Below are 57,671 nucleotides of genomic sequence, written 5' to 3'. Positions count from 1 at the left end.
GTGCCGATCAAGCTCGGCGATCTGGGCCGGGTCATCGATGGCGCCGAGGACACCCAGCAGGCTGCCGGCATCGACGGCCAGCCGACGGTGATCGTCGACATCCACAAGCAGCCGGGCTTCAACGTGCTGTCGACCATCGCCAATATCAAAGCCGGCCTGCCGGCCCTGACCGCGTCCTTGCCACGGGACGTCCAGGTCCAGGTGGTCGGCGACCGCACCCAGACCATCAATGCCTCGGTCAACGACGTGCAGTTCACCTTGCTGCTGTCCATCGCCCTGGTGGTCGTGGTGATCTTCGTGTTCCTGCGCAAGGCCACCGCGACCCTGATCCCGACCCTGACCATCCCGCTGTCGCTGGTGGCGACCTTCGCCGTGATGTACCTGCTGGGCTACAGCCTGGACAACCTGTCGATCATGGGCCTGGCGATTGCCGTCGGCTTCGTGGTGGACGACGCCATCGTGGTCATGGAAAACATCGTCCGCCATCTGGAAATGGGCAAGTCGCGGATCCAGGCGGCGGTGGACGGTCTGCGCGAAGTGGGCTTCACCATTGTCTCGATGACCGTGTCGCTGATCGCGGTGTTCCTGCCGATCCTGTTGATGGGTGGCATCGTCGGGCGGCTGATGCGCGAGTTCGCGGTGACGGTCAGCGTGGCGATCCTGATGTCCGGCGTGGTCTCCCTGACCGTGACGCCGATGCTCTGCGCCTGGTTGCTCAAGCCGGAACACGACTCGCGTCCGAGCCGTTTCGGCGATGCCTGCGAGGCGGTCTACAAGCGGATCCACGAGGGCTACCGGCGCAGCCTGGAGTGGGTGCTCGATCACCAGCGCCTGACCCTGGCGGTGGCGGTCGCCACCTTCGTCGCCACGGCCATGCTCTACCTGTATATCCCCAAGGGCTTTTTTCCACAGCAGGACACTGGCCTGATCCAGGGCGTCGCCGAAGCCGCCTCGGACATTTCGCCGGACGCCATGCGCCAGCGGGTCGCCCTGCTGGCGGATATCGTCAGCGCCGATCCGGCGGTGGCCAAGGTGTATTTCTGGATCGGCCCCAACCCGACGGTCAGCCAGGGGCGGGTGATGGTCAACCTCAAACCGTTCGACCAGCGCACGGCCAGCGCCCAGCAGGTGATCGCACGCTTGCAAGCGGCCCTCGACAAGGTCCAGGGCATCAAGCTGTTCCTGCAGGCCAACCAGGATATCCAGATCGGCGGCCGGGCCAGCAAGACCCAGTACCAGTACACCTTGCAGGATCCGGACAGCAAGGAGCTGGACCATTGGAGCGGGTTGTTGCTCGAGCGTCTCAGGCAGTTGCCGCAATTGCGCAACGTGACCTCCGACCAACAGCGTGCCGCGCCCCAGGCGACCCTGGTGATCGACCGGCCGTCGGCGGCGCGCCTGGGGGTCAACGTGCAGGCGATCGACGACGTGCTCTATGACGCCTTCGGCCAGCGCCAGATCGCGACCATGTTCACCCAGTTGGACCAGAATCACGTCATTCTCGAACTCGATCCGCGCTGGCAGATGTCCATCGAGACCCTCAAGCACCTGTATGTGCGTTCGACCAGCGGGGGCATGGTGCCGCTGGACATGCTGGCGAGTATCCGCAACGAACTGGCGCCGATCATCATCAACCACCAGGGCGTGTTCCCGGCCATTACCCTGTCGTTCGACCTGGCCCCCGGCCAGGCCCTGAGCGATGCGGTCAACGCCATCGAGAAGGCCTCGCTGGCGGTGGGCCTGCCCGACACGGTGTCGGGGAGTTTCCAGGGCACCGCCCAGGCGTTCAAGGATTCGCTCAAGTCGCAACCCTGGCTGATCCTGGCGGCGATCCTGACGGTCTATATCGTCCTTGGGGTGCTCTATGAAAGCGCCATCCATCCGCTGACGATCATTTCCACCTTGCCTTCGGCCGGCTTCGGCGCCTTGCTGGCCTTGATCATCTGCGGGCAGGACCTGTCGGTGCTGGGGATGATCGGCATCATCCTGCTGATCGGCATCGTCAAGAAGAACGCGATCATGATCGTCGACTTCACCCTGGAGGCCGAGCGCGGCGGCATGGCGCCACGGCAGGCGGTGCATGAAGCCTGCCTGTTGCGGCTGCGGCCGATCCTGATGACCTCGCTGGCGGCGCTGCTCGGCGCCGTGCCACTGGCGTTTGGCCATGGCGCCGGTTCGGAATTGCGTCAGCCCTTGGGGATCGCCATTGTCGGCGGGCTGGCGGTGTCACAACTGCTGACGCTCTACACCACGCCGGTGGTCTACCTGTGGTTCGACCGGTTGCGCGGGCAAAAAAAGACCCGCAACGAAGGCGAGTCCAATGGGATTGAAACGAGGAGTGAGCCAATCCTAGGCGCGCAGAAGTGAAATCCGCGTGAAAGCCCGGCGCGGAAAATTGAAAATTCGTGACCGGCTGGTCATTCGTCGGAACCTAGCGTCAGAGCCTGCGAGTCGCTGTCGGTCGACTACGCTCAATGTTTTTGAAGCCTGTCGGTGTTGGCCGGCAGGGATCAATTATGTTGAGAAGGAGAAGGCTATGAAGGAAGCGTACATTTACGACAACGGCGATGAGTTTCCCATCAACAATCGACTGCGTTGCGGCCAGACGGCCTATGTCGCGGAGTTTGGTGGGGAGGTGCCGGTCGAGGTGACTGAGGTCAAGACGGTGAGGCCCGCGCCGACACTGCTGGTCAAGCAACCGTATTTCCCCAAGGCCAAACCGCGCCTGAATAAACACGCCTGACCGAGCCCGATACCTGTCGTTAAGGCGATTTGAGGCCCGCAATAAAATATTGTGGCGAGCGGGCAAGCCCGCTCGCCACAAATCCGCGCTCGGCCTTATATTCCGTGAAACTGGCGCTGGGTACGTTCTGGACCCTATGCCCATAGAGATGACGGCGCGGTCAGCGTCGACGCAGGCTCTGCTCCATCCGGCTGATGCCTTCCTCCAGCAATGCCCTCGGACAACCGAAGTTCAGGCGCACGAATTGCTGAGCGTCGTCGCCGAACTCGATACCCGCGCTCAACCCCACCTTGGCTTCTTCCAGGAAGAACCGGTACGGGTCCGCAAGCCCCAACGCGCTGCAATCCAGCCAGGCCAGGTAAGTTCCCTGGGCCGGCTGCAGAACCACGCCCGGCAAGCGGGTTTGCACCGCGTGTTGCAAGTAGTCGCGGTTGGCCTGCAGGTACTCCACCAGAGCCTTGAGCCACGGACCGCACTCGGTGTAGGCCGTGCAGGTCGCCTCCAGCCCCAGGGCGTTGACGCTGTCGACCATGCCTGAGCGGGCGGCGTTGAAACGCTCGCGTACCACCGGGTCCTGGACAATGGCATAGGCGGTCTTCAGCCCGGCGATGTTATAGGCCTTGCTCGCCGACATCAGGGTGATGGTGTGCTTGGCTATCTCGCTGCTCAGGGAGGCGATCGGCACATGGCGACGGCCATCGAAGCAGAGGTCGGCGTGGATTTCGTCGCTGATGATCAGCGCGCCCTGTTCCAGGCAGATATCCGCTATCTGTTGCAGCTCCTCCCGTGGGAAGACCTTGCCCAGCGGGTTGTGCGGGTTGCTCAAGAGCAGCGCGCCGCCGCCTTGCAAGGCATTGCGCAGGGCGCGCAAGGGGGTAACGTAATCACCCCGGGCATCACGTTCGAACTCCAGCTCGACTTTCGGCAGCTTCCAGTTGCCCGGCGCCAGGCGCAGCGGACGGTAGTTCGGGGTCTGCACCACAACGTTCTGACCCGCCTGTACAAAGGCGTGCAGCGCCATATTGAACCCCGGCTCGACTCCCGGCAGGAAAATCAGCTCCTGGGGCTCCACGCGCCAGGCGTACTTGTTCCAGAGGTCGGCGACGATGGCCTGGCGCAGTGCATCCTGGGCCACGCTGTAACCCAGTTGCGGATGTTCCAGGCGCTTGTGCAGGGCCTCGGTGATCGCGCTCGCCAGCGGCAGGTCCATATCGGCCACCCACATGGGCAGGACGTCGGCCGGGTAGCGGCTCCACTTGGTGCTGCCGGTGTTGCGGCGGTCGATCAGGGTGTCGAAGTTGAAGATCATGCTGGTGGTCAAACTCGAGAGAAATCCCCGAAAGCGTCGGGTGTTCGTGGTCTTGGGCGGCGGACGAGGGTACGGCTGAACGGGTTGCAGTGTTCGGTGTGTGCAGTTTATCCGTTCGTGTCGTCCAGTGGCATGCTCTGATCGGCTTGCACCACGCGATTGCGCCCATCGTCCTTGGCCCGGTAGAGCGCTCGGTCTGCTTCCCTGAGCACCAGGGCCACACTCTTGCGGTCCTGCGGCCAACTTGTCACGCCCAGGGAGATGGTCACCGGTATGCCGTTCGGGCTTTCGGTATAGGCCATCGCCGCGCGCAAACGCTCGGCCACCAGCAGCGCCTGGGCCAGTGGCGTGGAGGGCAGCAGCATCAGGAACTCCTCGCCACCCTGGCGGCAGAGCACGTCGCTTTCCCGGGAATGGCGGCGGATCTGTTGGGCCAGGTGTTGCAGCACCAGATCACCGGCGCTGTGCCCGTAGCCGTCGTTGACCTGCTTGAAGTGGTCGATGTCCAGGGCGATCAGCGAGAACGGCTGGCGTTGGCTTTCCCAGTCGTCGAGGATCAATTGCAGGCCGCGCCGGTTGGTCAGGCCGGTCAGCGGGTCGGTGACGCTTTCCTGGTTGAGCCGGCCCAGTTGCTGGTGCAGTGACATCAGGGCCTTCTGCATGGTGTTCTTCAACTGCGCGGCTTCGTAATACCAGGCCCGCACCTTGCTCACCGACTGGGCCGCGCTGGAGGAACCCCAATACTGGGTGGTATTGGCCAGTTGCCAGAGCGGTTTGCTGATCAGCGTCGAAATCCACCAGATACCCAGCAGCGACAGCAGCAACAGCGGCACGGCGTAACCGGCGACTTCCAGCATCAAGCGTTGCAGGCCCTCCAGGGTGACGGCGGTGGGTCGCTGGCTGATCACGCCCCAGCCGATCCGCGGCACTGGTGCGTAGCCGGTGAGCATGTCCACACCCTTGGAATTGTGCAACCGCAGGCTACCGGTTTCGCCGGCGATCACCGCGTTGATGGCCGGGTTGCCCTTGATGACGTCACCGACCCGCAGCGGATCCTGGTGATAGATCAGCCGGCCCTGGGTATCGACCACGTAGAGGTAGGTGCCGTCACGGTAATACTGTTCGCCCAGCAGCGAGTGCAGGATGTTTGGTTCGTTGAGGTAGATACCTGCACCCAGGTAGCCGAGGTAGTTGCCATCATCGTCGAAGATCGGGTGCGAGATCTGGATCATCAGGCGGTTGTTGGCCCCGACATAGGGGCTTGAAATATAGGGTTGGCGCGCCATGCTCGCCTGGCGAAAGCCTTCGCTGGCGGAAAAGGTGCCGGTCAGGTTCATCGAAGTGGGCGACGAGGCGATGATCTTGCCGTCCGCGCGGATGATGATCACCGAGTTGAAGCTGCCGGTCTGGCGACGCAGTCGGTGCGCTTCCTGCCACAGTTGGTCCGGCTGGTTCCAGATCGCGGGCAACAGTCCGGCGCTGAAGGCCAGTTGCTGCTGGGTCGACTTGAGGAAGTTGTTGGTGGTATTGGCCAGCTTCAGGGCATAGATCCGATTGGCTTCCAGGGTCTGTTCCATCAGGAAGTTGCGTTGGGTCTGGTAGCTGGCGAAGAAAAGATTCCCGGCGGTCAGGGTCACGACGGAAAGCGACAGCAACAGGATCAATCGGCGGAGGTCGATGCGTGGCATGGATTTCTTATAAAAATAATGGCGGGCCCGGGCAGCCTGAGGCGCAATGATAGATCAGAGCGCTCGGCAGCCCTATGGGCCAGGCATAAAAAACCGCCATGCCCTTGTAGGCGCCGGCTTGCTGGCGATCCAGGCGATGCGGTCCTGCAGGGCACCGCGTCGCTGCCATCGCCAGCAAGCCGGCGTCTACAGGTCAGAAGATGTAATCGGTGGTCAGGAATGTCGATTCGCGGTTATGGATGATATCGCTGATCAGCGCTTTGTTGCTGTCCTGGAACTTGGTCGCCACCAGGGTACGGATCGAAAACACCCGCAGGGCATCGTGCACCGAGAGGGTACCCTCGGCCGAGTTCTTGCGCCCGTTGAATGGGTAGGTGTCCGGGCCACGCTGGCACTGGGCATTGATATTGATCCGCCCGACCTGGTTGGCGAAGATGTCCACCAGCCGGCCGACCTGGGCCGGATCGGTGCCGAAAATGCTCAGTTGCTGGCCAAAATCCGACTCCAGCACATAGTCGATCGCGGTTTCCAGGTCGCGGTAGGGCACGATGGGGACCACCGGGCCGAACTGTTCTTCCTGGTACACGCGCATCCCGGCATTCACCGGGTACAGCACCGCCGGATAGAAGAACGAGGCGCGGGTCTGGCCGCCATCGGGGTTGACCACCTTGGCTCCCTTGGCCTGGGCATCGGCCACCAGGGCCTTGAGGTAGTCGATCTTGCCGGCTTCCGGCAACGGCGTCAGTGACACGCCGTTGTCCCAGGGCATGCCCGGGACCAGGCCTTGCACCTTGCGGTTGAATTTCTCGATAAAACCTTCAACCACGTCTTCGTGGACGAACAGGATCTTCAGTGCGGTGCAGCGTTGGCCGTTGAACGACAACGAGCCGGTGACACATTCGTTGACCGCGTTGTCCAGGTCGACCTCGGGCAGCACGATGGCCGGATTCTTCGCATCCAGGCCCAGGGCGGCACGCAGGCGGTGGGGCCTGGGATGGAGTTTCTTCAGGTCGCTGGCGGCTTTGTTGGTGCCGATGAAGGCGAAGATATCAATCTTGCCGCTGGCCATCAGCGCGCTGACGGTTTCCCTGCCGCTGCCATAGATCACGTTGATCACCCCGGCCGGGAAACTGTCGCGGAAGGCCTCCAGCAGCGGACGAATCAGCAGCACGCCGAGCTTGGCCGGTTTGAACACCACGGTGTTGCCCATGATCAGCGCCGGGATCAGGGTGGTGAAGGTTTCATTCAGTGGGTAGTTGTAGGGGCCCATGCACAGCGCCACGCCCATGGGCACGCGACGGATCTGGCCGAGGGTGTCCTGCTCCAGCTCGAAGCGGCTGGAGCGGCGGTCGAGTTCCTTCAGGGCATTGATGGTGTCGACGATGTAGTCGCAGGTACGGTCGAATTCCTTCTCGGAATCCTTGAGGTTCTTGCCGATCTCCCACATCAGCAGCTTGACCACCGCCTCGCGCTGCTCGCGCATGCGCCGCAGGAAGGCTTCGACGTGCTGGATGCGTTCGGCCACGCGCATCCTCGGCCATTCGCCCTGGCCACGATCATAGGCGCGAACCGCGGCGTCGAGGGCGGTGAGGGCGGTCTCGGCATCCAGCAGCGGCGTGCTGCCGAGGATCACTTGCTCATCGCCGTTGGTGGTGGCGAGGTACACCGGGCTGCGCACCTGGGCCAGCGGGCCGTCCCAACTGCGCAAGGTGCCGTTGACCAGGTATTCGCGTTGTTCCAGTTGGCCTTCGAGTCGATACTTTTCCGGGATGTCCGCGGCGGCGGGAAACAGTGAGTCGAGCAGCTTCTGGTCGGTCATGAGGCTATCACCCTGTCTGATGGAAAGGACGCTGAAACGCTTCAGTGCTGAGCCTTGTTTTATCACGAAACAGCTTAGTCGCGTCCAGTGCAAACGGCAGGCTGGCGTACCGGCGGTTGAAGCGCGGCGGTGCTGGCCGCAGAATGACGTTCTCTTTTTCCTTTTCTTCAAGGCGACCTTCATGACGTTGGCAACGTTGCTCCTGTTCCTGATCAGCTCGGCGGCGATCATCGCCATGCCCGGCCCGACGGTGTTGCTGGCTTTGCACAACGGCTCCAACCACGGCGTGCGGGCGGCGGCCTGGGGCATGGGCGGTGCGGTGCTGGCCGACGGCTTGCTGGTGACGGCGGTGGCCTGTGGCCTGGGGATTTTGCTGCAGGCCAGCGAGACGCTGTTCCAGGCGGTGAAGTGGCTGGGGGCGGCGTATCTGGTCTGGCTGGGCTGGAAAATGTTGCGTTCGACCGGGACCTTGGCGCAGGTGCCGGTTCAGCAGGGTTCGAACCGTTCTGTCGGCTTGTTTATGCGCTGTTTCGTGGTGGCGCTGACCAATCCCAAGGCGCTGCTGTTCATGTCGGCGTTCCTGCCGCAGTTCATTGACAGTACGCAGCCGCAGTTGCCGCAATATGCGTTGCTGGCGCTGGTGCTGACCTTGCTCAATGTCAGCATCATGTTGTTTTACGCACTCTGCGGCGCACGCTTGTTGAGCCGCTTGCAGGGCGGCCATCTGCGGGCGTTCAACCGGGTGACCGGCGGTTTGCTGATGACCTTGGGCGGGGTGTTGGCGTTTTATCGGCGCGGTGCTGCGGCCTGACGGGTGGGGGTGTTCTTGAGGGCCTTTTTCGCGGGCAAGCTCCGCTCCCACACTGTTCGAGTCGGACTCAAATCATGCGTACGAGACAGAACCTGTGGGAGCGGAGCTTGCCCGCGAAGAGGCCAGTGGCCCCGACTAGACCTTCGGATCCTCATGCGGCTTGAGCGGCCGCGCATACTCAGGCTTGAGCTTGCCATCCTTGTCCAGCAACCAGGCATCGAGAATCTCCCGCACCACGGGCCCGGCAACCCGGCCACCGGCCTCGCCGTTCTCGATCATCACTGAAATCACGATCTGCGGGTCTTCCGCCGGGGCAAAACCGACGAACAAGGCGTTGTCGCGATTGCGTTCCGAGGTCTTCAGGCGGTCATAACGCTCCCCCTGCTTGATCGCCACCACCTGTGCCGTACCACTCTTGCCGGCAATGCGGTACTGCGCACCTACCGCCGCCGCCCGGGCGATACCGCGTGGATCGTGCATCACCAACTGCATGGCGTAGTTGACCTGCTCCCACTGCCGGGGGTCATGCAGCACGATATTGGGAATCGGATGCTCGTCCACCGGCGCGACCTGGCCGATGGTCCGGGCCAGGTGCGGGCGATTCCACACGCCCTTGTTGGCGATCAGGGTCGTGGCCTGGGCCAGTTGCAGCGGTGTGACCTGCATATAGCCCTGGCCGATACCGAGGATCACCGTCTCCCCGGGGAACCAGGCCTGGCGCCGGGTCGTGCGTTTCCACTCGCGTGACGGCATCAGCCCCGGCGACTCCTCGAACATGTCGAGGGAGACCTTCTGGCCGACGCCGAACTTGTTCAGGTAATCGTGCAGGCGGTCGATGCCCAGCTTGTTCGCCAGGTCATAGAAGTAGGTGTCGTTGGAACGCATGATCGCCGCGTTGAGGTCGACCCAGCCGTCGCCGCTGTGGTTCCAGTTGCGGTATTTGTGCTCGACATTGGGCAACTGGAAGTAGCCGGGGTCGAACACCCGGGTGGTGGGGGAGATCACCCCGCTGTCCAGGCCGGCGATGGCCACTTCCGGCTTGATGGTCGAACCCGGCGCGTAGAGCCCGCGCAGGGCGCGGTTGAACAGCGGGCGGTCAAGGGAGTCGCGCAGGGCCGAGTAGTCCTTGGCGCGGATCCCGGTGACGAACAGGTTCGGATCGAAGCTCGGCTTGCTGACCATCGCCAACACTTCGCCGGTCTTCGGATCGATCGCGATCACCGCGCCGCGGCGGTCGCCCAGGGCCTTCTCGGCGGCTTCCTGGAGGTTGATATCGAGGCTCAGGACAATGTTCTTGCCGGGAATCGGATCGGTGTGCTTGAGCACCCGCATGACCCGGCCCTGGGCGTTGGTCTCGACTTCCTCGTAGCCGACATGGCCGTGCAGTTCGTCTTCATAGAAGCGTTCGATGCCGGTCTTGCCGATGGACTGGGTACCACGGTATTCCACCGGATCCAGCTGCTTGCTTTCCTTTTCGTTGATCCGTCCGACATAACCCACCGAATGGGCGAAATGATCGCCCAGCGGGTAATGCCGGACGAACTGCGGCTCGACCTCGACGCCCGGCAGCTTGAACTCGTTCACCGCCAGCAGGGCGATCTGCTGTTCGGTCAGTTCGTAGAGCAGGGTGACCGGTTCGAACGGGTGGCGCGACTGCTTGAGGATCTTGGTGAACATCGTCCGGTCTTCTTCCGGCAGATTGAGCACGCTCATCACCGTGTCCAGCACCTGGCCGACGTCACCGGCGCGCTCGCGGGTCAGGGTCATGTTGAAGCTGGGCTGGTTGTCGGCGAGCACCTGGCCGTTGCGGTCGAAAATAATCCCGCGTTCCGGCGGGATCGGCAGGACGTGGACGCGGTTGTTTTCCGAGACGGTGGAATTATAGGAAAACTCGGTGACCTGGAGGAAATACAGGCGGGCGACCAGGCTGCCGGCCAGTCCCAGGACCAGGATGCCGCAGGCCAGCAAGCGCTTGTTCACCAGGCGCTTTTCGTTCTCGTGATCCTTGATATGAATGGGATCGGTCATGAGGAACCTGTGTTGTGCAAAGAAAATTGAATATGAACGGAGCTGCTAAGAGAGAAAGTGTATAGGTGGCTATTTAAATCGGCGCACACGATACCAAGAAGCGCCCGCTTCCGGGGCTTTATTGAAAGCTGATCCGCCAAAAGGTGGAGCGCTCGGGAGAGGGCGGCTGGTTGAGCCTGCACTTCGGGCCCCGACTGATTTCCTGCTGCTCGGCGGCACGGCGCTGATCGGGCTGTTCATCTTCGGTTTATCGTTGCAGGCTTGCGCCGTATTGGGTGGCAACGCGGTCACTATCGCCGGGATATAGGTGGCCCTGCGTTATGCCTCGGAAATCCTCCTCAGCCCTGTGGGCGGTCGCCTGGCCGACAGTTATGGCGTGGTGCGCATGTTGCTGCTGTAATCGATCCTCAGTGGCCTGGCCCTGGCCGGCCTGGCGATTGCCCTGAGCGCGCTGGGCTGCGTGGTCTGGCGGTGCTAGGCGATTGGTACTGCACAGATCGATCGGAATGGACCTTTCCATGGCCCATGGCTGACCTTAGCCTCGGTGGGGTGATGAATGCCGATCACCCCAGCCAGGAGCTGACCATGCCGACCCTTGAAACCCTTGAACGTTTTATCGCCCAGGTCGAGGCCAACGCCCACGCCGAAGCGGTCGAAGCTTTCTATACCGCCGACGCTTCCCTGCAAGAGAACCAGGAGCCGCCGCGAGTCGGGCGTGACTTTCATGTCGCCAAGGAGCGGGCGATGCTGTCCCGGGTGCGCTCCATGACCTCGACCTGCGTGCGTCCGGCCTTTCTCAACGGCGACCATGTGGCCATTCGCTGGATCTTCCGCTTTGAATGGGCCGACGGCAGCGTGACCCGCATGGAGGAAATCGCCCACCAGCGTTGGGAGGGCGAGCGTATCGCCGAAGAGCAGTTTTTCTATGATCCGCAGCAGCGGATACCTGTTCCTCGATCGCTCGATTGAGTGTCGTAATCAGTCCGCCGTGCTACGAGGACGTGTCTCTGGGGGGCGCGGTCGCGTCGGCCTGGGTCCTGATCGGTGGCAGCAGCGGATGCCCATGAACTCTCCGACGACAAGCGTGCCTCGGTCCGACTGGCCTGCGGCCCGGATGCCCGGGTCTATGTGAGCGCCTGGTCAAATCCCTGCGACCTTTGGCGACTACACAAAAGCGGTCGCCGACGGGTATGCTTTGGCGGCAAGGCTTCAAGTCGATTGAGGGAATGGGTTTATGGACAAAGTTATCGTCATCACCGGCGGCAGTCGTGGCATCGGTGCCGCCACCGCATTGCTCGCTGCGCAACAGGGGTATCGCATCTGTATCAACTACCTGACCGGTGAGGCGGCGGCCCTGCGGGTGCTGGAACAGGTCCGTGGGCTGGGCGCCGTGGCCATTGCCGTGCGCGCCGATGTCAGTATCGAGGATGAGGTGATCCACCTGTTCAACCGGGTGGACGCCGAGCTGGGGCCGGTCACCGCCCTGGTCAACAATGCCGGGACCGTGGGGCACAAGTCCCGGGTCGATGAAATGTCCGAATTTCGTATCCTGCAAACCCTCAAGACCAATACCCTGGGGCCGATCCTGTGCGCCAAGCACGCGGTGCACAGGATGTCGCCACGCCATGGTGGCCAGGGCGGTAACATCGTCAATGTGTCTTCGGCGGCGGCGCGTCTCGGTTCGCCCAACGAGTATGTGGATTACGCCGCTTCCAAGGGCGCGCTGGACACCTTCACCCTCGGGTTGTCCAAGGAACTGGCGGGCGAGGGCATTCGGGTCAATGCCGTGCGTCCGGGCTATATCTACACCGAGTTCCATGCCCTGAGCGGCGATGCCGACCGGGTCAGCAAGCTGGAGTCGGCGATTCCCATGGGCCGTGGCGGGCGCGCCGAAGAAGTGGCCGAGGCGATTGTCTGGTTGCTCTCGGACAAGGCTTCCTACGCCACCGGGACCTTTATCGATCTGGCGGGTGGCCGCTAAGTCGGTTTTTGCGCCGGTCATGTCGCTCGGGCACATCGGCCCGTCGAGCGCACGCCTCACACTGTAACGCCGGCGCCAGGACTTTGCCTGGCCGCCGACCGACCGTTACAGGGATCCCCGAATGACCGTTATCTTTCGTCCGGCGCTACGCACGGACGCCCGTGAGATTGCCCGCCTGTTCCAGATTTCCTCGGAAGGGGCGTCCGACTATATCTGGAGCCAGTTGGCTGAGGGCGATGAGTCCTTGCTGGATGTCGGTGAGCGGCGTTATGCCCGTGAGGGTGTGGATTTTTCCTATGAGAACTGTTTGATGGCCGAGGCGGATGGCCAGGTCATCGGCATGTTGCACAGCTATCCGATGTTCGAAGATCCGCAGGCAACGCCGAGCAGCGATCCGGTGCTGGCGCCGTATGCCGATCTGGAGATTCCCCACACCCTGTATATTTCCAGCCTGGCCCTGCACGAGGGCTGGCGTAACCAGGGGCTCGGTGCGCGTTTTCTTGAATACGCCCGCCAGCGCTGCCGGGCGCTTGAACTCAAGGGCCTGAGCCTGATCGACTATGCGATGAACAGCGGCGCCTGCCGCTTCTACCAGCGGCATGGTTTCACGATTGTCGGCGAGTGCCAGATCGTGCCGCATCCGTTGATTCGGGTGACCGGCGCGGCCTATCTGATGCACTGGCCCTTGGCTGAGCAATAGGGCTCACTGGTCCAGCAATGACCGCACAATCCGTCCCAGGGTCTCCATCGCCTGTTCCGACACTTCGTTCCACGGACTGCCGTAATTCAAACGGATGCAGTTGCCAAAGCGTTGGGTCGGCGAAAAGATCGGTCCCGGGGCGATGCTGATGCCCTGAGCCAGGGCGATCTGGAACAGTTTCAGCGAGTCCAGCTGTTCCGGCAGTTCCAGCCACAGGAAGTAGCCGCCGCTCGGTTGGCTGACCCGCGTCTGCGCCGGGAAGTAGCGGGCAATCGCCGCCAGCATGGCGCTCTGTTGTTCCTCCAGGGCATAACGCAGCTTGCGCAGGTGTCGGTCGTAGCCGCCGTTTTGCAGGTAGTCGGCCAGGGCTGCCTGGGCCGGCATCGAGGCGCATAGCGAGGTCATCAATTTGAGCCGTTCGACCTTCTGCGCGTAACGGCCCGCCGCCACCCAGCCGATGCGATAGCCCGGCGCCAGGCTCTTGGAGAAGGAGCCACAGTGCATCACCAGGCCCTCGGTGTCGAAGGCCTTGGCCGGTTTCGGCGCCTGTTGGCCGTAATAAAGCTCGGCGTAGACATCGTCTTCGATCAGCGGCACCTGATGCTGGCGCAGCAGCTCCACCAGTTCCTGCTTTTTCGTCTCGGGCAGGGTCGCGCCGAGAGGATTCTGGAAGCTGGTCATGCACCAGCAAGCCTTGATCGGATGGCGCTCCAGGGTCTGGGCCAGCACCCCGAGGTCGATGCCATCACGCGGATGCACCGGGATCTCCACGGCCTTGAGCTTGAGCCGCTCCAGCACTTGCAGGCAGGCATAGAACGCCGGAGCCTCGATGGCCACCAGGTCGCCGGGCTCGGTGACGGCTTGCAGGCACAGGTTCAGCGCCTCCAGGGCGCCGTTGGTGATCAGCAGTTCCTCCATGGGCAGCATCAGCCCGCCGACCATGTAGCGCAGGGCAATCTGCCGGCGCAGTTGCGGGTTACCCGGCGACAGGTCGGTGACCACCAAGCGCGGGTCCATCTCGCGGCTGGAACTGGCCAGGGAGCGGGACAGGCGTTGCAGGGGAAACAGCGTCGGACTCGGGAAGGCCGAGCCGAAGGGCACGGTGGCGGGGTCCTTGATCGAGTCCAGCACCGAGAACACCAGTTCGCTGACATCGACCTCGGTGGACTCGCTGACCTGGCTGCTGATCGCCGGCTCCGAAAACGGGCTGGGGGTATGGGCGTTGACGAAATAGCCGGAGCGCGGCCGGGCACGGATCAGGCCGCGGCGTTCCAGCAGGTAGTAGGCCTGGAACACGGTGGACGGGCTGACCCCATAGGTCTGGCTGGCGTAACGCACCGACGGCACGCGCTGGCCGGGGCCGAGGACGCCGGTGCGGATCAGTTCAGCGATGTCATCGGCGAATTTTTCGTAGCGTTTCATGGAGGCTTGACTCATTCATAAAGGCACGCAACAGCGAATTGTCTTTACACCGTTGTGGCGAGCGGGCTTGTCGGAACGCCGCACTGGGGCGCGTAGTGGCCCTAAAACCAGCGATTGTGGTGTATCAGGCAGAACGAGTTTTCTGGTTTTACGGCTGCTTCGCAGCCGAGCGCGGGCAAGCCCGCTCGCCACAGGATTGTGTTCAACTGCAACTGGCATCGGCGCTCGCGATTCTAAGGCATCAACGGTTCAGTGGGGCGACAAAGCGGCTCTTCGCCACGCTGTAGACAGCGGGCTCGTCGTTGTCGACCACCTTGAAACTCAGCACCTGCGAACTGCTTTTAGGCTTGTCGCCGAGCATCACCACCGACACCGGCAGGTCGACGATTTCACCCGCCGCCAGGCTCAGTTCGGCCTTGCCCTGCAACTGGAAGCCCTCGCTGTCCTGCAGTTCCAGGCGATAGCGCTGGGGCTGCTGGGTCTTGTTGATGACCTTGAGGCTGTAGATGTTCTCGATCTGGCCCTGGCTGTTTTCCCGGAACAGTCCACGGTCTTTGCTCACGTCCAGCGAGACCATGGGCCGTTCCACAAGGGCCAGGGCCAGCGCGCCGATCATGATCAGCAGCACGGCGCTGTAGCCGATCAGCCGTGGGCGCAACAGGCGGGTCTTGCCGCCCTGCAACTGGTGCTCGGAGGTGTAGCTCACCAAGCCTCGGGCGTAACCCATCTTGTCCATGATCGAATCGCAGGCGTCGATGCACGCCGCGCAGCCGATGCACTCCATCTGCAGACCGTCGCGGATGTCGATGCCGGTGGGGCAGACCTGCACGCACATCTGGCAGTCGATGCAGTCCCCCAGGCCGACGCTGGCCGGCGCCACATCACGCTTGCGCGGACCGCGGTGTTCGCCCCGGGTGGCGTCGTAGGAGATGGTCAGGGTGTCCTTGTCGAACATCACGCTCTGGAACCGTGCATAGGGACACATGTGCATACACACCGCTTCGCGCAGCCAGCCGGCGTTGATGTAGGTGGCGGCGGTGAAGAACAGCACCCAGAACAGGCTGACACCGCCGATCTGCAGGGTCATCAGCTCCTGGGCCAGGGGCCGGATCGGCGTGAAGTAACCGACGAAGGTCAGCCCGGTCAGCAGGCTGATACCCAGCCACAACGTATGTTTGGCCGCGCGCCGGGCCAGTTTGTTCGGGCCCCAGGGCGCGGCTTGCAGCTTGATGCGTTGGTTGCGTTCGCCTTCGGTGACTTTTTCGCACCACATGAACAGCCAGGTCCAGGAGCTTTGCGGACAGGTATAGCCGCACCAGACCCGTCCGGCGAACACGGTGATGGCGAACAGGCCGAAGGCACAAATGATCAGCAGGGCCGAGAGCAGGATAAAGTCCTGGGGCCAGAAGGTCGCGCCAAAGATATGGAAGCGGCTTTCGGCCAGATCCCAGAGCACTGCCTGGCGGCCGCCCCAGTCCAGCCATACCGTGCCGAAGAACAGCAGGAACAGAAAGCCCGCGCCACCCAGGCGCAGGTTACGGAACAGTCCGCTGAAGCTGCGGGTGTGGATCAGTTGGTCGGTGGATCTGGCCTTCGCCCTTGAACGCAAGGGCTCGAAGGTTTCAACACTCTGGACGGGGATTCTCTCGCTCATGGTCTGTCGCTCGTCAGCCTCCATCAGGCCTGGGCACTATGCCGAGCGAACTGTTTGCATAACAGACTCAGGTATTTGAATAAAAACCGGATCAGATGGCCGGATACGAGGGCCTGCGACAGGTTGTCCTGGCCTGTGCCGCTCCCCGCTGTCGAGCTCTGTGGCGCCGGACGCAAATGCCGGGCGCCGCTGTTGACACAGATCAATCAGATCACCGAATCACTGTCGCTGGCCTTCACATGATGGCGGCCGTCGAAGGCGCCGGCGACGGTCAGGGCGTCGGCTTGCGCTTCGGTGATCCAGATGAACTGACCATCCAGTTCGGCGCGGGACATGCTTTTGCCGTCATCGGTACTGATCCGCACGGCACTGGCCGGGCCATGGGCACGGACATCGCCTTGCTCCAGGGCACAGGTCTGGTTCGAGGGGTCGATATGCACGGGCATGGTGCTCTCCTTATGTTCGAGAGATGGCGCGGCTGCGGCGACATTCCCGTCTATGCTTCAGGCGCGCCGCGTCAGGCGATGACCGGCGGCATGGTGGTCGGTGGATCGACCTTGGGCGGCGGCGTGCTACCCGGCGGCTCCTGCTCGGGGACCGGCGGTGGCTCCGTCGGTGGCAGGGTCGGTTGGTCGATATTGGGATCGGGCGTTTCTGCCGGAATCGGAATATTCATGAAGCTGGCCTCCTTTATGCGTGCTTCAGAGGTGGCGCCCGGTTATGGATCAGGGCACCCCGTACAACGGTGGACCCTGCCCAGGTGCTTTTGACTCCCGCTTTATGACGAGTGGGGTTCCCGGCAAATCGGTCTGAACTTTTATTCCGGCAGTGGGCTCCGAACTGAAGCGACCTTTTTCAGGATGAAGCCGGTAACCAAGCAGATTACGCAGAGTGGAGCGTCCATGGGGCGTAAGGAGTGATGCTCGATGTCAGCTGATAAACCGTTGGACGAAGAGGGCACCGAAGTCCTGCCCTTGTCCCAGGCGTTGCTGCTGCCGCGCATCGCCATTGAAGACGTGACGCCTACCGTCGATGGCGGGCAGTTCGCGGTCAAGGCGGTGGCGGGGCAGGAACTGGTGGTGAGCGCCAAGGTGTTCGCCGATGGCCACGACAAGCTCGCGGTGTTGTTGGCCTGGAGGAATCTGGGCGATGCCGATTGGCAACGCACGGCCATGAGCGATAAAGGCAACAATGCCTGGCAAGGCCGCCTGCGGGTCGGCGAGCAGGGGCGCTATGCCTATCGGATCGAGGCCTGGATCGATCAGTTCGCCAGCTTCTGCTACGAACTGGAGAAGAAATTCGTCGCCGGGGTGGCCGTCGATCTCGAGTTGCAGGAAGGGCGCACGCAGGTGCTGCACGCCATCGAGCGCAGCCATGAGGAGGTGGCGATGAGCCTCACGGCGCTGTACGAGGAGTTGCTGCACCTGTCGAGCGACGGCCAGGTCGAGCGTTTTCTCAAACCCGCCACGGCGGTACTGATGCGCAAGGCCGACCACCATGCCTACCTCAGTCGCAGCTATGACTATCCGCTGGACGTGGAGCGCAGCCTGGCGCAGTTCGCCAGCTGGTATGAACTGTTTCCGCGTTCGGTCACCGAGCGGGCCTCTCGTCACGGCACCTTCGATGATGTGCACGAGCGCCTGCCGATGATCCGCGACATGGGTTTCGACGTGCTGTATTTCCCGCCGATCCATCCCATTGGCCGCAGTTACCGCAAGGGCCCGAACAATGCCCTGGTTGCAGGTCCCGACGATCCCGGCAGTCCTTACGCGATCGGCAGCGAGGAGGGCGGGCACGAGGCGATTCATTCGCAACTGGGTAGTCGCGAGGACTTCCGTCGGCTGGTCAGTGCCGCGGCCGAGCACGGCCTGGAGATCGCCCTGGATTTCGCCATCCAGTGTTCCCAGGACCATCCCTGGTTGCAGCAGCATCCCGGCTGGTTCAACTGGCGGTCGGACGGCAGCATCAAATACGCGGAGAACCCGCCGAAAAAATACCAGGACATCGTCAACGTCGATTTCTATGCCGCCGAGGCGATTCCCAGTCTCTGGGTCGAACTGCGCGATATCGTGCTGGGCTGGGTGGCCGAGGGTGTGAAGCTGTTTCGCGTCGACAACCCCCACACCAAGCCACTGCCGTTCTGGCAATGGCTGATCGCCGATGTGCGTGGCGCTCATCCCGAGGTGATCTTTCTCGCCGAGGCCTTCACCACGCCGGCAATGATGGCGCGCCTGGGCAAGCTCGGTTATTCCCAGAGCTACACCTACTTCACCTGGCGCAACACCAAGGCTGAACTGTCCGCCTATTTCACCGAGCTCAACGAATCGCCTTGGCGCGAGTGCTTCCGGCCGAATTTTTTCGTCAATACGCCGGATATCAACCCGGCCTTCCTCCACCATTCCGGGCGCGCCGGGTTCCTCATTCGCGCGGTGCTGGCCACCATGGGCTCGGGGCTCTGGGGCATGTACTCGGGCTTCGAGCTGTGCGAGTCGGCGGCCTTGCCGGGCAAGGAGGAATACCTGGATTCGGAGAAATACGAGATCCGTCCGCGGGACTTCAATGCGCCGGGCAACATCATCGCCGAAATCGCCCAGCTCAATCGTATCCGCCGCCAGCATCCGGCCTTGCAGACGCACCTGGGGTTGCAGGTCTACAACGCCTGGAACGACAACATCCTGTATTTCGGCAAGCGCACCGCGGACCTGGAGAGTTTCATCCTGGTGGCGGTCAGCCTCGATCCGCATAACGCCCAGGAAGCGCACTTCGAATTGCCCTTGTGGGAATTCGGCCTGGCCGACGATGCCGCCACCCGTGGCGAAGACCTGATGAACGGCCACACCTGGACCTGGCACGGCAAGACCCAGTGGATGCGCATCGAGCCCTGGCACCAGCCGTTCGGCATCTGGCGGATTCAGACCCTATGACAGGCAGGACTGTGGGAGCGGAGCTTGCCCGCGAAGGGGGCTCTGAGACCGCTAGAAGCTTCGCGGGCAAGCACCGCTCCCACACAAGCACCGCTCCCACAAGTTGATTGCTCCAACGGTAAAGCTGTTGTCAGCAAAACCCTGCATAAAAACAGACTGCTGTTGCCTGCGGTCCGACTGATTCGACAGGAGTTACCCATGGCGAAAAAAAACCGCCCAGCCAGTTTTATCGACGACCCGCTCTGGTACAAGGACGCGGTGATCTACCAGGTTCACGTCAAATCCTTCTTCGACTCGAACAACGATGGCATCGGCGACTTTCCCGGCCTGATCGCCAAGCTCGACTACATCGCCGACCTCGGCGTGAACACCATCTGGCTGTTGCCGTTCTACCCCTCGCCGCGCCGCGACGATGGCTACGACATCGCCGAATACCGGGGCGTGCACAGCGATTACGGGACGATGGCCGATGCCCGGCGCTTTATCGCCGAAGCCCACAAACGCGGCCTGCGGGTGATCGCCGAGCTGGTGATCAACCACACCTCCGACCAGCACCCCTGGTTCCAGCGCGCGCGCCTGGCCAAGCCCGGTTCCAGCGCCCGCAACTTCTACGTCTGGTCCGACACCGACGATAAATACACCGACACCCGGATCATCTTCCTCGATACCGAGAAGTCCAACTGGACCTGGGATCCGGTGGCCGGCCAGTACTTCTGGCACCGCTTCTACTCCCATCAGCCGGACCTGAACTTCGACCACCCGCCGGTGCTCAAGGCGGTACTGGCGGTGATGCGCTATTGGCTCGACCTGGGCATCGACGGCCTGCGCCTGGATGCCATTCCCTACCTGATCGAGCGTGACGGCACCAACAACGAGAACCTGCCCGAAACCCACCAGGTACTGAAGAAGATCCGCGCTGAAATCGATGCTCACTATCCCGACCGCATGCTATTGGCCGAGGCCAACCAGTGGCCGGAAGACACCCAGCTGTACTTTGGCGACAAAAGAGGCGACGACGGCGACGAATGCCATATGGCCTTCCACTTCCCGCTGATGCCGCGCATGTACATGGCGCTGGCCCAGGAGGATCGCTTCCCGATCACCGATATCCTGCGCCAGACCCCGGAAATCCCGGCCAATTGCCAGTGGGCGATCTTCCTGCGCAACCACGATGAACTGACCCTGGAAATGGTCACCGACCGTGAGCGCGACTACCTCTGGAACTACTACGCCGCCGACCGTCGGGCGCGGATCAACCTCGGTATCCGCCGGCGCCTGGCGCCGCTGATGGAGCGCGACCGCCGCCGCATCGAGTTGCTCAACAGCCTGCTGCTGTCGATGCCGGGCACGCCGACCCTGTACTACGGCGATGAAATCGGCATGGGCGACAATATCTACCTGGGCGACCGCGATGGCGTGCGCACGCCGATGCAATGGTCCATCGACCGCAACGGCGGCTTCTCCCGCGCCGATCCGGCCAGCCTGGTGCTGCCGCCGATCATGGACCCGCTCTACGGCTATCAGACGGTCAACGTCGAGACCCAGGCCGGCGATCCCCATTCGCTGTTGAACTGGACCCGTCGCTTGCTGGCGGTGCGCAAGCTGCAGAAGGCCTTCGGCCGCGGCAGCCTGAAAATGCTTTCGCCGAACAACCGCCGGATCCTGGCCTATACCCGCGAATACACCGGGCCCGACGGCAAGAACGAAATCATCCTGTGTGTCGCCAACGTGTCCCGCACCGCCCAGGCGGCGGAGCTGGAGCTGTCCGCGTTCGCCGGCCGGGTGCCGGTGGAGATGCTCGGCGGCAATGCGTTCCCGCCCATCGGCCAGCTCAACTTCCTGCTGACCCTGGCGCCCTACGGTTTCTACTGGTTCCTGCTCGCCACGGAAACGCAGATGCCCAGCTGGCATGTGGAACCGGTGCAGAGCCTGCCGGACTTCACCACCCTGGTGCTGAAGAAACGCATGGAAGAACTGCTCGAAAGCCCTTCGCGCATCGCCCTGGAGCAGACGATCCTGCCGGAATGGCTGCCCAAGCGCCGTTGGTTCGCCGGCAAAGGCACGGCGCTCGAACAGGTGCGCCTGGTCTATGGCGTGCGCTTCGGTGACCCGCAGCACCCGGTACTGCTCGGTGAGGTCGAAGTCACAGCGGATGGCCAGAGCAGCCGTTACCAGTTGCCGTTCGGGTTTCTGGCCGAAGAGCAGACCAGCGCCGCGTTACCGCAACAACTGGCCATGGCCCGGGTCCGTCGTGGTCGGCAGGTGGGCCTGATTACCGATGCGTTCAGCCTCGAGCCGTTTGTCCGCGCGGTGATCGACGGCATGCGCGGCGACACGGTATTGGCCGGCGGTGGTGGTGAATTGCATTTCCAGGCCGAACCCGAACTCAAGGCCCTGGAACTGCCTGCCGAGATGACGGTGCGTTACCTGTCGTCGGAGCAGTCCAACAGTTCGGTGGTGGTGGCCGAGCGGATCATGCTCAAGCTGATCCGCAAGGTCAGCGCCGGTGTGCACCCGGAACTGGAAATGAGCGCCTACCTCACCGCCGCCGGTTTCCGGCATATTTCGCCTTTGCTGGGCTCGCTGGTGCGCCGCGATACCACAGGCGAAGACAGCCTGCTGATGATTGCCCAGGGGTTGCTCAACAATCAGGGCGATGCCTGGAGCTGGACCCAGAACAACCTGGAGCGGGCAATCCGCGATGAATTGGCCGACGCTGTTTCGGATCATGAGCAGCATTTCAATGCCCTGGGTGAACTGGCGGATTTCGCTGCGTTGCTCGGCCAGCGCCTGGGTGAGATGCACCTGGTGCTCGCGGCGCCCACCGTCGACCCGGCCTTCAGTGCCCAGGTGAGTACGGTCAAGGATGCGCAGCATTGGGGCAAGACGATCGGCGGTCAGATGGAGCAGGCCTTGCGATTGCTCAAGCAGCACCAGCACGCGTTGCCGGAGAATGAGCGGGTGCTGGTGGCGCGTCTGCTGGAGCAGCAAACAGCCATTCTCGACTACATCCAGACATTGGCCGGTCAGGTGGTGGGTGGTCTGCGCCTGCGGGTCCATGGCGACCTGCACCTGGGCCAAGTGCTGGTGGTCAAGGGCGATGCCTACCTGATCGACTTCGAAGGTGAGCCCGCCCGTTCGTTGCAGGAGCGTCGTGGCAAGCACAGCCCTTACAAGGATGTCAGTGGTGTGTTGCGTTCGTTCGACTACGCTGCGGCCATGGCTTACAGCAGCGCCACGGTCCTTGAGCCGTCGGGAGCTGTCGGGCCGGCCAGTCGACGCGTCACCCAGCGTTATCTGAAGGACGCCCGCAAGGCCTTTATCCAGGCATATCGGCGGGCGACGGCTAGTCTTGTACAGGCGTGGCAGGATCCGGCCGGCGAAGAGGCGGCCCTGACCCTGTTCAGCCTGGAGAAGGCCGCATATGAAATTGTCTATGAGGCGGAAAATCGCCCGGCCTGGCTCAGCGTGCCGTTGCAGGGGTTGAGCGGGTTGTTGAGTGAAGTGAAAACCTTGTCCGGTGGAGAGCAGTGATGAGTTTGAGCAAGGAACAAGGTAAAAGCGTGAACCGTGCATTGCCCGCGAAGAAGGATATCGAGGCCCTGGTACGGGCCGAACACCAGGACCCGTTTGCCATCCTCGGCCCCCATGACGACGATGCCGGAGGGCAGTATATCCGCGCCTTCCTGCCGGGCGCCCTGAGTGTCCAGGTCTTGACCCGCGACAGCGAGCAGGTGCTGGGCAGTCTCGACGGCAGCGAGGTCCCGGGGTTGTTTGTCGGGCACTTCGCCCAGCGCCAGCCCTACCTGCTGCGTATCCAGTGGGCGGCGGGGGAGCAGGTCTGCGAGGATCCTTACAGTTTCGGAGCCTTGCTCGGCGAGATGGATCTCTATCTGTTCGCCGAAGGTAATCATCGCGACCTGAGCAGTTGCCTGGGGGCCCAGGTGACCCAGGTCGACGGCGTCGACGGCGTGCGTTTCGCGGTCTGGGCACCGAATGCCCGGCGGGTCTCGGTGGTCGGTGATTTCAACGTCTGGGACGGGCGCCGGCATCCGATGCGCCTGCGCCACCCCAGCGGCGTCTGGGAAATCTTTGTGCCGCGCCTGCAGGCGGGGGAGGCCTACAAGTACGAGATTCTCGGCAAGGACGCGATCCTGCCGCTCAAGGCCGACCCCGTGGCCCTGGCCACCCAGCTGCCGCCGGACACCGCTTCGCGCGTCGCTTCACCCTTGCGCATCGATTGGCAGGACCAGGCCTGGATGGAGTCGCGGGGTGCCCGGCATCGGCACGATGCGCCGCTGTCGATCTATGAGCTGCATGCCGGCTCCTGGCAGTGCGAGATCGATGAAGTCGGCGAGGTGTCGCGCCAGTACAGCTGGAGCGAGCTGGGCGAACGCTTGATCCCCTATGTTCGGCAACTGGGTTTCACCCATATCGAACTGATGCCGATCATGGAGCATCCGTTCGGTGGTTCCTGGGGCTATCAGCCGCTGTCGCAGTTCGCGCCGAGTGCGCGTTATGGCAGCCCGGATGATTTCGCCGCCTTTGTCGATGCCTGCCACCGGGCTGAAATCGGCGTGATCCTCGACTGGGTGCCGGCGCATTTTCCCACCGATACCCACGGCCTGGCACAGTTCGATGGCACGGCGTTGTATGAGTACGGCAACCCGCTGGAAGGTTTCCACCAGGACTGGGATACCCTGATCTACAACCTCGGGCGCACCGAGGTGCACGGCTTCATGCTGGCTTCGGCGTTGCACTGGCTCAAGCACTTCCATGTCGACGGCCTGCGGGTGGATGCGGTGGCGTCGATGCTCTACCGCGACTATTCGCGCAAGGCCGGCGAATGGGTGCCGAACCGTCACGGTGGCCGGGAAAACCTCGAGGCCATCGATTTCGTGCGTCATCTCAACGACGTGGTGGCCCTGGAGGCGCCGGGCGCCCTGGTGATTGCCGAGGAGTCCACGGCCTGGCCGGGTGTCAGCCAGGGTACCCAGCAGGGCGGGCTCGGGTTCGCCTACAAATGGAACATGGGCTGGATGCATGATTCGCTGCACTACATCCAGCAGGACCCGGTGTATCGTGCCCACCATCACAACGAACTGAGTTTCGGCCTGGTGTATGCCTGGTCCGAGCGTTTTATCCTGCCGATTTCCCACGATGAAGTGGTGCACGGCAAGCATTCGCTGATCGACAAGATGCCTGGCGACCGCTGGCAGAAGTTCGCCAACCTGCGGGCCTACCTGAGCTTCATGTGGGGGCATCCGGGCAAGAAGCTGCTGTTCATGGGCTGCGAGTTCGGCCAGTGGCGCGAGTGGAATCACGATCAGCAGTTGGACTGGTATCTGTTGCAGTATTCCGAGCACCTTGGGGTGCAGAAGCTGGTGAGCGACTTGAACCAGCTGTACCGTGATGAGCCGGCACTTTACGACCAGGACGATGTGCCCCAGGGCTTCCAGTGGTTGATCGGCGACGATGCGGCCAACAGCGTTTATGCCTGGTTGCGCTGGAGTCGGGAAGGGCGGCCGTTGCTGGTCATCGCCAACTTCACCCCGGTGCCGCGCGAGGCCTATCGGGTTGGCGTGCCCTTCGCCGGACAGTGGAAGGAGGTGATCAACAGCGATGCGGCGATGTATGCCGGCTCCAACTATGGCAATGGCGGCGGGGTTTCCACCGAGGAGCACGCCAGCCATGGCCAGCCTGCGTCGTTGGTCTTGAACCTGCCGCCGCTGGCGGTGTTGATGTTGCGACCTGAGGGTTGAGTCGGGCGCGGTTTTTGTGGCGAGCGGGCTTGCCCGCGCTCGGCTGCGAAGCAGACGCAAAACCTGTGACCGTGTTCTATCTGATACATCGCGGTCACAGGTTTTAGGGGCGCTTCGCGCCCCGGCGCGGGCAAGCCCGCTCGCCACAAGGTCGCGCTCGGATTCGGTTTTTTGATGGCAGGCCTCGCCACCTACCAACGCATCCGTACCCCGACGTTGCCGATGATGCCGTTGAGGCCGGTATCGTCGGAGGTGCCGCTATAGTCCGCGCTGACATACAGGCTGACCGTCGGCGACACCTTGGCCACCAGGCCCAGGCCCAGCTCCACGGTGGAGCTGTTGCGACTCATGGCGATCTTGTCGACCGGCTCCAGGCTCACCGGGCTGCCGCTGCCGAACGTGTGCCAGAAGTTGGTCCGCAGGTAGGGTTCCAGCGGCAGGCCGCTCACTTCATAACTGCCTTTGAGACGAGCGCCGATCCGGCCACTCCAGAGTGACGGGTCGACTGAGGCATTCGCCTGCCCGGGCGTGTCCACGTTGCCTTGCTGGTTGACCACCTGGGCCTGGGGTTCGATGATCCAGTGCTGGCCCAGCCCGATCGGGAACCCGCCCTCCAGCGAAAACGTCGTTTGCCGTGCTGCCAGACCTTGCAGGCTGCCCTGCTCTGAGCGGGTATAGACCGTACTCCGGTTGTTCATGGCGGTCAGGTTGACGTGCCAGCCCTGTTCTCCGGTCAGGCTCCAGAAGGCCCCGAGATTATTCCCTTGGGGAGCCAGGCCGTCGGTGCGCGGGTCGCGGGGCGCCGTGACAAAGGCGTCAGCCCGATCCAGCGCACCGCTGCTTCCGGTGAAGACCCCGGCCGTCAAGGTCTGGCCACCGCTGTGATTGCTGTAAAGACCGGGAACGATCAGCAGGTCGCCAAAGGCGCCGGTAAACAGCGGGTCGAGGTTGCCGACCTCGCCCTGGCCCAGGGTGCGGTCGTGGAAGAGGACCATCGAACCAGGATTGGCGGTGCCCGATACAAGGCCGGCGAACCGCCAGCCCGGCAACAGGCCACTGTTGTCCAGCGTCGGCGCTCGAGCAGGTGGCAAGGGCGAGGGGGCGTCGTCGTGGTACCAGGATTGGAGGTCTGCTTCGGAAGGCGCCGCCTGGATGGCCAGGGCGGGGCACAGCAAAAGCGCGGTCGAAATCGTATGCAGTGCCGTCCTCAGGCGGGGGTGGGTCATGGACGTTTTCATCGGGTGTTCCTTGCGGTCGCATAAATACCTGCACTGGCGTCTCTCCTGCCCCCGAACGAGAGACGGCCGAAATCATCGAGGCAAACCCCGGCGGCCCGCGTTGGCGGGTATCCGAAGGCTGGCCCCTTGGGTTTTGAAACCGGGGGGAGTCACTTGTAGCTAAGGAGAGCTGCAGGTCCGCGTCAAGAAAATAACTAGTAAATAGATCTTTTTGATCAGTATTTTCAACTCATTGATCAATCGGCTATTTAGTCTATTCAAGCTAAGTCTGAGCAGGTCTGGGAGGCGGGGCTTCGTGCCCTGTTTTTCAGACAAATACCATCTCGAACGGTTGCCGTGTCCGTTCGAGCAGGGCCGGTACCAGGGCCGGTGGCAGCCCCAGTTCTGGATCGCCTTGCAGGTGGCTGTGGTAGGCATGGGCGGCATGCAGTTTGCGGGCGACCCCCCAGGTGTCGAGCCGGATCTTGCGGGCTCGGTGCCAGGGGATCAGGCCTTCCTCGCGCAAGGGGCGGAACCAGGCATGCAGCGGTATCTCCAACAGCGTTGCACCGCTGGCGACACAAGCCTGGGTGGCCGCGCGGCCGACGGCGTCATGATCGGCGATGCCGTCTTCGCGCCAGGTGGTCAGCACTACGTCGTCGGGGCGCAGGTAGCGTCGCAGGAATTGGCTCAGCGGTTGCTCCTGCTGCTCCAGCGCACCGTGGCGAAAACCGCCACGAATCCATTTCAATCGGTGCAGTTCCAGGCCCAGGCGGCGCAGGGCTTCGGCACTTTCCTGGGGGCAGACCACGCTCAGGCGGCTCGAAGGCCACAGGGTGGAGCCGGGGTAGAGGGCGCTGCCGTCGGTAATCGAGATCAACAGCAGCGGGTGTTCGAGGGTGGCGAGCAGTTGCAGCAGGCCGCCACAACAATGCACTTCATCACCGGGATGCGGGGCGATCACCACCGCCCGGGCGCCGGGTCGGATCAGCCGGTGCAGGCCAATGGTCGGGACACGGGCCAACTGCCGCGAGTTCCAGATCAGCGGTGCAACTTCGTTGCGTGCAGCTTGGATTCTCATGATGTCTGTCACTTCCTTGTGTGGACTTGCACGCATTCTTCATCAGCCCTGATGCGTCCGGTGCCGCAGGGCGGCCCGGGAATGCGCCCGTGAGTATCGCGCATATAAGTCGAGATGCGACCTTTATTGCTGAAAAAACCTCAGGTTTCTTCGTCACGCTGCAATTCGAACAGGACAAGCGAACGTCCGGTGAGGGTGTATTCGCTGTTGAAGGCGAAATGCTCCTGGCCCTTGACCTGCGGGTCGTTGGTATCGAGCACGCAAGTCCAATCGATACCTTGCGGCACCTCCGGCAGGCGGAAATTGACGCCGTCATGATGGGCGTTGACTGCAATCAGCAAGGTCGCATCGTCACCGGTGCGGGGAATGCCGGAGACCTGGGCGCGGCCGTCAAGCAACATGCCCAGGCAGCGACCGTTGCCATCGTGCCAGTGCTCGGTGGTCATTTCCTGGCCGTCCGGCGTGAGCCAGGTGACGTCCTTGACCCCCAGTAGCTTATTGTAGTCGCCGACCAGGAAGCGCCCGCGGCGCAGGATGGGGTAGGCCAGGCGCAGCTTGATCAGGCGCTTGACGAACCTGAGCAGCGACTTGCCGTCGTCGTCCAGGGTCCAGTTGACCCAGCCGATTTCGCTGTCCTGGCAATAGGCGTTGTTGTTGCCGTGCTGGGTGCGGGCGAACTCGTCGCCGGCGACGAGCATCGGCGTGCCCTGTGCCAGCAGCAGGGTGGCGAAGAAGTTGCGCATCTGCCGCAGGCGCAGGGCATTGATCTCCGGGTCCTCCGTGGGGCCCTCCACGCCATGGTTCCAGGACAGGTTGTTGTTGGTGCCGTCCTGGTTGTTTTCGTCGTTGGCTTCGTTGTGCTTGTCGTTGTACGACACCAGGTCGTGCAGGGTGAAGCCGTCATGGGCAGTGACGAAGTTGATCGAGGTGTAGGGGCGTCGACCGCGCTGGTCGAACAGGTCGCCGGAGGCGGTCATGCGTTTGGCGAAATCGGCGAGTTGGCCATCGTCGCCTTTCCAGAACGCCCGCACGGTGTCGCGGAAACGGTCGTTCCACTCGGCCCAGCCCGGCGGGAAGCCGCCCACCTGATAGCCGCCGGGGCCGCAGTCCCAGGGTTCGGCGATGAGTTTGACCTGACGCAGTACCGGGTCCTGGCGACAGGCGACAAGGAAACTGTGGCGTTCGTTGAAGCCATCGTGATAGCGCCCGAGGATGGTCGCCAGGTCGAAGCGGAAACCGTCCACGTGCATTTCCGTGGCCCAGTAGCGCAGCGAGTCGGTGACCATCTGCAACACGCAGGGATGGCTCAGGTCCAGAGTGTTGCCGGTGCCCGAGTCGTTGATGTAGAAGCGTTTGTCGTCGGGCATCAGGCGGTAGTAGGAGGCGTTGTCGATGCCGCGCATGGACAGGGTCGGGCCTTGCTCGTTGCCTTCGGCGGTGTGGTTGTAGACCACGTCGAGGATCACTTCCAGGCCGGCTTCGTGCAGGTGCGCGACCATCTCCTTGAATTCGGCGATCTTGCCACTGGCCAGGTAGCGCGGATCGGGGGCGAAGAAAGCGATGCTGTTGTAGCCCCAATAGTTGGTCATGCCTTTTTGCAGCAGGTGCTGGTCGTTGACGAAGGCATGGATCGGCAGCAGCTCCACCGAGGACACCCCGAGCTTGCGGATATGCTCCAGCACTTCATCGACCATCAACCCGGCGAAGGTTCCGCGCACGGCTTCCGGCACCGCCGGGTGGCGCATGCTGATGCCGCGCACGTGGGTTTCATAGAGCAGGGTGCGTTCCCAGGGCACATTGACCCGCTGGTCGTTGCCCCAGGTGTGGGCAGGGTCGATGACCTTGCTCTTGGGCACGAAGGGCGCACTGTCGCGTTCGTCGAAGCTGAGGTCGGCGTCGGGGTGGCCGATGGTGTAGCCGAACAGGGCCTCGGACCATTTCAACTGGCCGACCAGTTGTTTGGCGTAGGGGTCGATCAGCAGCTTGTTGGGATTGAAGCGATGGCCGTTCTGCGGGTCGTAGGGGCCGTATACCCGGTAGCCGTAGATCAGCCCCGGATGGGCGTCGGGCAGATAGCCATGGAAGATCTCGTCGGTGTACTCGGGCAGTTCGATGCGTTCGAGTTCGACTTCACCGCTGGCGTCGAACAGACAGAGTTCGACCTTGGTGGCATTGGCGGAAAACAGTGCAAAATTGACCCCCAGGCCATCCCAGGTGGCGCCAAGCGGGAAGGGCAGGCCTTCGCGGATTCGCGAGGGCTGGGCTTCGGGCTTGGGTTCGGGCTTTTTTGGCTTGGTCATGGGCGCTCCTGCGGGTGTGTTCGGTGGTGCGGTGTACGGATCGAAGGTTCATGTTGGCAATACCACCACGTACCTGTGGGAGCGGAGCTTGCCCGCGAAGCTTTTCGCGATCTTCAGGACCTCTTCGCGGGCAAGCTCCGCTCCCACATCAGTACGTGCTGTCTTCAGTACCGTACAAGGCTCAACTGGCTGACGGCTTGCGTGGCGTTCGCGGTTTCTTTTCGGCGGCCGGCTTCGCCGCGGCTTTCGGCACAGCCGTGGGCTTGGCGGCGACCTTGGGTTTGGTGGCGGGTTTGGCCTCAGTGGTCTTTTTCGGTGCCAGTGCCTCGGCTTCCGCCAGCTTGCGCGCCATCTCCCAATGCCGGGCCTCCTCGCCCTCGGGGCGGCCCTCCGACTCCCAGATCTGATAGGCAAACTCACGGATACGTTTTTCGTCGGTACTCATCGCCATGCTCCTGAACTCAATTTTGGGTAAAGAGATTGACCGGGAAATCTCCGAGTGCCGCACCAACCATCAGCTCGTCATGGGGTGTGACTGCGCACATCGAAAAAAGTCCCTTTAATTTGCGGCCCGGTACGGCGAACGGCAGTTTGACCCGCGTATCGCCCCAAACCGGTGCCTGTACCCACGGCAGTTGAGCATTGGCCAGAAGCCTGGCCACCTGCCTGGGCACGATCACGATGACCCGCTGCGTCGACGTACTACGCATAAAGGCCAGCACCTGCCCGGACTGCGCGCCGAGCACCTCCAGCGGCTGATAATCGCCGCGACTGAAAAGCATCCCGTGTGTGGCCCGCACCGCCAGTGTACGGGCGATCAAGGCCTGTTTGAGTTGCCCGCCACGCCAGTTCGCCAGCAATGCCGCCGGCGTTGCCGGCTGATGCAGCGCCTGTTGCCGGACGGTGAAGTCCACCGGCCGGCGGTTGTCCGGGTCCACCAGGCTGAAGTCCCAGAACTCGTTGCCCTGGTACAGGTCCGGCACACCCGGTACGGTCATGCGCAGCAAACACTGGGCCAGACTGTTGAGGGCACCGGCCGGGGCGATTTTTTCCAGCGTTGCGACCAGGGCCCGGCGCAGCGGCAGGCCGATCGGTCGGGTCAGCAGTGCTTCGAGAAAATCGCGACAGGTTTGCTCGTAGGCCTCGTTCGGTGCGCTCCAGCTGCTGTGCAGCTTGGCTTCGCGCAGCGCCTTGTTCTGCCATTGCCAGAGACGCTCGGCGTAATCCAGCAGGCCGGCCGAATCATCGCTCGACAGGGTCAGCGGCCAACTGCCCAGCAGTGCCTGGTAAAGGATCAATTCGTCCGCCGCCGACGGGGCCTGGGGATCGCTACGCAGCGCTTGGGCCAATTCGCGAAAGCCTTGCACCTGTTCAACGTACCATGGGCCGCACTCGCTCAGCACCGCCAGGCGTGCGCGGCTGTCTTCACCGCGTTTGTGATCATGGGTGGCGCTGGTCAACAGGTTGTCCGGGAAGTTTTCCAGGCGCGTTCGGTTGGCCGCGTGAAAGTCTTCCAAGGGCGTGCTGAAACGTTCGCTGGAAAAACCCACATCATTGCGCGAGAGCAGCACCGCCGAGCGATAGAACGCGGTGTCCTCCACCGCCTTGGCGGCCGTCGGCGAGGTCAACTGCTGGAAGCGCACGCAGGCATGCTTGAGCAGTTTGCGCTGCCGCCCCGGTGGGCGCTCGCGCCAGGGCTGTCCGCCCAGCCACTGTTGCAGGTAGTCGAGCAGCGGCCAGTCGGCCTCGCCGAGGGTGGTGCGGGCGCCGGCCAGGGCCTGCTGGAAAAACGCCTCGTCCTCGGTCCGACGGCCAAGAGCATTGATATAGGTGCGGTAAACCGGGTAATGCACGATCAGCGCCTGCAAGGCCCGGCGAATCGCGCCCAAGGTCAGGTCGCGGCTCATCAGGTCGTCCCGGGCGACTTGCAGCAGGGCCTGGGCCACGCTTTCGCAGTCGCCCGCGAGTCCGCCTGCGAGGACCTGCTGGCGGGCCAGCCGGGCTTCCTCGGTGAACTCGCCGGGACGCTCGCTCAGGCGGCTCCAGAGTTCGCTCAGAGGCTGCTCGCCACGCGGGTCGTGTTGCAGCAGTGACAGCTGGTCCATGAATTCATAGCCGGTGGTACCGTCCACCAGCCAGTCACGGTGCAGGCTTTCGCCTTGGCCGAGAATCTTCTCCACATAGATCGGCAGATGTTCCCCGGGAACCAGGCGGTCGACCCGTCGGCGCAGCTTGCGGCAGTAACCGCGCGGGTCGGCGAGCCCGTCGATATGGTCGATGCGCAGACCGTCCACCAGGTCGTCCTCGATCAACTGGAAGATTTTTCGATGGGTGGCCTCGAACACCGCCGGGCGTTCGACTCGCAGGCCACCCAGTTCGTTGACATCGAAGAAACGCCGCCAATTGATGTCGTCGGCGGCGGTGCGCCAACTGGCGAGGCGGTAGTGCTGGCGTTCCAGGAGCCGGTGCAGGCGCTGAAAACCTTCAGGCTGGCGTGAGTCATAGCGGGCGAGGCTCTGCTCGATGGCGTCATGCAGGTCGCGGCGTTGCGCCAGTTCCGCGCGCAGGACCTGGGCCTGGGCATAGGCGTCGGGCAGACGGTTCAGGGCCTTGAAGTGCCCGGTCAGGGTTTCCAGTTCGGGGATGTCGGTCAGTATCTGCGCGTAATCCCGGGGGCAGATGGGAAAACGGTGCTGGTAATGCTCGATATAAAAGCTGCCGTGCTCGGCATCGAAGCACAACGGGATGCTGCCTTCCTGCAAGGCCACGCCGTAGTCGCTGTCGAGGAACGGCATGAGCAATTGCCCTTCGAGCAACGGGTCGGGCGAGTGCCACTGGATATCGAAGAACTCGCTATAGGGGCTCAGCCGGCCCCATTCCAGCAGGTCCAGCCACCAGGGATTGTCCGCGCCCCCCACGGCCATGTGATTGGAGACGATATCCAGGATCAGGCCCATATCGTGCTGGCGCAGTCTATGTACCAGGCGCCGCAGCGCCGGTTCGCCGCCCAGTTGCGGATTGACCCGGGTCGGGTCGACCACGTCGTAGCCATGCATCGAGCCGTCGCGGGCGGTGAGCAGCGGCGAGGCGTAGATATGACTGATGCCCAGTCGGGCAAAGTAGGGCACCAGCGGCACGGCGGCATCCAGGCTGAAGCCCTTGTGGAACTGCAGGCGCACCGTCGCGCGCAAGGGTGGTTTCATCGGTCACGCTCAGCGGCCTGAAGGCGCGCGCAGGCCAGCAGTTCGAGACGGCGGGCGGCGTCGACATCGTCGAGCAACTGGCTGCTGTCGCCCGGCAGGCGCCGACGCCAGTTGGGGTGGCTGTCGAGGGTGCCGGGCAGGTTGGCCTGTTCCTCGACACCGAGAGCGTCCTCCAGCGGCAGCAACACCAGGGGCGCCCGGGTGTGACCGAGGAAACGCACGCTGGCGTCGAGGACCTGGTCGGTCTCGTGGGATTCGTCGCGGAAGTTCTGCGGGTCGTTGCTCAGGGCGCGATGCAAGCCCTCGCGTTCGCGTTCGCGGGTTTCGCGCCAGTGATTGGCGGTGGTGTCATCGATCAGGCCGAGTTGGATATTCCAGTCGATATCCCGGGCATGCCACCAGCCGTTGAGGGTCGGCAGGTCGTGGGTGCTGGTGGTGGCCAGGGCGTCGTCCGGCCAGTCGAGGATCGGCCGGAAACGATGCTCGTAGTCCTGCTCGAACAACAGCACGCGCATACCGAGGATTGACCGGGCGCCGAGTTTTTCCCGCAGGCCCTCGGGCACTGTGCCGAGGTCTTCGCCGAGCACCACCGCCTGGTGGCGCGCGGACTCCAGGGTCAGCAGGCGCAGCAGGTCGTCCACCGGGTAATACAGGTAGGCGCCGTCACTTGGCGGCGAGCCGAGGGGGATCACCCAGAGCCGTTGCAGGCCCATCACATGGTCGATGCGCAGGCCGCCGGCATGGGCGAAGTTGGCCCGCAGCATTTCGATAAAGGCCCTGAAGCCGTGGCGCTTCAGGCCCTCCGGGGCGAAGGCCGAGATGCCCCAGCTTTGCCCGGCGCGATTGAGGATATCCGGTGGTGCGCCGACGGTGAGTTCGGCCAGCAGTTCGTCCTGTCGGCTCCAGGCCTGGCTGCCGCCGCCGTCGGCACCGACGGCGAGGTCGGCGATCAGGCCGATACCCATGCCGCTGTCTCGCGCGGTGTGTTGCGCGCGCTCAAGGCCGCGGGCGATCAGCCATTGGCTGAAGGCATAGAAGCCGATCTCTTCGGCCTGTTCCTCGGCGAAGAGGGCGAGGGCCGGGTTGTCAGGATGGTGCCAGGTCGCGGGCCAGTGTCGCCAGTCGGTGCTTTCACCGCGAGCGGTACAGGCGGCTTGCAAGGCTTCGAAGCGACAGTGATTTTCCAGGGCTTCGCCGCCGCTCTGGCGAAAGCGCGCGAAGTCGGCGGCGAGCGGGTGAGTGTCGAGGCGAAAGCCGTCGTACAGCGCACGCAACAACTGTTGTTTGGCGCGGGCGGCGCGGGGCCAGTCGATCAATGGCAACGCTTCCAGCTGCCGCAGTTCATCGGTCAGTCCCGTGGTGTCGATGGCCTGGCGCAGGGCCGGTTCGCCGAGAACCGCCTCCGGAGCCGCATAAAGACTGTTGAGGAACAATCGGCTGGACGGCGAATAGGGGCTATAGCGTTGCGGGTCGCAGCTGAACATCGCGTGCAACGGACTGATCGCGAGGGCGTCGGCGCCGCGTTCGCCGGCGGCTCGGACCAGATTCTCCAGGGCCAGGGTATCGCCGAAACCACCGTCGCCGACGCGTTGCAGGGCATACAGTTGGACCGTCAGGCCCCAGGCGCGGGGTGTCGGGCTATCGGTGGCCGCCGCCACGCTGTGACAGTGTGCGGGGGCCACGGCAAGGGTGAAGTGCTGGCCGGCGATATGCACCGTCTGGTAGCCCACCGGGATCTTGCCCGGCAGCACCGCGTCCTGGTCCAGGCGCAAGTGCAGGAGCGTACCGTTTTCCAGATGCACCTCGCAGAGGGTGTCGGCGGCGAAATAGTGGGCCAGGTCCAGGCCCTTGCCAACGTCCGCGGTCAACAATGGCGGCAGGTGTTTCTGTTGCTGGGCGAGTTGCAGTTCCTGCAGGCTGTTCTCGATGGCCAGGTCAGTGTCGGCGGGATGTCCGAGGCCGGCCAGGACCTTGCGCAAGACCTCGGGCCGGACTTTCTGCGGCCGGCCATTGGCGTCGATCCAATCGACGGCGAGGCCGGCCCGGCTGGCGAGTATTTCCAGTTGCGCGTCGCTCATGGGTGCTCTCCGGTGGGTGACTGCATGACGTCCCCGGGGGTCAGGGTAACCAGCGCGCAGTAGGGGGCCAGATGACCTTCATCCAATTGGCGACTGGCGCCGGTGGTGCTTTCGTATAACAAACGGGCCTCGATGGGTGGGCTGTGGTCGACGGACTCGGCACTGAGATTAAGATCGATTCGCAGAAGGCTGCCGTCGCCCATGCGCCAGCGTGCGCTGACGGCGCCGTCGGCCAGGACATCGGTGCCCAAGGCCTGGGCACCGGGGAGCCGGGGGATGACTTCGTGGTGGCGCAGCTCCAGCAACTGACGGTAGAGGCGTACGCTGGTCCGGCGGTTGAAGTCGTCGCTGGCGTCGTTCAGGTCGGGGCGCGAGTCGTTGAAGCTGACGGTGGCGTTCGGGTCGGGAATATGCGCCCGGCGTGCGGGGTCGGCAAAGGCCGGGAAATCGGCGAACTCCGCGCGACGGCCTTCACGCACCGCGTCAGCCAGTTCACCGTGGTGGTCGGTGAAAAACAGGAAGGGTTCACAGGCTGCGGTTTCCTCACCCATGAACAGCAACGGAATCATCGGCGACAACAGTAGCAGCACCGTCGCCGCCCGCAGGGCCGGTGCCGGACAGAGTTGGTTGAGGCGCTCGCCCAGGGCCCGGTTGCCGATCTGGTCGTGGTTTTGCAGGAACAGCACGAAGGCGCTGGGCGGCAGATGCGCGCTGGGTTCGCCGCGACTGTGGCCGTGACGGTCGGGATGGCCCTGGAACACAAAGCCCTGGCTCAGGCAGCGGGCCAGTTTGGTGGTGGTTTCCCGGGCATAGTCGGCGTAGTAGGCGTCGGTCTCGCCGGTCAGCAGGACGTGCAGGGCGTTGTGGCCATCATCGTTCCACTGGGCGTCAAAGTCCTCCACCAGCAGGCTGGCCTGGTTGCGTTCGTTTTCCAGGGTCAGCCACACGTGCCGGGTCGGCGCGACCTGCCGGCGAACCGCTTGCGCCAGTTCGTGGAGAAAGGTGCTGTCATTGATCGCGTGCACGGCATCCAGGCGCAGGCCGTCGAAGCGGTACTCCAGCAGCCACATCAGGGCGTTGTCGATGAAAAAGTCGCGAACTTCGCGGCGCCGAAAGTCGATCGCCGCGCCCCATGGGGTCTGTTGGTCGTCGCGAAAGAAGTCCTTGGCGTATTGGCCGAGGTAATTGCCGTCTGGGCCGAAGTGGTTGTAGACCACGTCCAGCAGCACCATCAGGCCATGTCCGTGGGCCGTGTCGATCAAGTGCTTTAGGTCTTCGGGCGAACCATAGGCGGTATGTGGCGCATACGGCAGCACGCCGTCGTAGCCCCAGTTGCGTTCGCCGGGGAATTGGCCCAGGGGCATCAGCTCGATGGCGCTGATCCCCAGTTCGGCCAGGCGTGGCAGTTGGTTTTCGACCTGGCGATAGCCGCCCAGGGCACCGACATGCAGCTCGTAGATCACTGCTTCGTGCCAGGGGCGCCCCTGCCAGTCCTTGTGCCGCCAGTGATAGGCCAGGGAGTCGACCACCTGGCTCGGCCCGTGTACATCCCCGACCTGGCGCCGCGAGGCCGGGTCGGGCACCAGTTGCTCACCATCGATATGGAAGCGATATTGGCTACCGGCCGGGCAGCGGGCTTCAAGGACAAACCAGCCGTCGTGCTGCGGCAGCATGGCCAGTGAACGGCCATCGCCGAGCTCGACGCTGACGTAATAGGCGTCCGGTGCCCACAGTGCGAAGCGGGTGTGCTCGGCGTCCAGCAGGGTCGCGCCATGAGGCCAGGTTTCCAGAGTCCGTAACGGCATCTATGAAGACCTCCTCAGTGCTGGCCCGACCTGCTCCGGGATTTGCTCACCAGGTTCTGGTACAGCTCGGCATAGGGCTCCACCGCCTTGCACCAGTTGAACGGCGCGGCCATGGCACGGCAGCGCATGGCGTTGAGCAGTGGCGGATAGGCGAACACCTTGAATGCCCGGCGTAGCGCTTGAGCATAGCTTTCCACGGTGGACTCGTCGAAGAGGAAGCCGGTGACACCGTTCTCGATGGTGTCGGCCAGCCCGCCGGTGTTGCGTGCTACCGGCAGCGAGCCGAAGCGCTGGGCGTACATCTGGCTCAAGCCGCAGGGTTCATAGCGCGAGGGCATCAGCAGGAAATCGCTGCCGGCGAACATGCGCCGGGCATCGGTTTCATTGAAACCGATGCGCACCCCGACCTGGCCGGGAAAGCGCAGCGCCAGTTGGCGCATGGCCTGTTCCTCTTCCGGTTCGCCACGGCCGATGATCGCGATCTGGCCGCCTTCGGCGACGATCATTTCGCTGACCGCTTCGGTCAGGTCCAGGCCTTTCTGGTAGACCAGCCGCGAAACCACCGCGAACAGCGGCCCGGTCGACGGTTCGAGGCCGAACAGGTTGCGCACATGGGCGGCGTTGACCGCCTTGCCTTCCCAGTCACCCGGGGTGAAGGGGTGGACCAGGTGGCTGTCGGTGGCGGCATCCCAGCTCTCGTCGATACCGTTGGGAATACCGCTGAGCAGGCCCTGGTGGGTCTTGCTGGCGAGGAATCCGTCCAGGCCACAACCGAATTGCGGCGTGGTGATTTCCTGGGCATAGGTGGCACTCACCGTGGTGATATGGCTGGAGTAGGCCATGCCGGCCTTGAGGAACGACAACTTGCCATAGAACTCCATGCCTTCCTGTTGCAGGGCGTGGGGCGGGATCCCCAGTTCCGGGCAGCAGGCGAGGCTGACCACGCCCTGATAGGCGAGGTTGTGAATGGTGAACAGGGTCGGGGTGCGCTGGCCACGCCAGTGCATGTAAGCCGGGGCCAGGCCGGCCGGCCAGTCGTGGGCGTGGACCAGGTCCGGGGTCCAGTGGATCTGCGCCAGGTTGGCGGCGATATCGGCCGCCGCCAGGCCCAGGCGGGCAAAGCGGATATGGTTGTCCGGCCAGTCGCGTCCGTTGTTGGCGCCATAGGGGGTGCCATCACGCTCGTAGAGCTCGGGGCAGATCAGCACGTAGATCACCAGGCCGTCGGGCAGGTCCATGCGCCCGATCTTGCACGGTGGCAGTGCGGCGTGGCCCCCCAGTTCGCCGATGATATGGATCGGGTTGTCGCTGTTCATTACTTGCGGATAACCGGGGATCAGCACCCGCACATCGTGCAGGTGGTGCATCGCCCGGGGTAGTGCGGCGGATACGTCGCCCAGGCCGCCGGTCTTGACCAGGTCGGCGAATTCGGAGGTGACAAACAGCACCTTTTTCTTGTTGGAATTGACAGCGGTTGCCGTCAACACAGGTTTTCCTCCCGCCAAGGGGGCTGACACGGGGACCGCTTCGCTGGCCTGATTCAAATGCTCTTCCTGAGTTCCCAACGCAGCGCTGATCATGTGTCTCTCCCATCTTATTTGATCTGGTTCATCCTTTCTTTCATACAGCGTGCCCAAACCGCTTCCTTTGGTCGGACACACTGGTTCCGGGCGACTGGGCGAAGAATGCTCGTCGCACGGAGGCAAGAAAGGAGTGGGGATGCCTCTGTTCGCAACACCCGAAATAGAGGCCCTACCTTTAACCTGACCGACCGCTGGTTCAGAAGTTTCGACTTTTTTTCGCGGAAATGACTGAGCGGTCAGCAGGCCCGAAAGTCAGTGTAGGAGAGATGTCGCCGCCGTGGAGGGCGTTGTTTAGACGAATATTGGGAAAGTAGGGTGCATTTGATCTATGTCACAGGCAATCCTGGACGGCGGCCCCGGAACGGCTGCACGCTGCTGGCGCAGGTTCGAAGCCCAGATGCTCGAGGATGGTGCGTTGGTGACTGGGGAGTAGCTGGTGGTACGCCCAGATATAGAGCCCGCCGATCTGCTGCCGGGTCACCTGGTCGAGGAATAACGCCAAGTTGTGATCGCTCAGGCCACGGCTGGTCAGTGCCAGGATCAGTTGGCCGGCCCTGGCACCATGGGCGAGGGTGCGCTCCAGGGACTGGCCCATATAGCGCTCGATTTCGGCATCGGTCCACATCCGGCTGGCGTGGCAATAGTGCACGATCCGGTCGCGGGGCTCCAGCCGGGTGTACTGGCGGTGCCGGTGGTCAGGCCGTCGAGGTTGGTCACCATGGCGTACATCATTTGGGTGAAATGGGGCATGGGTTCGCGGCTGAGGGGCTGGCTCCAGCCGCCGAGTTCGAAAGTGGGTCGGGTCATGCCGGTTCTCCTGGGCGTGCCGTCGAAGGTGACGGCACTTCAGGAGTGAGTAAACGAAGGCGCGAAGCTGCTGTGGAGGTGATTATCTATTGCGCCAGCCAGGCCGTCGCGTGTCAGCTCAGGAGCCGGATCGGCTGCCCGGCGGCCCAGGCCTGGATGTCCTCGATCATCTGGCTGTAGAACAGCCGGTAGTTGTTCTGGCTGACATAGCCGACATGGGGGGTGGCCAGGACATTGTCCAGCGTGCGGAACGGATGGTCGGCGGGCAACGGTTCCTGTTCGAAGACGTCCAGGGCGGCACCGGCCAGCCGGCCTTGCTCAAGCGCCACGATCAGCGCCTGTTCGTCGACGATCGGCCCGCGCGCGGTGTTGATCAGGTAGGCCGACGGCTTCATCCAGCCCAGGGCCTGGGCGTCGACAAGGCCGCGGGAACGCTCGCTGAGCACCAGGTGCACGGAGAGCAGGTCGGCCTGCTTGAACAGCTCGACTTTACTGACGTACTCCACGCCGGATTCGGCGGCGCGTTCGGCCGTGAGGTTCTCACTCCAGGCGATGACCCGCATGCCGAATGCCTTGCCGTAGCCGGCGATGCGCTGGCCGATGCTGCCCAGGCCGAGAATGCCCAGGGTCTTGCCGTACAGGTCGCCGCCCAGGCCCTGCTGCCAGTGCCCGGCGCGCAGTGAGTTGGCCTCCTTGAGCAGGTTGCGGTTGGCGGCCATGATCAGCGCCCAGGTCAGCTCCGGCGCGGCCTGCTTGTAGCTGTCGGTGCCGCAGACCTGGATGCCCAGGGCGTTGGCGGCCTTGATATCGAGGGCGGCGTTGCGCATGCCAGCGGTCACCAGCAGCTTCAGGCGCGGCAGTTGGCGCAGCAGGGCCTCGTTGAACGGGCTGCGCTCACGCATCACGCAGATCACCTCGAAGCTGCCCAGACGCTCGGCCATGGTCGCGGTATCGGCCGGGTAGTCGTGGAGAAAACTGACCTGGCCCACGGCGCCCAAGACACTCCAGTCCACCGCAGCGGCGGCCACGCCTTGCCAGTCATCGATTACCGCGATCTGCAGGGTCATTCACTCTTTCCTCATTATTGTTTGCGGGCCAGCCAGCCGAGCAGGGCCTTGTGGAAACGGGTCGGTTCTTCCATCTGCGGCGCGTGACCGAGGCCGGGGAACTCCACCAGGGTCGAGCGCGGGATCAGTTTCGCCACCTGTTTGCCGAGCACGTCGTAGTGTCCGAGACGCGCCTTGACCTCGGGCGGTGCGATATCCTTGCCGATGGCCGTGGTGTCGGCGGTGCCGATCAGCAACAGGGTGGGCATCTTCAGGTCCTTGAATTCGTAATAGACCGGTTGGGTGAAGATCATGTCGTAGATCAGCGCCGAGTTCCAGGCGACCGCGACGTGACCGGGGCCTTTGTTCAGGCCGGCGAGCATATCGACCCAGCGGTCGAATTCGGGTTTCCAGCGGCCGGCGTAGTAGGTGCTGCGTTCGTAGTTGCGGATACCCTCGGCGTTGAGTTTCAGCTCGCGCTCGTTCCATTGATCGACGCTGCGGTAGGGCACGCCCAGGGCTTTCCAGTCTTCCAGGCCGATGGGGTTGACCAGCGCCAGGCGTTCGACCTGTTGCGGGTAGAGCAGGGCATAGCGGGTGGCGAGCATACCGCCGGTGGAATGCCCCAGCACCAGGGTTTTCTCGATGCCGAGCTTTTCCAGCAGGGCGTGGGTATTGCTCGCCAGTTGCTGGAAGCTGTATTGGTAGTTGTCCGGTTTGCTGGAGGTGCAGAAACCGATCTGATCCGGGGCGATCACACGGTAGCCGGCGGCGCTCAGGGCCTTGATCGACGAGTCCCAGGTAGCGGCGCAGAAGTTCTTGCCGTGCATCAGCACGATGTTCTGGCCGTTGGCCTTGCCACTGGGCGGGACGTCCATGTAGCCCATCTGCAGGGACTTGCCCTGGGATTGGAAGGTAAAATGCTGAACCGGATAAGGGTATTCGAAGCCTTGCAGTTCCGGGCCATAGGCCGGGCTTTCGGCCGCGCGGGACAGGACAGGCAGGGACGCGGCCAGGAACAGGCCGCCGAGCAGGAGCGCGCGAGCATTCGACATACAGGATCTCCAGAAGAATCGGAGCGATGCTGGTGAGCGGCGATTAACCCTGGATTAAGAGTGTTACACGAGGTCCCTGCGTGGTGTCGGTTGCGCCTACGGCTCTTTCATGGCTATGATCTAATCGTCGTTGCAAATTCAACGACCGGGCTTGGTCGCCCGTCTACCTCAATGCGCACAAGCGCCACCATCCGAATGAAGGCGTTTTTTTTCGCCCTCGGTTTCGTGTCATGGCGGCTGTGCGCAGGACACCCTCGGGTGTGCTGGGAGTCATTGAGGCCCGGTCGACCAACCTGCGTATAGCTGCCACCCCTAATTTGCTTGGTCGCAAATGTGGTAGCTCCTGACCTCAATGGAGTTGTATATGACTTACCAACTGCTTACCCCTACTTGTACCAATCGCCATGTTCTCTTGATCAATACCCGAGCCTCGCTCGTTGATCTGCATGCCTACGGCAGCGAGCGGATGCGTGCTGGCAAGGACATGATCGACAGCCTTTCCTGCATCACCTTGAGTAAGATCGACTATGAAGATTTGACTCACTTCATTCAGGGCGCCGCGCTATTGCTGCGTGATGGTTATGATATATGGACGGTCGTTGAGTCCAAGGCGTTGCAGGCAAATCGCCAGGCTTCTTCTCTGTCGGATATTGTCTAAAATTTTAAAAAGGTGTGGATCTATTTTCTGAAAGCTAAGATAGATCCATCGCTGTTCTGAATCGTGTTTTTGGAGAGATTGACCCCATAGGGTTACTCACCCTGTCACTCCTTCCCCCCTCACCATAACGCCGCTCCCACCAAATTTTGATTTTTGGATCATACACATCCGCTCTGCTATGCCTTCAAAAAAACAGGTTTTTGGTCATCTTGCTATTTTAATTTGCTGAATCGTTCTATCCAGCCGTCTTCAGTTAAAAGCTCGCCAGATAGTCCATCGCTTATTTCATTGATATTTTTATTTGAAACTATTAGCTTGATGTTGTCTTCGTGTTGTTCGATCATGTCGAGAAAGTTGAATATGGTGTTATCAATGCTTTCGATAATTAGCGTTCGAATGACTTTTTTTTGATTTTCGTCGAACTGTTGGATAAGTTTATGAAGCTCTAGAGCCTTCTGTGACTTTAGAGCGCCAATTGTGATTTTTTCGAATTTTTCAATGGAGCGATCTCGAACCGAAGTGATGAGTTGCTTTCCGAAGCTATCGAGATTTTTTTTATCAGACATTCTGTCACCTATTGATACCAGGGGATGTTGGTGGGTGTTTTAGCACCTTGTTGACGCAGGTTCCACAGCGACTGCGCGGCAAGGCTTCTGGCTTGTTGGCTGGTCGCACCTCCTGCCTGAAGGGCATCAACCGCAATTTTGGTATGTGCCGAGAGCGTGTTTGGCTTTCCTCTTAGGTGCAGTTGTTTAAAGGCTTGGCGCTGGTAAGCGGTCATGGCTTGGTGATCTAGCCCTAGTTTGTCCATGTAGTGCTGGCTCAATGAGAAACCCTTTTTAGGATCATATTTCGTATTGTTCTTAAAGCCCGCCTTGGCGTGCACATGATGACCACCAACGTCTTTGTACTCTCCAGTGCCGCATTTTTTCCAACCAAACGGATCAATCCACGTTATTGGATTCGGTGCATAGGTGTACAGGTTGAGGTTCCCCATCAACCCAATCGGATCCGGCGTGGTAAACCGTCCCACCTCCGGATCATAGAACCGGAACGTGTTGTAGTGCAGTCCCGTTTCGCGGTCCAGATACTGGCCCTGGAACCGCAGGTTCTGTTCCTCGATGTAATACGGTTCGCGTATCTCTTCGACCGTATGGCCCCAAACGCGATATCTCGCCTTCCACACTGTGGTGCCATCGGCTTCGGTCAGTTGCTCGGGCAGGCCGTTCAGGTCGTTGTGGTAATAGCGGATCTTCTGCAAGTCGCCGCTGCCATCGACCCGCGCCAGCGGTTCATAACCTTCGTCGGCATAGAGGTAGAGGCTGGACTGAGTGTTCTTGTGCTCCTGCAAGAGCCGCAAGCCATCCCAGGTGAAACGCGTTTCGCCCAGCAAATACCCGCCGTTGTCGTGCTCGGTCTTGGCGATGCGTCGGCCCAACGGGTCATAAGTCATTTTCACGACCGTTTCCCGCTCGCCTTTTTGACTGCGTACCTCGATCAAGCGGTGTTCAGCGTCATAGACAAAACGCTGTAACCCTTGTATGGCACTGCGTTTTTCGATCATTCGGCCGAAGCCGTCGTAGCGGTAGCGCTTGTCCTGATAGGTCAACAGCTTGTTGTGCACCACCCATCCGGCGCCGGCTGGTGGGCCGTCCAGCAGGTTGGCGGCGGCGTCGTATGCAAAGGTTTCGTTCTGGCCCTGCACACTGTCCTGAGTGGCGATGATTCGACCGGTGGCGTCGTAGTGCAAGAGTTGACGTTGTTCGTGGCGAGTGTGTTTATCGCGATCTTCACGGCCAATCAGGTTGTCGCTGGGGTCGTACTCGAAATGCTTTTGCACCGGCGCGGGCAGTGCCGGCGGAAGGTTGGAAGGTCGGCGCAAGCGTGAACGCAGGCGTCCAATACGGTCGTACTCGCTACGCGTGCTGAGTTGGCCCTGAGTCCGCGATACCTCGCGGTGCAGACGGTCGCGCTCGAAATCGCTGATGACCCGGCCGTCCAGATTGATCTGGTGCAGATGGCCGCTGCCGTAATACAGCCGGTTGAGCCAACGCCCATCCGGCAACTGCGTCTGGAGCAGATTGCCCAGCTCATCGTAGTGATGCCGCAGGCTGCCCGCCGCACTCTGTTCCTCACGCAACTGGCCCAGGGCGTCATAGGCGAAGCCAAGCCTTTGTTTGTTACCGTGGTTGTCGGTAAAGGTAATGGTGGTGAGTTGGTCCTGCGGGTCGTAGACGTACTCGGTACGCCCATCATCGGTGACCTTGGCGATCAGCCGACCCATCGCGTCGCGTTGCAACTGATGAACGATGGGACCGACTGTTTCTCCTGGCGTTTGCGCCAGATCATTGCCGAGGGACGCTGGAACATATTCCACATGGGTGGTGTGATCCAGTGCGTCATAACCGTACTGCCGGGCGCTGCCGTCCAGATCCTGCTGCCGGATCAACCGATCATTGGCATCCCAGGCGAAGCGATAACGCTCGCCATTCTCGTTGGTCAGCGCTTGCAAGCGGCCATAAGCGTCATGACGAAACTCGACCTGTCGGCCATGGGCATCGATACGCTGGCGCACCTGTCCGCGACGGTCGTATTGATAGGTGGTGCGGTATCCCGCCGGATCGACATAACCGATGAGTTGACCGCTGCCATCGCGCAGGTACTGTTCGACGCGATCGCCCGGCTGCCGGCTTTGCAGCAATCGCCCCCGCGCATCGTGCTGGTAGGTCGTGTGTTCGCCCAGCGCATCGATAACCGTCTGCAAATAGCCGCGTGGGTCATAGCGGAACTTGGTCGGCTGCCCTGAGCAGTCGGTCCGTTGGATCAGTTGTCCGAGGTCGTTCCACTGCAAGGTTTGGCTTTTGCCCAAGGCATCGATGATTTCCACCGGCTGGCCCATGGCATCGAAGCGGTATTGGGTGACCTGTCCTAGCGGATCGGTTTCGTGGGTGCAGTTGCCGCGGGGGTCGTAGCGGTAGTGCCAGTGGTTGCCGGCTGCATCGGTCTCCACCAGTGGCAAAGCCCAGTGTTCCAGCCACAGGGTCGATTCGCTGCGCCCCAACGGATCGAGGGTATGAGTGAGATTGCCGGCCTCGTCGTAACTGAACCGGTATTGCCCGCCTTGGGGATCGGTGGCGCCGAGCAACTGGCGTTCGTCGTTCCACTCGAATTGCCAGGAGTGGCCGAGATTGTCGGTGTATTCGGTGATCTGGTACTGCGGGTTCCAACGGCGGCTGCTCACACGCTTCAAACCGTCGGTGACACGGGTGATGCCGTTGCTCAGGTCGTAGTCGAATACATACTCGTCGCCGTCATCGGTCCAGTGCCGCACCACTCGCCATTCAAGCCCCTCGACCTGCGCCCACTGGTAAAAGCAGCGCAGTCCGGAGGGCAATTGGTGTTCGGCCATTCGCCGAGCATTATCGTAGGCGAAGCGCCGTTGCACCTGGCCCAGGCCGTCGCGCACTTCGCTCAAGTCGCCGCTGCTGTCGTAGTCGTAGCTGACTAACACTTCGCGCTGTTGATCGGGGTACAAGCGTTCGATCCGACTGACACGCCGGGGCCACTGGGCGCTGTAGATCAGCTCCACCTGCACCTGTTCGAAGGTGTCGCGCAGACGAATCAGTTTTCCCGACTCGTCATAGTCGAGATAGATTCGATTGTCGTTGCGGTCGCCCAACTGGCTCATGCGCAGGGCCGAAGGATCGGCCAGGGTCGGTTCGAAGAGTCGATAAAGGCCGTCGTCGCTTTCAATCAGCAACTGGCCGTTGCCATTGCGTCGTACCACCAAGCCTTCCCCGGCGCTGAACACCGCACCGCCGAGGGGGATCGTGCCCATGTCGATACGCCGGGCCTGTTCGTCGGTGTAGATCAGCCGTTCGCCGCCATCAGGATGTGCCTCAATACACACGCCGATTTCATAGGGCAGGCTCCAACCCGTGCCCAGCAAACTGTCGTGACGCTCATCGCGACTGTTGTAGAACCGTTGCCAGTCGATGGGCAGGAGGCCGGGCAGGACAAAGTCCAGTTCGTCCGTGCCCCCCAGAACCTTGGCCCCCGTTGCGGCGTGTACAGGGTTCGGCGACCCTGCGGTGGCGCGGCTCAAGGCGCCGATAGCCTGGCTGGTGCCCAGGGACACCGCGCCACCCACCACCATGCACGGCAACTGGCTGAAAAACCGGCCTCGCGAGCCACGCAGCAGCAAGAGCGTGGTTACCGCCAATCCCACACCGGGCGTCTTGCCGCTACGAATCTCACGCACCACCACCGGTTCGCCACCAATAATGACGTTGGGCGAAATCAGCCCCTTGATCGCACCGATCCTGGCCTCGCAGGTGCTGCGATCCCCCGTGCGCGCGGCGGGCTGGCCGTTGATAAAGACCTTGCTTGAGCCTTCAGCGATATAGGCCTCGGGCATGGGTGGGTGTTTGTCGCAGGCCACGCCATCCTGGGAACGGGGCAGCGCGCCGGGCACCGGTGTGGCGATGGTGGGTCGCCACAACTGGGCAAAGAAACCCTCAGCGATGTTCAGGTAGCTGGGTTCGGTCGAATCGCCGGCTGGCACCTGACCGATCTTCCCGGCCGCCCGCGCCGCCGGCAGGCCGTTGATAAAGGTGTCGGTCGAACCGCTGCTGATATGGGCCTGGACTGTAGGCGGGAACAGTTGGTTGGACAGGCCCTCGCACAGATTTGCGAGCTTCTGGTCGGTACCGGTTTCGCTCATGCCGACCCCGACAACGGTGCCGACCACCGCGCCCAGCACCACGCAACCCAGGCCACCGGTGGCGACCGTAACGCCCGCCGCGCCGACCACCGCTGCCGTGGCGAGGGCACCGATGGCGACATTCGCCGTCACTTCCAGTACCCCGCCGAGAACGTCGGCCATCATCGGAGTGTGCAGCAAAGCATCGCCCTCGCGGGCGGCCCAGGGGGTGTCGGTCATCAAGCAGTGTTCCATGTCCATTTAAGGCATCAATCGGAACATGCTGCTCGAAGAGTTTTTAGAGAGAAAAGTCGATTTGATTGATCGGATTATTCTTCAAAGTACGCATGAAATTACTTGACTCTCAAGGTTGGCGTATAGAAAACAGCCAGAAAGTAGTCGAGCCAAGCACTGACGATCAGTACATCTGGATCGGCTCAGGCGGTAGAGCGCTTCGGCGTTTCCATCAGGTGTTTGAGGTTGTCCATCGCCCGGGTCGAGAGCTCGACCATACGCGCATGCAAACCGCTCAGATTCAGTTCGGTGATGTATTGCAGGGTACGGGTGAACTGCGTGCCATAACCGTCACGGTGCAGGCTGTAATAAATGCAGCCATCGACCACCGGGGAGGTGAAGGCCATCTTGAACTCAACCGGAGCATCGGCGATGACCACCCGATAGTTCATCTCTATCCGCAAACCCAGCAGGTCGATGATTTCGGTGAAGCGATGATCCTTGGGCAAGGGGCCATGAATGCTGTTATCGGCGCTGACGGAGGTGGGGTGCCATTCGTGCCAGTGATCGGGCTGGGTCACGTAGGCGTAGACCGTCTCTATATCGGCTTCTATATGGATTTCGTTACTGAGCGTCTTGGCATAAGGCTGGAAAGAAGGTTGTCCCATGGCTCTGCTCCGACTGCGTTCCTTGTTAAAGGGCGGAAACAATGATGAGCATAGGTGATACAAAGTATTTCGTGATGTACAAAATCGGTACAAGACCGGCGGTCGTGCCCACTCGGGGCAGGCACGACCGGCAGGGGGTTACTTGACCTTGAAGCGGCCCATCAACGCGCTGACACGGTTGTTGGCGTCCAGCAGGCTGCGGGTATTGTCATCGGTGGCGTGGCCGCTCTGCACCAGTTCTTCGACCATATGACGGATCTGCACCATGCTGCGGTTGATCTCTTCGGTCACCGAACTCTGCTGTTCGGCAGCCGTGGCGATCTGGGTACTGAGGCTGTTGATATGGCTGACGGAGCCGGCCATTTCATCGAGCCCGGCGTTGACCCGTGCCGTGGCGTCGGCCGCGGACTGGCAGCTGGCCTGGGTATTTTCCATGGCCGCTACCGACGAACTGACGCCCTGGGTCAGGCGGGTCAGCATCTCGTTGATTTCCGAGGTGCTGGCCTGGGTCCGGGCGGCAAGGGCGCGAACCTCGTCGGCCACCACCGCGAAGCCGCGACCCTGCTCGCCGGCGCGGGCGGCCTCGATGGCGGCGTTCAGGGCCAGCAGGTTGGTCTGCCCGGCAATGGCGCCGATCACCCCGAGAATCTCGGTGATGCGCTGGGCGTCCTGCTGCATGCTCTCGACCTTGTGGGTGGCGCTGGACACCTCGTCGATCAGCGCGACCACGCTGCTGGAAGCTTCGCCCACCACCACCCGCGAACGGTCGGCGTGTTCGTTGGCGCGCTGGGTGAAGGCCGCGGTTTCGGCGGCGTTCTCGGCCACGGTGTCGGCGGTGGCGCTCATTTCGGTGATGGCGGTGACCGTCTGTTCGGTTTCCGAGGCGTGACGGCTGAGGATCTGGTTGGTATGGGCCGAGGTCTGTTGCAGCTTGTCCAGGCTGGAGGCCATGTCGCCGGTGGCCTGGGTGACTTCGCCGATCATGTTCTGCAGGTAGACGATAAAGCGGTTCACCGAGTGGCCGATGGCCCCCAGCTCATCTTCGGCGCGGATGGTGATGCGCCGGGTCAGGTCGGCATCGCCGGTGGACAGCGCGTCGATATTGGACTTGAGGGCGCGCATCCGGTTGATCAACTGGCGGATGGCATACACCTGCAACAGCACCAGCAGCACGATCATCGGGATCTGCAGCAGGGCCAGGGTATTGAGCACGTCATCGCGCTGGGCAGTGATCAACTGGGTCGGCAGGGCCGTGGCGAGGAACCAGGGGGTGCCTTCGATAGGGCGCATGAAGAAGGTGCTGGCCACGCCGTCGTTGTTGAACTCCACACGCAGGGCCGCGGCGTCGCGGTTTTGCAGGGCGGTCTTGACCTGCGCGGCGAAGGCCGAGCTGCCGGCCAGGTCGCTGACGTTCTTGAGTACCACCGGGCTGTTGATATGGGTGCTGTTGCTGATGATCTTGCCGTCGGCTTCAACGATCAACATTTCACCACCGATGTCTTTTTCCTTGCGCGCCACCAGGTCGTTGAAAAAGCCCAGGGTCACGTCGATGGTCGAGACGCCGTACGGCACGCCGTCGCGCTGGATGGCCATGGCGCAGTTGGTGCGAGGCTCCTGGCTGGCGTCATCCTTGTAGGCTGCCGCCCAGGCGCACTGGCCGCGTGGGGTGGCCATGCCGCCCTTGTACCAGGGCTGCTCGTAATAGTTGGGCGCTTCGGCGCTGTTCCAGAAGGTATTGACCTTCAACTGGCCATTGGCATCGCGGTGCCAGAAGGTGCTGTGCTTGTTCCGCCCCGGCGTGCGCTGGCCGGGCAGGGGCCAGATGCCGCCGCCGAAGACTTTCAGTTCGCCGTACTGATCCACCAGGCCGGGCAGGACCTTGTCGATGGTGTCGCTGTCGAGCAGGGGGATGGTCTGGGTGATGCTGCGCTGCTGGGCCTGGACCTTGTTCAACTCGTTCTTGATCTGCTCGGCCACTTCGGCCACGCGGTTGAGTACGACCTGTTCCTCGGTCTTGCGCAACGTCGGCGCAACCAACTGGCTGATCCCGACCACGGTGAGGACGAACAACAGCAGGACGAACAGGACCAGAAACAGCGTGTAGCGGGCTTGGATCGTACGGAACATAGGCATGGGACCTGTCCTTGCAAAGCGGCTTTTATTATTCGGTCAGCCTGATCTAGTCAGGGCTTCGTCCGGTTATCGGCTTGAGCCAAAGGAGCTTTAGGTACGATCGTGCAAGAAATGCAGGGCGCCAGGATGAAAGGGGGGCTGAATGTGACAGCAAGAAACGGATCGGTTGGAGAGAGCCGCCTCCCTATGCTGAGCTTCCGAAATGGAATTGATGCAAGGTTCAGAAGATGAAACAGCTATCAGGAAAAGTGGCAATTGTAACGGGCGCGAGTTCAGGTATTGGCTACGAGACGGCAAAGTTATTCGCGAAGGAGGGCGCGAAAGTCGTCGTAACGGCGCGCCGTCAAGCCGAGTTGGACTCACTTGTCGCCGAGATTGAAAATGGCGGAGGTCAAGCGATTGCCGTCGCAGGGGACATCAAAGACGAGAAACTGGCCCCGAGATTGGTGGAGATCGCCGTCGGTCGTTTTGGGGGGCTCGACATTGCCTTCAACAACGCCGGTTCGACAGGCGAAAGTGCATCGGTTCCCGATATTTCAACCGAAGCCTGGCATGCCATTCTCGATACAAACCTGACCAGTGCGTTCCTGGGTGCGAAATATCAAATTCCAGCGATGGTAAAGCGAGGCGGCGGTTCAATTATCTTCACCTCGACCTTCGTTGGCCACACCGCTGGCTTCCCGGAGATTGCGCGATCAGCGCTCTACCTCGCCTCTGAAGCATCGAGTTTCACGACGGGATCGAGCCTGATGAGCGATGGTGGAATTTCCATTAATCGGACGTAATCGGCATTTCCTGTTTCCACGGGCGCCTGCCCAGGCCCGGTCACCCCGGTCCAGGCGTCCGTTGACGGTCCCGGGCCAACCCACAATTGCAATACATATTTTAGATGGGCGTCCTGTAACAAAGATTGTATATTTATCGGTACAGTGTTGTTACATAACCACGATCATCCCTTATTCCCTCTTTGACAGGACTCAGCCTATGCCCGCCTTGCGAGGACCGCAGCAGCACGGTGACACCACCCGCGACCGTATGGCCGGAGCTCGGGCATGAGCGGCGGTTCGGTCGTCGCCTGGGCCACGGCGCTCAGCACACGTGTGTTTGAGCGCAAGGCCGCCAGCACGAAGAACGCCAACCTGCAGGAAATCAAGAACAAGCAGGTGCTCAACAACATCCCGAGGGATCCGACTGCCCTCGACACGGCGAAGATGCAGAAGGACAAGCTGCAGTCACAGTTCCAGGGCTTCGACCCGAAATCGGTCACCCCGGATCAGCTGACCAAGTACAGCAATATCCTCAAGGAAAATGGCCTGATCAGCACGACCACCGCCGGCCTGCTGGCCACGGCCGGTACGAAAAGCAAGCCAGGCGAGAAATTCAACGCGCTGGACTATTTCGCCGGCCAGATCAGTACGCTGCAAAGTGGCAGTTCGAGCGACCAGTTCTCCAACCATATGATTCCGGAATACAAGAAGGCGATTAACGTGTTGCTGAACCTGCAGCAGTTCGCCAGTTCCGGCGCCAGCATGTCGATTGATACGAAAGTCTGATCCGTTTACCTGTGAGCAGACAAAGAAATGGGGAGCGTGGCTCCCCATTTCTGTTTGTGTCGGCTGTCAGCCGCCCAGCGACTTGCCATGGAGCACGGGTCTTGGCTTGGACCCGACTGGCTGGGTCAAGCTCTCGTCCAGCGGCTTCTCCCGCCGGTGGGAAGCCGTTACGGCATAGCCGGGTGGGTTAACCTGTTCCGGTACACGCCTTTGCAGACGGGCAGCACGCCTTCTCAGCTTTTTGCAGATATGGGCCTGTAGGACCGGGATCATGAAAAAATACAGGTAGGCCGTCAGCACGAGCGTCAGGTCTACCCAAGATTCGGCTACCGGCTCCTGCAGGGCCCACTCGATCAATCGTTTGGCAGCGAACAGCGCGGCAATGCCGAACAATGCAAGGCCCAATGCGATTTTCTGTGACTTGACGAGATTCGATAGGCTGGGTCTCATTGCTAGCAGCACTCCAAGCTTTTTGGTACCGTTACCTGTGTCTGTGATCATCAGAATTCCTTTCAGTTCCTGTCCTTTCTATTTTATAGCTCAAGTTGACGTGTGTTTTTGGCTGTCGGTCATTTTGCTATATCCTGTAGTACCTTTCTATTGTGTCGGTTATGACGCCGTCATGACAATCTCAATTCGTCCGATTGAACACGATCCATGTGTCTAGGCATCACCTTCCAGCCATTGATGGTCCGTTTTCGCCGCCTATGATGACCGTGACGCCTGTCGGCCTGCCGCCGTGGTCCGACTGCCTCGCGTACCTTCATTTCTGCGAGCGCCACCATGACTCAAGCAAGAACCCTCTACGACAAGCACATCGATTCCCATACGGTGTGTCGCCTCGATGACCAGGGCCATGTCCTGCTGTATATCGACCGTCAGGTCATCAACGAATACACCAGCCCGCAAGCCTTCAGCGGCCTGCGGGAAGCCAGGCGCGGTGTCTGGCGCGCCGGAACCGCGCTGGCCGTGGTCGACCATGTGAACCCCACCGCGCCCAAGCGCGTCGCCGCCATGGCGGACGCCGGTGGGGCGCGGCAGGTGTCCTATCTGGCCGAAAACTGTGCCGACTTCGGCATCGAACTGTTCGATGTGCTCGACAAGCGCCAGGGCATCGAGCATGTGATCGCCCCGGAGCAGGGCTTTATCCTGCCGGGGATGGTGGTCGCCGCTGGTGACAGCCACACCACCACCTATGGCGCCCTCGGCGCGTTTGGCTTCGGTATCGGTACTTCGGAGATCGAGCATCTGCTGGCGTCGCAGACCCTGGTCTACAAGCGGCTGAAGACGATGCGGGTCACGGTCAGCGGTGAACTGGCGCCGGGGCTGACCTCCAAGGATGTGATCATGGCGCTGATCGGCCAGATCGGCGCGTCCGGGGCCACCGGTTATGCCATCGAATTCCGCGGCTCGACCATCGATGCCCTGAGCGTCGAGGCGCGCATGACCATCTGCAATATGGCGGTGGAGGCGGGGGCACGCGGGGCCTTTATGGCGCCGGACGAGAAAGTCTTCGCCTACCTCAAGGACAAGCCCCGGGCGCCCAAGGGCAAGCTCTGGGAGCAGGCCGTGAGCCGTTGGCGGGAGCTGCGCACGGATGCCGGCGCGCGGTTCGACCGTGAAGTCGAGCTGGATGCCTGCGCGCTGGAACCCATGGTCACCTGGGGCACCAGCCCGGACCAGGTCGCGTCCATTGGCACGGGCGTGCCGGACCCGCAAGACATCAGCGATCTGATCCTGCGCCAGGACATGCGCCGCGCCCTGAACTATATGGGACTGGAAGCCGGCATGCCGTTGAACGAGATCGTGATCAGCCATGCCTTCATCGGTTCCTGCACCAACGCGCGAATCGAGGACCTGCGTGACGCAGCCCGTGTGGTTCGCGGTCAGCATGTGGCCAAGCATGTGCGGGCGATGATCGTGCCCGGCTCCACCCAGGTGCGTGATCAGGCCGAGGCAGAAGGCCTGGCAGCAGTGTTTATCGACGCCGGTTTCGAGTGGCGGCAGTCGGGTTGCTCGATGTGCCTGGCGATGAACGACGATGTCCTTGAACCCGGTGACCGCTGCGCCTCCAGTACCAACCGCAATTTTGAAGGACGCCAGGGGGCCGGGGCGCGCACGCATTTGATGAGCCCGGCAATGGTGGCCGCCGCCGCCATCGCCGGACACCTGACCGATATTCGTTACCTGGAACCAAGGCCATGAGCATGCAGCCGTTTTCCCAAGTCACCGGCAAGGCCGCGCCGATGCTGGCGGCCAATATCGACACCGACGTGATCATGCCCAAGCAGTTTCTCAAGGGGATCGATCGCAACGGATTGGACCGTGGGTTGTTCTTCGACCTGCGGTTTTTACCCTCTGGAGAGCTCAATCCCGATTTCGTGCTGAATCAGCCGGCCTGGAAAGGCGCCAGCTTCATGGTGGTGGGGCCGAACTTCGGTTGTGGCTCCAGCCGTGAGCACGCGGTGTGGGGCTTGAAGCAGATGGGGGTCCGGGCGCTGATCGGCAGCAGTTTCGCCGGGATTTTCTACGATAACTGCCAGCGCAACGGGGTGTTGTTGATCACCCTGGACGAGGCGACAGCCCAGCGTCTGGGGCAGGTGGTGAGCCAGCCGCAGAGTGCCGAGATCAGTATTGACCTTGAGTGCCAGCAGATCCGTTTACAGGATGGCAGTGTCATCGAGTTCCAGATCGATACGTTGCGCAAGACGGCGTTGATGTTGGGATTGGATGCCATTGGCAGCACCTTGCAGCGTAGCGAGGCGATCAAGGCGTTCGAGCGCGCGCATTTGCAGGCCAATCCCTGGTTGGCTTGAGTGTCTGACTCTGACATCGGCGACACCGAGCTGCAGGAGCCCTCAAATCGACAGTTGTCGAAAGTGCTCCTGCAGAAACTCCACGCACACCCGCAGTTTGCCCGAGTACGCCAGCCGTGTCGGGTACACCGCCCAGACGTTGGCGCTCTGGGTGTAGTCGTGCAGCACCCGCACCAGTCGACCCTGCGCCAGCAGCGGTTTGACGTCCCACAGCGAGCGCAGCAGGATGCCGCGTCCGTCCAGTGCCCATTGCAGGACAATCTCGCCGCTGTTGGACGATAACGGCCCGCGCACCCGCACGCTGTCCTGGCTGCCATCGCATTCCAGGTTCCAGACGCCGAAGGCGTTATCGCGTTCCTTGAGCACCAGGCAGTCGTGCTGTTCCAGTTCGCTCAGTTGCTGCGGTGTGCCACGCCGTTCCAGGTAGGCCGGCGCTGCGCAGAGTACCCGGCGATTGCTCACCAGGCGTCGGCCGATATGCTGGCCGGGGATATCGTCACCCACGCGGATCTCCAGGTCGAACCCCTCGCTGACGATGTCCACCACGCGGTCGAACAGGTCCAGGCGGATCTCCAGGTCCGGGTAACGCTCGGCCAAAAGCGACAGAGCCGGGGCCACATGATTGCGCCCGAAGCCGAAGCTGCTGCACAGGTGCAGGCGGCCGCTGGGGTTGTCGTGGGCTTCGGACAGTTCGTCGTTGAGTTGCTGGAAGTCTTCGAGAATGCGCACGGCCCAGCGTTGTACCCGTTCGCCGTCCTCGGTCAGGGCGATACGCCGGCTGGTGCGGTGCAGCAGGCGGGTGGCGAGGGTGGTTTCGAGGATCTGGATACGTTTGCTGACGTAGGCGGGCGACAGTCCCAGTTCATCGGCGGCGGCAGCAAAGCCGGCCTTGCGGATAACGGTGAGGAATACGCGCAGGTCTTCGGGCAGGGGCACGGTATCTTTCTTTTGGTTCATGGGGAAAGCAACGAACGCTGGCGGCAGGAGCCGCCAGAATAGCATCGGATGGGGGCTGCCGATTACAGGACCAGCATGGCCACCAGGCCGCTGGCCACGCCCACCAGCATCGTCAGCACGGCCACGGTCACCAGCACCTTGGCGTCGAACTCCTTGCGCAGCATCAGCAACGACGGCAGGCTGATGCTCGGCAGGGTCATCAGCAGCGCCACCGCTGGCGCGGTGCCCAGGCCCAGGGTCATCATGGTCTGCACGATGGGGATTTCAGCCGCCGTCGGAATCACGAACAAGGTCCCGATAACTGCCAGCGGCACCAGCCACAGCAGGCTGTTGCCCATGGCGCCATCCACGTGGGGAAACAGCCAGACCCGCGCCGCGCCGAGCAACAGCACCGCCAGGATATAGATCGGGATGGTGGTCCAGAACAGTTGCCACAGGGTCTTGCCCCAGCGTGCCATGAAGCTGTGTTGGTCCGGACTGCTGGCATCGACCACGGCTTCCACCGCCGCTTCCGGCAGGGTTTCCGGACGAGCCACCCGTTGTGCCGCCAGTGAAACCCCCAGCACCAGCACCAGGCCCGCCACCAGCCGGATCGCGGTGAAGCCCCAGCCCAGCACGAAGCCCATGAACACCAGGGTTGCCGGGTTGAGCACCGGGTTGGCGATCCAGAACGCCAGCGCCGCGCCGACCGAGACATTCTGTCGACGCATCCCGGCGGCCACCGGTGCCGCGCAGCACGAACACATCATGCCGGGCAGGGCGAACAGTCCGCCGCGCAAGGTCGAGGCGAAACCGGCGCGGCCGAACAGGCGCAGCAACCAGTCGCGGGGAATCAGCACTTGTAACAGCGAGCCGAGAATCACCGCCAGCACTGCGGCTTTCCAGATCGCCAGGAAGTACACCTGGGCATAGGCCAGCGCGGCGGCGACCGGCGAGGCCGGGTTGTCGTTGATGATCGAGGCGCCGATGCTGTGGCTGTCGGCGGCGACGAAGGCCTTGGCGTAGTAGGGCGACCATTTGACGTAGTACAGGCCGATGGCGGCGACGGCGAGAAACAGCAGCGGTTTCCACCAGAGCGACCAGCCTCGGGCGGGGGGGGCTTGGGTAAGAGTTTGCATGGGAAGGGTATCCGGTGGATGAAAGGTGATGGGTGAATGATAACCCAGCCGCAGGTCTGCGCCAGCCGCTGGACCCCACGTATGTTGAAGGTTTCGGCCTATCGGGATGTGGGCGATTTCTTATAGCGTGCCGAGCCGGTGGCGTCGCCGACTCACGCGTGCAGGGCGACCTGCTTGAGGGCGCATTTCCCGGGGCCTGGGTGTTCTTTTCCGTGACCGTGTCGAGCAGGTTGTTTCAAGTCATCGGTGGCAGGCGGCGCTTGATCGGCGTCTTCTTGACGATCGCGGTATTGGTTTCGGCATGGTGGTTGAGCCGGTCCAGCAGTGTGTCGAGTTGTTCCATGTCGCGTACATGCAGGCGGGCGATAAAACAATCATCGCCGGTGACCTTGTCGCATTCGGTGAACTGGGGGATGGCCTGGATCTGTCGCTCCACTTCCTGCAACTGGCCGGGCAGGGGGCGAATTCGTACGATGGCCTGCAACAGGTAGCCGAAGGATTTGGGCTCCACATCGACGGTGTAGCCCTTGATCACGCCGCGTTCCTCCAGCCGGCGCAAGCGTTCCGCGACGCTGGGCGAGGACAGCCCGCTGACCTGCGCCAGGGCCTTGAGCGAACGCCGTGAGTCGCTCATCAGGGCGCTGATCAATAAATGGTCGATTTCGTCAGTCATGGCTTCCTCGTTAGGTAAAACGTTAAAGTTGCCTTGATAAAAAAGGCAGGAGCATAGTTTAACCTGTTTCTGGTGCTGGAGAAGCGGGTGGGGCAATCGGCATACTTTTGCCATCCACCCAAGGCGGCTCACAGGAACTTATTCATGAACACATCACTGCATCGCGGCTCGCTGGAGATGATCGCGGCCATGTTGATCTCGGGAACCATCGGCTGGTTCGTGCTGGTATCCGGCCAGCCGGTGCTGGACGTGGTGTTCTGGCGCTGCCTGTTCGGTGCGCTGACCTTGCTGGTGATCTGCGCCGTCATGGGCGTTCTGCGCCCGGGCATCCTGACGCGCACCACCTTTCTGCTGGCGGTGCTCAGCGGCGTGGCAATCGTCGGTAACTGGGTACTGCTGTTCGCCTCCTATTCCCGCGCCTCGATAGCCATCGGCACGGCGGTCTACAACGTCCAGCCGTTTATGTTGGTGGGCCTGGCGGCGTTGTTTCTCGGCGAGAAGATCAGCGCGCAGAAATTGTTCTGGCTAGGCTTGGCGTTTGTCGGGATGCTGGCGATTGTCAGTGCCCACGGACAATCGGGAGGGAGTGGTGGCGAGTATCTGCTGGGTATCGGCCTGGCATTGGCGGCGGCGTTGTTGTATGCCATCGCGGCGCTGATCATCAAGCGATTGACGGGGACGCCGCCGCACCTGATCGCCCTGGTCCAGGTCTGCACCGGGGTGCTGTTGTTGGCACCCTGGGCGCATATTTGCGGGTTTCCCCAGCAGCCGAGCGCGTGGAGCAGCTTGCTGACCCTGGGGATGGTGCATACCGGCTTGATGTATGTGTTGCTGTATGGCGCCATCCAGAAATTGCCGACGGCCATGACCGGGGCTCTGTCCTTTATCTATCCGATTGCGGCGATCTTCGTCGACTGGTTCGCCTTCGGTCATCAGTTGGTGCTGGTGCAGTGGGTCGGGGTGATTGCCATTCTGCTGGCGGCGGCGGGGATGCAACAGGGCTGGACGCTGGGCTTCAAACGGGTGCTTGTGCGCTGAGGGGCAGGACTCATCAGAGCCACGTTCAATACCGCACGGTAGGTAGCCGGCTTGCCGGCGATGGCGCCGGCAAGGCCGCCAGAAGCTTCGCGGGCAAGCTCCGCT

42 protein-coding genes (1 of these 42 running past the window's edge) are annotated in these 57,671 nt (G+C 62.3%); 15 read left to right on the top strand and 27 right to left on the bottom strand.

The genetic code is table 11. The features are described 5' to 3' along the window. Together M5B99_RS15170 and M5B99_RS15165 are read left to right on the top strand one after the other, a co-directional pair. Positions 1-2,367: the 3' portion of an efflux RND transporter permease subunit gene (locus tag M5B99_RS15170; protein ID WP_248804815.1), read on the top strand. It extends 753 nt beyond the left edge of the window; 2,367 of the gene's 3,120 nt are visible here — the last part of the coding sequence; its start codon lies off the left edge, out of view; the stop codon is at positions 2,365-2,367. A gap of 169 nt (positions 2,368-2,536) precedes the next feature. Beyond that, positions 2,537-2,743: a hypothetical protein gene (locus M5B99_RS15165; protein ID WP_248804814.1), complete on the top strand. Its 207-nt coding sequence runs from the start codon at positions 2,537-2,539 to the stop codon at positions 2,741-2,743. Positions 2,744-2,903: 160 nt separating this feature from the next. On the opposite strand, the gene M5B99_RS15160 is transcribed toward M5B99_RS15165, so the two are convergent. The 3 genes from M5B99_RS15160 to M5B99_RS15150 all read right to left on the bottom strand — a co-directional run bounded on the left by M5B99_RS15160 (position 2,904) and on the right by M5B99_RS15150 (position 7,559). After that, complete coding sequence (locus M5B99_RS15160) at positions 2,904-4,052, bottom strand: MalY/PatB family protein (protein WP_248804813.1); 1,149 nt, start codon at positions 4,050-4,052, stop codon at positions 2,904-2,906. Positions 4,053-4,159: 107 nt separating this feature from the next. Then, positions 4,160-5,740, bottom strand: coding sequence for a sensor domain-containing diguanylate cyclase (locus M5B99_RS15155; protein WP_248804812.1), 1,581 nt, complete (start codon positions 5,738-5,740; stop codon positions 4,160-4,162). A gap of 193 nt (positions 5,741-5,933) precedes the next feature. After that, positions 5,934-7,559 (bottom strand): NADP-dependent glyceraldehyde-3-phosphate dehydrogenase, encoded by a 1,626-nt coding sequence (locus M5B99_RS15150; protein WP_248804811.1) that lies wholly within the window; start codon positions 7,557-7,559, stop codon positions 5,934-5,936. Between the two features lie 181 nt (positions 7,560-7,740). Between M5B99_RS15150 and M5B99_RS15145 the strand changes: the two genes are divergently transcribed. Next, complete coding sequence (locus M5B99_RS15145) at positions 7,741-8,370, top strand: LysE family translocator (RefSeq protein ID WP_248804810.1); 630 nt, start codon at positions 7,741-7,743, stop codon at positions 8,368-8,370. A 135-nt stretch (positions 8,371-8,505) separates the two neighbouring features. Here the strand turns inward: M5B99_RS15145 and mrdA are convergent, their stop codons facing one another. After that, the gene (gene mrdA / locus M5B99_RS15140) at positions 8,506-10,398 is read right to left on the bottom strand and encodes a penicillin-binding protein 2 (RefSeq protein ID WP_248804809.1); all 1,893 of its coding nucleotides are present in this window, start codon (positions 10,396-10,398) and stop codon (positions 8,506-8,508) included. A 525-nt stretch (positions 10,399-10,923) separates the two neighbouring features. Here mrdA and M5B99_RS15130 point away from each other — a divergent pair. From M5B99_RS15130 to M5B99_RS15120, 3 genes are all read left to right on the top strand, one after another. Then, positions 10,924-11,367 (top strand): nuclear transport factor 2 family protein, encoded by a 444-nt coding sequence (locus M5B99_RS15130; RefSeq protein WP_248804808.1) that lies wholly within the window; start codon positions 10,924-10,926, stop codon positions 11,365-11,367. Positions 11,368-11,632: 265 nt separating this feature from the next. After that, positions 11,633-12,379: an SDR family oxidoreductase gene (locus tag M5B99_RS15125; protein WP_248804807.1), complete on the top strand. Its 747-nt coding sequence runs from the start codon at positions 11,633-11,635 to the stop codon at positions 12,377-12,379. 121 nt (positions 12,380-12,500) lie between these two features. Next, complete coding sequence (locus M5B99_RS15120; protein ID WP_248804806.1) at positions 12,501-13,079, top strand: GNAT family N-acetyltransferase; 579 nt, start codon at positions 12,501-12,503, stop codon at positions 13,077-13,079. A gap of 3 nt (positions 13,080-13,082) precedes the next feature. Here the strand turns inward: M5B99_RS15120 and mapR are convergent, their stop codons facing one another. From mapR to M5B99_RS15100, 4 genes are all read right to left on the bottom strand, one after another. Continuing rightward, complete coding sequence (gene mapR, locus M5B99_RS15115) at positions 13,083-14,501, bottom strand: GntR family transcriptional regulator MpaR (RefSeq protein ID WP_248804805.1); 1,419 nt, start codon at positions 14,499-14,501, stop codon at positions 13,083-13,085. 241 nt (positions 14,502-14,742) lie between these two features. After that, a complete protein-coding gene (gene ccoG / locus M5B99_RS15110; RefSeq protein WP_248804804.1) occupies positions 14,743-16,155 on the bottom strand; it encodes a cytochrome c oxidase accessory protein CcoG in 1,413 nt (470 codons plus the stop codon). Between the two features lie 206 nt (positions 16,156-16,361). Next, a complete protein-coding gene (locus M5B99_RS15105; protein ID WP_248804803.1) occupies positions 16,362-16,601 on the bottom strand; it encodes a DUF3203 family protein in 240 nt (79 codons plus the stop codon). Positions 16,602-16,672: 71 nt separating this feature from the next. Beyond that, positions 16,673-16,831: a hypothetical protein gene (locus M5B99_RS15100; RefSeq protein ID WP_248804802.1), complete on the bottom strand. Its 159-nt coding sequence runs from the start codon at positions 16,829-16,831 to the stop codon at positions 16,673-16,675. 250 nt (positions 16,832-17,081) lie between these two features. Here M5B99_RS15100 and M5B99_RS15095 point away from each other — a divergent pair, with 250 nt between their 5' ends. From M5B99_RS15095 to glgB, 3 genes are all read left to right on the top strand, one after another. Then, complete coding sequence (locus M5B99_RS15095) at positions 17,082-19,079, top strand: alpha-1,4-glucan--maltose-1-phosphate maltosyltransferase (protein ID WP_248804801.1); 1,998 nt, start codon at positions 17,082-17,084, stop codon at positions 19,077-19,079. 198 nt (positions 19,080-19,277) lie between these two features. Then, positions 19,278-22,613, top strand: a complete 3,336-nt coding sequence (gene treS / locus M5B99_RS15090; protein ID WP_248804800.1) for a maltose alpha-D-glucosyltransferase — start codon at positions 19,278-19,280, stop codon at positions 22,611-22,613. Continuing rightward, positions 22,613-24,841 carry a 1,4-alpha-glucan branching protein GlgB gene (gene glgB, locus M5B99_RS15085; protein WP_248804799.1) on the top strand — a complete coding sequence of 743 codons (2,229 nt, stop codon included), beginning with the start codon at positions 22,613-22,615 and terminating at the stop codon, positions 24,839-24,841. Before treS ends, glgB begins: the two co-directional genes overlap by 1 nt. 191 nt (positions 24,842-25,032) lie before the next feature. Here glgB and M5B99_RS15080 read toward each other — a convergent pair whose 3' ends face one another. From M5B99_RS15080 to M5B99_RS15030, 11 genes are all read right to left on the bottom strand, one after another. Then, positions 25,033-26,079 (bottom strand): autotransporter outer membrane beta-barrel domain-containing protein, encoded by a 1,047-nt coding sequence (locus M5B99_RS15080; protein WP_248804798.1) that lies wholly within the window; start codon positions 26,077-26,079, stop codon positions 25,033-25,035. Between the two features lie 307 nt (positions 26,080-26,386). Continuing rightward, positions 26,387-27,139, bottom strand: a complete 753-nt coding sequence (locus M5B99_RS15075) for a PIG-L deacetylase family protein (protein ID WP_248804797.1) — start codon at positions 27,137-27,139, stop codon at positions 26,387-26,389. A gap of 140 nt (positions 27,140-27,279) precedes the next feature. Beyond that, positions 27,280-29,439, bottom strand: coding sequence for a glycogen debranching protein GlgX (glgX, locus tag M5B99_RS15070; RefSeq protein WP_248804796.1), 2,160 nt, complete (start codon positions 29,437-29,439; stop codon positions 27,280-27,282). A 181-nt stretch (positions 29,440-29,620) separates the two neighbouring features. Further along, the gene (locus tag M5B99_RS15065; RefSeq protein WP_248804795.1) at positions 29,621-29,884 is read right to left on the bottom strand and encodes a DUF2934 domain-containing protein; all 264 of its coding nucleotides are present in this window, start codon (positions 29,882-29,884) and stop codon (positions 29,621-29,623) included. A gap of 16 nt (positions 29,885-29,900) precedes the next feature. Beyond that, positions 29,901-32,642: a malto-oligosyltrehalose synthase gene (locus M5B99_RS15060; RefSeq protein WP_248804794.1), complete on the bottom strand. Its 2,742-nt coding sequence runs from the start codon at positions 32,640-32,642 to the stop codon at positions 29,901-29,903. Beyond that, complete coding sequence (malQ, locus tag M5B99_RS15055; RefSeq protein ID WP_248804793.1) at positions 32,639-34,720, bottom strand: 4-alpha-glucanotransferase; 2,082 nt, start codon at positions 34,718-34,720, stop codon at positions 32,639-32,641. Before malQ ends, M5B99_RS15060 begins: the two co-directional genes overlap by 4 nt. Continuing rightward, on the bottom strand, positions 34,717-36,525 hold the full coding sequence (gene treZ, locus M5B99_RS15050; RefSeq protein ID WP_248804792.1) for a malto-oligosyltrehalose trehalohydrolase: 1,809 nt from the start codon (positions 36,523-36,525) through the stop codon (positions 34,717-34,719). Before treZ ends, malQ begins: the two co-directional genes overlap by 4 nt. A gap of 14 nt (positions 36,526-36,539) precedes the next feature. After that, the gene (gene glgA, locus M5B99_RS15045; protein ID WP_248804791.1) at positions 36,540-38,105 is read right to left on the bottom strand and encodes a glycogen synthase GlgA; all 1,566 of its coding nucleotides are present in this window, start codon (positions 38,103-38,105) and stop codon (positions 36,540-36,542) included. Between the two features lie 334 nt (positions 38,106-38,439). Continuing rightward, positions 38,440-38,757 carry a hypothetical protein gene (locus M5B99_RS15040; RefSeq protein ID WP_248804790.1) on the bottom strand — a complete coding sequence of 106 codons (318 nt, stop codon included), beginning with the start codon at positions 38,755-38,757 and terminating at the stop codon, positions 38,440-38,442. A gap of 271 nt (positions 38,758-39,028) precedes the next feature. Continuing rightward, positions 39,029-39,982 carry a D-2-hydroxyacid dehydrogenase family protein gene (locus M5B99_RS15035; RefSeq protein WP_248804789.1) on the bottom strand — a complete coding sequence of 318 codons (954 nt, stop codon included), beginning with the start codon at positions 39,980-39,982 and terminating at the stop codon, positions 39,029-39,031. Between the two features lie 14 nt (positions 39,983-39,996). Then, on the bottom strand, positions 39,997-41,016 hold the full coding sequence (locus M5B99_RS15030) for an alpha/beta fold hydrolase (RefSeq protein WP_248804788.1): 1,020 nt from the start codon (positions 41,014-41,016) through the stop codon (positions 39,997-39,999). A 364-nt stretch (positions 41,017-41,380) separates the two neighbouring features. Between M5B99_RS15030 and M5B99_RS15025 the strand changes: the two genes are divergently transcribed. Beyond that, entirely contained in the window at positions 41,381-41,674 is a 294-nt protein-coding gene (locus tag M5B99_RS15025) for a hypothetical protein (protein WP_248804787.1), read from the top strand. 212 nt (positions 41,675-41,886) lie between these two features. On the opposite strand, the gene M5B99_RS15020 is transcribed toward M5B99_RS15025, so the two are convergent. The 4 genes from M5B99_RS15020 to M5B99_RS15005 form a co-directional block, all read right to left on the bottom strand. Continuing rightward, positions 41,887-42,240, bottom strand: a complete 354-nt coding sequence (locus M5B99_RS15020; RefSeq protein ID WP_248804786.1) for a hypothetical protein — start codon at positions 42,238-42,240, stop codon at positions 41,887-41,889. An 8-nt stretch (positions 42,241-42,248) separates the two neighbouring features. Next, a complete protein-coding gene (locus M5B99_RS15015; RefSeq protein WP_248804785.1) occupies positions 42,249-46,616 on the bottom strand; it encodes an RHS repeat-associated core domain-containing protein in 4,368 nt (1,455 codons plus the stop codon). 197 nt (positions 46,617-46,813) lie between these two features. Continuing rightward, positions 46,814-47,278 (bottom strand): SRPBCC family protein, encoded by a 465-nt coding sequence (locus M5B99_RS15010; protein WP_248804784.1) that lies wholly within the window; start codon positions 47,276-47,278, stop codon positions 46,814-46,816. A gap of 138 nt (positions 47,279-47,416) precedes the next feature. Then, positions 47,417-49,411: a methyl-accepting chemotaxis protein gene (locus tag M5B99_RS15005; protein WP_248804783.1), complete on the bottom strand. Its 1,995-nt coding sequence runs from the start codon at positions 49,409-49,411 to the stop codon at positions 47,417-47,419. 227 nt (positions 49,412-49,638) lie between these two features. Here M5B99_RS15005 and M5B99_RS15000 point away from each other — a divergent pair, with 227 nt between their 5' ends. Next, positions 49,639-50,196 carry an SDR family NAD(P)-dependent oxidoreductase gene (locus M5B99_RS15000; RefSeq protein ID WP_248804782.1) on the top strand — a complete coding sequence of 186 codons (558 nt, stop codon included), beginning with the start codon at positions 49,639-49,641 and terminating at the stop codon, positions 50,194-50,196. Positions 50,197-50,463: 267 nt separating this feature from the next. Then, positions 50,464-50,964 (top strand): hypothetical protein, encoded by a 501-nt coding sequence (locus tag M5B99_RS14995; protein WP_248804781.1) that lies wholly within the window; start codon positions 50,464-50,466, stop codon positions 50,962-50,964. A gap of 66 nt (positions 50,965-51,030) precedes the next feature. Here the strand turns inward: M5B99_RS14995 and M5B99_RS14990 are convergent, their stop codons facing one another. Next, positions 51,031-51,465 carry a hypothetical protein gene (locus M5B99_RS14990; protein ID WP_248804780.1) on the bottom strand — a complete coding sequence of 145 codons (435 nt, stop codon included), beginning with the start codon at positions 51,463-51,465 and terminating at the stop codon, positions 51,031-51,033. Positions 51,466-51,747: 282 nt separating this feature from the next. Here M5B99_RS14990 and leuC point away from each other — a divergent pair, with 282 nt between their 5' ends. Together leuC and leuD are read left to right on the top strand one after the other, a co-directional pair. Then, on the top strand, positions 51,748-53,169 hold the full coding sequence (leuC, locus tag M5B99_RS14985; RefSeq protein ID WP_248804779.1) for a 3-isopropylmalate dehydratase large subunit: 1,422 nt from the start codon (positions 51,748-51,750) through the stop codon (positions 53,167-53,169). Continuing rightward, positions 53,166-53,780: a 3-isopropylmalate dehydratase small subunit gene (leuD, locus tag M5B99_RS14980; protein ID WP_248804778.1), complete on the top strand. Its 615-nt coding sequence runs from the start codon at positions 53,166-53,168 to the stop codon at positions 53,778-53,780. Before leuC ends, leuD begins: the two co-directional genes overlap by 4 nt. Positions 53,781-53,822: 42 nt before the next feature. On the opposite strand, the gene M5B99_RS14975 is transcribed toward leuD, so the two are convergent. The 3 genes from M5B99_RS14975 to M5B99_RS14965 form a co-directional block, all read right to left on the bottom strand. Continuing rightward, entirely contained in the window at positions 53,823-54,737 is a 915-nt protein-coding gene (locus M5B99_RS14975; RefSeq protein ID WP_248804777.1) for a LysR substrate-binding domain-containing protein, read from the bottom strand. 62 nt (positions 54,738-54,799) lie between these two features. Beyond that, positions 54,800-55,855: a permease gene (locus M5B99_RS14970; protein WP_248804776.1), complete on the bottom strand. Its 1,056-nt coding sequence runs from the start codon at positions 55,853-55,855 to the stop codon at positions 54,800-54,802. A 235-nt stretch (positions 55,856-56,090) separates the two neighbouring features. Next, positions 56,091-56,528, bottom strand: a complete 438-nt coding sequence (locus M5B99_RS14965; RefSeq protein WP_100943811.1) for an Lrp/AsnC family transcriptional regulator — start codon at positions 56,526-56,528, stop codon at positions 56,091-56,093. A 144-nt stretch (positions 56,529-56,672) separates the two neighbouring features. Here M5B99_RS14965 and M5B99_RS14960 point away from each other — a divergent pair, with 144 nt between their 5' ends. Further along, entirely contained in the window at positions 56,673-57,566 is an 894-nt protein-coding gene (locus tag M5B99_RS14960; protein WP_248804775.1) for a DMT family transporter, read from the top strand. Positions 57,567-57,671: the final 105 nt, after the last annotated feature.

This window comes from Pseudomonas sp. MWU13-2100 (assembly GCF_023242365.1).
Classification (GTDB): Bacteria; Pseudomonadota; Gammaproteobacteria; order Pseudomonadales; family Pseudomonadaceae; genus Aquipseudomonas.
This window is presented reverse-complemented; position numbering and strand designations above follow the sequence as displayed.

Excerpts from the sequence above, each read along its gene's own strand:
- M5B99_RS15145 (WP_248804810.1), top strand. The coding sequence starts at position 7,741 with ATGACGTTGGCAACGTTGCTCCTGTTCCTGATCAGCTCGGCGGCGATC.
- M5B99_RS14960 (WP_248804775.1), top strand. The coding sequence starts at position 56,673 with ATGAACACATCACTGCATCGCGGCTCGCTGGAGATGATCGCGGCCATG.
- M5B99_RS15005 (WP_248804783.1), bottom strand. The coding sequence starts at position 49,411 with ATGCCTATGTTCCGTACGATCCAAGCCCGCTACACGCTGTTTCTGGTC.
- M5B99_RS15095 (WP_248804801.1), top strand. The coding sequence starts at position 17,082 with ATGTCAGCTGATAAACCGTTGGACGAAGAGGGCACCGAAGTCCTGCCC.
- glgB (WP_248804799.1), top strand. The coding sequence starts at position 22,613 with ATGAGTTTGAGCAAGGAACAAGGTAAAAGCGTGAACCGTGCATTGCCC.
- M5B99_RS15075 (WP_248804797.1), bottom strand. The coding sequence starts at position 27,139 with ATGAGAATCCAAGCTGCACGCAACGAAGTTGCACCGCTGATCTGGAAC.
- M5B99_RS15035 (WP_248804789.1), bottom strand. The coding sequence starts at position 39,982 with ATGACCCTGCAGATCGCGGTAATCGATGACTGGCAAGGCGTGGCCGCC.
- M5B99_RS14975 (WP_248804777.1), bottom strand. The coding sequence starts at position 54,737 with ATGAACCAAAAGAAAGATACCGTGCCCCTGCCCGAAGACCTGCGCGTA.
- mapR (WP_248804805.1), bottom strand. The coding sequence starts at position 14,501 with ATGAAACGCTACGAAAAATTCGCCGATGACATCGCTGAACTGATCCGC.
- M5B99_RS15100 (WP_248804802.1), bottom strand. The coding sequence starts at position 16,831 with ATGAATATTCCGATTCCGGCAGAAACGCCCGATCCCAATATCGACCAA.
- treZ (WP_248804792.1), bottom strand. The coding sequence starts at position 36,525 with ATGCCGTTACGGACTCTGGAAACCTGGCCTCATGGCGCGACCCTGCTG.
- M5B99_RS15060 (WP_248804794.1), bottom strand. The coding sequence starts at position 32,642 with ATGAAACCACCCTTGCGCGCGACGGTGCGCCTGCAGTTCCACAAGGGC.
- glgX (WP_248804796.1), bottom strand. The coding sequence starts at position 29,439 with ATGACCAAGCCAAAAAAGCCCGAACCCAAGCCCGAAGCCCAGCCCTCG.
- M5B99_RS15065 (WP_248804795.1), bottom strand. The coding sequence starts at position 29,884 with ATGAGTACCGACGAAAAACGTATCCGTGAGTTTGCCTATCAGATCTGG.
- glgA (WP_248804791.1), bottom strand. The coding sequence starts at position 38,105 with ATGATCAGCGCTGCGTTGGGAACTCAGGAAGAGCATTTGAATCAGGCC.
- M5B99_RS14995 (WP_248804781.1), top strand. The coding sequence starts at position 50,464 with ATGAGCGGCGGTTCGGTCGTCGCCTGGGCCACGGCGCTCAGCACACGT.
- M5B99_RS15025 (WP_248804787.1), top strand. The coding sequence starts at position 41,381 with ATGACTTACCAACTGCTTACCCCTACTTGTACCAATCGCCATGTTCTC.
- leuD (WP_248804778.1), top strand. The coding sequence starts at position 53,166 with ATGAGCATGCAGCCGTTTTCCCAAGTCACCGGCAAGGCCGCGCCGATG.
- M5B99_RS14970 (WP_248804776.1), bottom strand. The coding sequence starts at position 55,855 with ATGCAAACTCTTACCCAAGCCCCCCCCGCCCGAGGCTGGTCGCTCTGG.
- M5B99_RS15105 (WP_248804803.1), bottom strand. The coding sequence starts at position 16,601 with ATGCCCGTGCATATCGACCCCTCGAACCAGACCTGTGCCCTGGAGCAA.
- M5B99_RS14990 (WP_248804780.1), bottom strand. The coding sequence starts at position 51,465 with ATGATCACAGACACAGGTAACGGTACCAAAAAGCTTGGAGTGCTGCTA.
- M5B99_RS15130 (WP_248804808.1), top strand. The coding sequence starts at position 10,924 with ATGGCTGACCTTAGCCTCGGTGGGGTGATGAATGCCGATCACCCCAGC.
- M5B99_RS15000 (WP_248804782.1), top strand. The coding sequence starts at position 49,639 with ATGAAACAGCTATCAGGAAAAGTGGCAATTGTAACGGGCGCGAGTTCA.
- M5B99_RS15160 (WP_248804813.1), bottom strand. The coding sequence starts at position 4,052 with ATGATCTTCAACTTCGACACCCTGATCGACCGCCGCAACACCGGCAGC.
- M5B99_RS15080 (WP_248804798.1), bottom strand. The coding sequence starts at position 26,079 with ATGAAAACGTCCATGACCCACCCCCGCCTGAGGACGGCACTGCATACG.
- M5B99_RS15020 (WP_248804786.1), bottom strand. The coding sequence starts at position 42,240 with ATGTCTGATAAAAAAAATCTCGATAGCTTCGGAAAGCAACTCATCACT.
- M5B99_RS15165 (WP_248804814.1), top strand. The coding sequence starts at position 2,537 with ATGAAGGAAGCGTACATTTACGACAACGGCGATGAGTTTCCCATCAAC.
- ccoG (WP_248804804.1), bottom strand. The coding sequence starts at position 16,155 with ATGAGCGAGAGAATCCCCGTCCAGAGTGTTGAAACCTTCGAGCCCTTG.
- mrdA (WP_248804809.1), bottom strand. The coding sequence starts at position 10,398 with ATGACCGATCCCATTCATATCAAGGATCACGAGAACGAAAAGCGCCTG.
- M5B99_RS15125 (WP_248804807.1), top strand. The coding sequence starts at position 11,633 with ATGGACAAAGTTATCGTCATCACCGGCGGCAGTCGTGGCATCGGTGCC.
- M5B99_RS15010 (WP_248804784.1), bottom strand. The coding sequence starts at position 47,278 with ATGGGACAACCTTCTTTCCAGCCTTATGCCAAGACGCTCAGTAACGAA.
- M5B99_RS15150 (WP_248804811.1), bottom strand. The coding sequence starts at position 7,559 with ATGACCGACCAGAAGCTGCTCGACTCACTGTTTCCCGCCGCCGCGGAC.
- M5B99_RS15015 (WP_248804785.1), bottom strand. The coding sequence starts at position 46,616 with ATGACCGACACCCCCTGGGCCGCCCGCGAGGGCGATGCTTTGCTGCAC.
- M5B99_RS14965 (WP_100943811.1), bottom strand. The coding sequence starts at position 56,528 with ATGACTGACGAAATCGACCATTTATTGATCAGCGCCCTGATGAGCGAC.
- leuC (WP_248804779.1), top strand. The coding sequence starts at position 51,748 with ATGACTCAAGCAAGAACCCTCTACGACAAGCACATCGATTCCCATACG.
- M5B99_RS15030 (WP_248804788.1), bottom strand. The coding sequence starts at position 41,016 with ATGTCGAATGCTCGCGCGCTCCTGCTCGGCGGCCTGTTCCTGGCCGCG.
- malQ (WP_248804793.1), bottom strand. The coding sequence starts at position 34,720 with ATGAGCGACGCGCAACTGGAAATACTCGCCAGCCGGGCCGGCCTCGCC.
- treS (WP_248804800.1), top strand. The coding sequence starts at position 19,278 with ATGGCGAAAAAAAACCGCCCAGCCAGTTTTATCGACGACCCGCTCTGG.
- M5B99_RS15155 (WP_248804812.1), bottom strand. The coding sequence starts at position 5,740 with ATGCCACGCATCGACCTCCGCCGATTGATCCTGTTGCTGTCGCTTTCC.
- M5B99_RS15120 (WP_248804806.1), top strand. The coding sequence starts at position 12,501 with ATGACCGTTATCTTTCGTCCGGCGCTACGCACGGACGCCCGTGAGATT.